Genomic DNA, 57,671 nt, shown 5'->3' with positions numbered 1-57,671 from the left:
CTGATGGGCGGCCGTTTTGATAGCGTCTGGGCACGTTGGGTACGGCCCTGGGCACTGGCTGCCTGGTTATTTCTTACGCTGGGTATCATGCTGGGTAGCTGGTGGGCATATAACGAGCTGGGCTGGGGCGGTTGGTGGTTCTGGGACCCGGTAGAAAACGCCTCTTTTATGCCCTGGCTGGCCGGTACGGCATTAATTCACAGCCTGGCAGTAACCGAAAAACGCGGCACCTTTAAAAGCTGGACAGTACTGCTGGCCCTGGCTGCGTTTGCGCTTAGCCTGGTAGGGGCCTTTTTGGTACGCTCCGGTGTGCTGGTGTCAGTGCACTCATTTGCTACTGATCCGGGCCGCGGTATGTACCTGTTAGTATTTTTACTGCTGGTGGTGGGCGGTTCGTTGCTGTTATATGGCATGCGAATGAACTCTGTACGCTCGCAAGCACGCTATCAGCTGTTTTCACGCGAAATGATGCTGTGGGGCAATAATATATTTCTGCTGACAGCCTGTTTAATTGTGTTTCTGGGTACTTTATTTCCGTTATTTCATAAAGAGCTGGGCTTAGGCTCTATCTCTATCGGCGAGCCGTTTTTTAATCAGATGTTTTATTATCTAACGATTCCGTTTGCGCTGATGCTGGGTTTAGGCCCCTGGGTACGCTGGAAGCAGCAACAATTTACGCCGTTGGTTAAACCGCTTGGCCTGATATTAGTGGCGGCTTTGATATTGGCACTTGGTGTATTAGCCAGTATGCAAAGTGTGCAGGCTAACCTGGCATTACTGGGCATGTTATTGGGTGCCTGGGTGGGCGTATCAGCATTGGCTGAGGTAATGCTGCGCATGCGTCAGTTTGGTTCTGTAACGCAGGGTCTGACTAAACTTAATGCCAGCCATTATGGTATGACACTGGCTCATATTGGTTTTGCTGTGCTGGTGATTGGTGTTGCCATGACCAAAACCTACACCGAAGAGCGCGATGTGCGGATGCAGGAAGGCGATACTGCCACACTGGCTGGTTATCAGTTTACGCTGGTGGATGTGTACGATCTGGACGGACCAAATTATGGCGGCCAGGCCGCCGAGCTTGATGTACGTAAAGATGGCCGTTACGTTACGCACTTGCACGCAGAAAAACGTTTTTACCGCATTCAGCGCACTATTATGACGGAAGCGGCAGTGCATGCCCGTTTAAGCCGTGATTTATATGTGTCTTTGGGGGAAGAATTACCGGGGAATGCCTGGGCACTGCGTATTCAGGTTAAACCTTTTGTACGCTGGATTTGGCTCGGCGGTTTGCTGATGTCATTAGGCGCTTTACTGGCTTTGGCGGATAAACGCTACCGGCGTAAAACGCCACCGGCAACAAAGCAGGAGGTGGCCAATGCGTAAGCTGTTTTTTTATGTGCCGCTGGCGCTGTTTTTGCTGCTGACTGTATTTTTGCTCAGTGGCTTGTTTTCCGATCCGCGTGAGCGTGAATCAGCCAGTCTGAACAAAGCATTGCCTGAATTTGCCCTGGCAGATCTGATGCAGCCACAACACATCTGGACGCCGGAGCAGCTGCACGGCGAAACTTTTTTGCTCAATGTCTGGGGTACCTGGTGCCCAACCTGTAATGCTGAACTGGGGTACCTGACCGAGCTGCGCAAGCAGGGTGTTAAAATTGTCGGCTTGTATTATGAGCTGCCGCGCGATCCTACCTTTGATGCGCCTTTTAGTCTTAAAGCATTGCAACAGGATGTAGCACAGAAACTGCAGCAAAACGGCGATCCTTATCAGTTTAATATTCTCGATCTGGAGCGGCGTTTATCGCTGGATTTAGGCGTTAGCGGCGCACCGGAAACCTTTCTGATTGATAGCAACGGTATAGTGCGGGCACATCATATTGGTGATATTAACCCACAAATATGGCGCGCCAAACTGGCACCGCTGTATCAGCAGTGGAGCCAGCCATGAAATACCTTATTGCGACAGTATTATTGCTGTTAAGCGGCGCACTGCATGCACAGGAGTTGCTGCAGTTTGACAACGACAGCCAGCGCGATTTATACCGCAGCTTAACGGCAGAGCTGCGCTGCCCACAGTGTCAGAACCAGAATATTGCTGATTCCAACGCCATAGTGGCAGTAGATATGCGGCAAAAAACTTACGAGCTGGTGCGCCAGGGCCAGGAGCGGCAGCAGGTATTAGATTACATGATTAACCGCTACGGCGACTTTGTGCATTATCAGCCACCACTGAACCGCTATACGCTGTGGTTATGGTTAGCCCCGGTGCTAATGCTGACATTATTGCTCGGTACGGCAATTTACCGCCGTAGCCGGCAACCACAACACAATGCTGATACTAAAAGCGAGTTAAATACTGAGCTGGATCAGCTGATTAAACGTTACCGGAGTAAAAAGCCATGATGTGGCCGTTGTTATCTGCTGCTGTACTGATGTTATTGCTAAGCGCAACAGTGTTGTTCTGGCCCAGGCGCAGCAAAGAGTTACCCCTGCAAACTCCGGCCCAATTATTTGAAGAGCGCTTGCAGTTGCTGGCACTGGCCCGCGATGCCGGTGAGCTGGCCGAGCAGGATTTCGACAGCGCGGCGCAGGAGCTGAAAAGTCAGTTTTTGCTGCAGCAACAGCAGTTACAACAAACAGACAACCGCAGTGCGAACTGGCGTTTGCCGTTAGCGCTGTTAATGCTTACTTTACTGATAGTGGCCGGTGTATATGCCAGTACCGGGCATTATCGGCAGTTGCTGCAGTGGCAGCAGGCACAGCAAAACTTATCCCAATATGGTGAGCGGGCATTGCTGAACCAGGGAGAACCGTTATCAGATCAGGAAGTCGAGCTGTTTGCCCTGGCCCTGCGTACCCGCTTAGCTAACGAAGGTGATGATGCCGTGGCCTGGATGCTGCTGGGCCGTATCCGGATGTCGCAGGGTGTGCTCGAGCAGGCCGTCGCTGCTTTTGAAAAAGCCCTTAAGCTAACGCCTGAGCGCTCACCATTGTTACTTAGTTATGCGCAGGCACTGATTTTACTCGGCGATGACGACAGCCTGGCCAGAGCCGGGCGCGCAGTAGCCCGCGTGTTAAGCCGCGATACGGAAAATACCGATGCGTTATCGCTGATGGCGCTGATTGCCTATGAAAAAGGCGATTTAACCGAAGCCGCCAGTGCCTGGCAGATTTTATTAAGACAACTGCCAGCAGATGACCCGCGTTATGCCGCAGTGCAGCAACGCTTAGAACAGCTAAACATCGATAAAATGCCGCAAGGGCGCCAAATTAGTATTACGTTGTATGTTGATCCGGCGCTGGCGCAGGCCAATCCAAATGCCAGCCTGTTCTTATTTGCTAAAGCGGTAGAGGGGGCAGCACTACCGCTGGCTGTACAACGCATTCCGTTACCGTCCGGTGAGCAGCAACTGGTGCTGACAGAACAAATGGCCATGCAGCCGGGCTGGAGTCTGGCCAATGCTGATAAAGTGCAGGTTGTTGCCCGCATGTCGTTGTCAGGTACTGTTGAGCAGCGCCCCGGTGATATTCAAACGGCTTCAGCTGTTTTATCGTTTTCTGATGATCCCTTGCTTTCTGTTTCGTTAAAACTGGAACCTTAATATGCGTAAATCGTCGTGTTTTGCCGTGTTGTTGCCGTTAATGCTGCTGGTTACTGGCTGTGCCAGTAAGCCTGACAATAAACAAGCTCAGCAGCAAACTGATTACCGGGATAGCCGGGACCCGCTTGAAACTATCAACCGGCCACTGTGGGATTTTAACTACGACATTCTGGACAAGTATGTCCTGCGCCCGGCCACTGTGGGGTATATGACTGTAGTACCCAAGCCAGCACGTAAAGGTTTGGTTAATGTAGCCAATAACCTTAGTGAACCAGCCAGCTTTTTAAACGGTACGTTGCAGGCAAAACCAGACCGTGCTGCCATCAGCGCCGGGCGTTTTCTGGTAAACAGTACACTTGGCTTGTTTGGCCTGTTTGATGTAGCTACCAGAATAGGTCTGGTAGAGCAGGGTGAGGATTTTAGCCAGACACTGGCAGTGTGGGGCGTGGGTGATGGCCCTTACCTGATGTTGCCGGCGCTTGGTCCTACTACCGTGCGGGGCACGGCAGGTGGCTTGGTAGATAACCTTTATTTTCCGCTGGGGCTGTTAAATACCCCACTTACCCTGACCAGGGCAGCTATCAATGCATTAGATGGGCGTGAGCAGCTGATGTCGATGGAGAATATGCTGGAAGAGTCGCTCGATCCATACGCCTTTGTCAAAGAGTCTTATTACCAGCGCCAGTTGTTTAAAATATACGACGGTAATCCGCCAAAACAGGAAGAGCCTGAAGTGGATGAAAGCGTATTTGATGACTTACTCGACGATCTGGAATAATTCACAGCAAAGAGCAGCAGCTAAACCGGGCCATGGCCCGGTTTAGCGTTTAAAGCCAATACGAAACCCGCCCCAGTGCCTGCCGTTTACCATGATCGGCACTGATAAATCATGTAGGATCTCGCCGGTATCACGTTTATAGGTTTGCAATAGCATGGTTTCGGTATGGCTGCCACAACGGCTGCCGGTGCGGTCGCTAAAAATGCGTTTAGTGCGGTTTTGCAGTAAATCTTTGTCGTAATTGCCGGTTAGCGGCTGGCTGAACTTCTTATTATGGGTAGGAAAGTACCCCTTGCGATCCACCGCACCGGCATAAAGCACATTGCTGTGCCGGCTTAATACCTGCTCCTGAATCGCCGGTAAATACTGATCAGTAAAGCTGTCGTAGCCGGTATGAAATTTGGCCGGGTTGCTACCGGTTATCGGCTGGTATTTTTCGGCAAACAGTGCCTCCATGCTCAGGCGACCATCGGCAACCGCCTGGCTGAACAACTGGCCAATCGCATCAGCGGCTTGTCTGGCTTCGGCCAAAATAGGGCTGAAAAAACTGTGTTCACTTAAGGTGCTTAGTTCGCGGTAAACACTTTCAGTTTCTACCGACAGCTCTATGGCCTGTTGCGCTACCGAGTTGCCTTTCTGGCCGATCGTTTTCAGCGCCTGACTGATATTGCCGATGGAATGGGCCAGTTGTTCACTGGTATGTTCCAGATCGGTACTTACCTGTTCAATTTGCCCCAGTGTTTGCGAGGAACCACTTATTTGCTGGTTGATATCATTAAAACCAGCGGCAACCTGCAGTAATTCTTGCTGCACCTGCTCACCGGCCTGTTGTAGCTGGCTCATCTGGCTGGCGGTATGCTGGCTTTGATCGCGGATATCGCTAAGCATAGTGGCAATATCTTTTGTAGCGGTAGCGGTTTTGCCTGCCAGAGTTCTTACTTCATCGGCTACTACGGCAAAACCGCGGCCCTGTTCACCGGCGCGGGCGGCTTCAATGGCTGCGTTTAACGCCAGTAAGTTGGTTTGTTCGGCTACGGTGTTAATGACTTCAGTAATACGCTGAATGTTGTCGCTGCTGCTGCGCAGTCTGGCCAGTTGTACTGCTGCGTCACTGACAGCGCTAACCAGTGCTTTAATATTGTTGACGCCGGATCCAAGCAGGTTATCGGCCTGCTGTGATGCGGCAGCCGTTTGTTGCAGTGCACTACCAATACTTTGCAGTGATCGGGTCAGTTCATTACCAGTGCTGGCCAGGCGGTTGCTCACGTCAGCAATTTTGCTGCTGTCATCACCGCTGTGCTGAATATCTTTAATCAGGCTGTCAATATAAAATGACACTTCAGCCGCGCCAATGGCCATCTTTGACGTAGCTTCGGTAATATTATCTGCGGTTTTTGCCAATACCTCATTGTTGCTATCACTAACCGGCTGTGCGGCGGCTGGCGGCCAGTAAAAAAACAGCAACAGCATTATAGCCGCCAGCGTTAACGCCAGTATGGCAGAAGAGGTAGCGGCAAAACTTATTGCCTGCACCAACAGAACAGCAAACACCAGCAAAGCAGGTTTGGTACTTTTAAGTTGCATAAACATCCCGTGGCACAACAAAAAATAAAACTATAGGTTATTTTCTGAGTGTTCGGAAATTCTGCTGTACTGTCAATCACCTGTTGTAGTGCTAAGACTAAAGTCTACTATGTATTATTCAAAGCGTAGCGCTTCAATCGGCTGCATACGGGCCGCTTTGGTGGCCGGATAGTAGCCAAAAAACACCCCGATAAGACAGGAAAAACCCAGGCTCATTACCACAACCTGGGGCTGAATAATGGCGGTAAAACCGGCAAAATATTCCAGACCCAAACTGACGGCTACGGCCAGAGTCAGGCCAATTAGCCCACCCATGGCACAGAGCAACACGGCTTCTACCAGAAACTGCTTTAAAATAATTCGCGGTTCGGCACCCACTGCCATACGCAGGCCAATTTCACGGGTACGCTCTGTTACCGATACCAGCATAATGTTCATAATGCCAATACCCCCTACCAGCAGTGATACTGACGCTACAGCAGCCAGCAGGCCATTAAATATTTGCATTGTTTGCGAGCGGGTTTCTACCATTTCGGCCAGGTTACGAATGCTAAAACCGCTCTGGTTGTCGCTAATGCGCAAACGCTGGCGCAGCAGGCTATCGAGTTGCTGCTCAACTATGGCCATATCGCGCTCATCTGTTACCTGCACAATAATTGACCGTACCGCTTTGGGGCTGGATAGAGTCATACCGGCAATACGTTTGCGTACCGTGTCCAGTGGCATAAAAATCAGGTCGTCCTGATCATTACCCTGAGTATTTTGCCCCTTGCCTTTGAGCACACCAATAATAGTAACCGGCATTTTATTTACCCGCACCGTTTGGCCAAGTGCATCAGCGGCACCAAACAGTTCACGTTTTACGGTTTGGCCTATTACCGCCACACGCCCGGCACTGGCTAGTTCGGTATCGCTAAAGCTGCGCCCTTCGGCCAGCTCCCAGCTTTGGGCGGTATAAATTTTATTATCGACACCGTGAATTTCCGGCGCCCAGTTCAGGTTGCCATAAATCAGCTGGCCACTGGCGCGCAGGGTAGGGGCAGCGACATTTACTTCCGGAATTTGCTGTTCTATGGCCTGCGCATCCATTTCTGTCAGGCCCTGGCTACTGCCACTGGCTTCGCGGGCACCGCCCATAAAACGGCCGCGGGCAAATACCACAAATACATTGCCGCCCAGGCTTTTTATTTGCTGGTCAACGTCATAGCGTGCGCCAGCCCCTAACGCCAGCATAATAATAACTGCGGCTACGCCAATAATAATACCCAGCATAGTAAGAATGCTGCGCAGCAGGTTTACCCGCAGCGCCACCCAGGCTACCTGCAGTAAGGTCAGGCTATTCATACCGCTACCTCCTTCATACGTTGCTGGCGTAGCAACGCCAACTCAGCGCTGGCGCTGTGCGGTATTGAGCTGCGATCTGATATCAGGCTACCGTCTTTAAATAACAGCTGGCGGCTGGCAAAAGCAGCGATGTCACTTTCGTGGGTTACCAGCACTATGGTTTTTCCCTGCTGGTGTAATTGCTGCAATAACTGCATTACTTCCAGCCCGGTTTCTGTATCCAGTGCGCCGGTGGGTTCGTCGGCCAAAATCAGCGCCGGATCATTTACCAGTGCCCGGGCTATAGCAACCCGTTGTTGTTGGCCACCGGATAATTGCGATGGCTGATGATCCAGCCTGTCGCCCAACCCAACCAGTTGCAGGCAAGCTTGTGCCCGCGCCCTTGCTTCATCGCGCGGTGTGTTGTTGTAAAGCAATGGTAGCAGCACATTATCCAGGGCACTGGTACGTGGCAGCAGATTAAACTGCTGAAATACAAAACCAATATACTTATTGCGTACTTTTGCCAGCGCCGCGGCTGATAACTGGGTTAAGGCTTCGCCCTGCAGCAGGATTTGCCCCCGGCTGGGAGCATCAAGGCAACCAATCATATTCATAAAAGTTGATTTGCCTGAACCAGAAGGGCCCATTACGGCAACAAAGTCGCCTTGGGCAATACGGATGCTGATATCTTTTAGCGCCCGTAAATGCTGGCCACCCATCTGATAATGTTTTTCCAGCGCTTTGGTTTCAACAACGGTGTGGCTCATATCAGTCGACCCTTACTGCACGCACAATGATTTTGTCGCTTTCGCTGATGTCGCCGCCCAGTAGTTCTGAATATTCGTCATTAGCTAAGCCGATGCGTATATTCACCGCCTCTGGCTGGCCTGCAGCGTTTAAGCGCCATACCTGAGCGCGGGTGCCGGCTTCTGCCTCTGGCGCTCTGTTGCGGCGTTGTTCGTTCAACTGCAAATATTGCTGATACTGCTGCTCTGTCAGCACCAGTTGCAAAGCATTTTGCAGTTTTTGCCGCTGTTGCGTCATTAACTGGCGCGCATCAGTCATCGGGTTACCGGCATTCTGGCTGCGGCTTTGCTGCATAGCTTTGCCAAATTCAGCATACAGCTGCTTTACCTTAGTGGCAGTGTCGGCATTAAGGTTTAGCTGCTTAATCAAATTAGCGGCCATATCGGGCTGGGGTTGCGTTTCAGCTGTGATACCAACCGGTTTAAAACGCAGGGCCGCGTTGGGCACACGTAGTACATCCTGCTTTGAGCCACGCACAATATTCATATTTGCCGTCATACCCGGCAGTAATAACTGCTGTTGGTTGGGCGCATTAATAATAACTTTGTATGTTACGACGTTATTGGTGTTGGTGGCTGCTTTGCGCACCTGGGCGACTTCACCGGAAAAACGCCGGTCCGGGTAGGCATCAACCTGAAAGCGTACCAACTGGCCATGCTGCACTTTGCCAATATCGGCTTCGTCTACGTCGGCTTCAATCTGCATACGGGATAAATCCTGCGCTATGGTAAACAGCGTAGGGGCCGACAAACTGGCTGCCACTGTCTGGCCGGTATCAACCTGGCGATCTATTACCGTGCCGTTAACCGGCGAGCGGATCGTAGTGCGGTCTAAATCCAGCTGGGCCTGTTCTAGTTGGGCATTGCGCTGCAACAACTGCGCCTCGGCGCTTTGAATTTGCGCCTGCGCCAGTATTATTTGCGCTTGTGCTGTTTCAAATGCAGCCCGGGCATCATCCAGTTCGCTTTGGTTGGTTAGCTTTTGCTGCATCAGCTGTTGCTGGCGGGTATAGGCACGTTCGGTGCGGGCCAGCTCGGTATTGGATTTGGTCAGCGTGGCTTTTTGTTGTGCCAGGCTGGCCTGTGCCATAACCACATCCGCTTCGGCCTGACGTAATTTTGCGACATAAGTTCTGTCATCCAGCTTGGCGATAGCCTGGCCCTGAGTGACATCGTCGTTAAAGTCGACATATAACTCGGTAATCAGCCCTGATACTTCAGTACCCACTTCCACCGTAACAACTGCCTTGGTGGTACCTGCGGTATTTACCACACTTTCAACATCCCCACGGGCAGGGCTTTGCGTTTGATATTGTATCAGTTGCTGCCCGGTGCCTGTGCTAAGCCAAAAACCGGCGACAACTAATGCCACAACGAAAGCTGAAATCCAATAACGCACTGCTTTTACTCCATAAAACTATATGCGTTTACTATATCAGTCTCTACTGCTAAGCAATGTCAGGGCAGGGTAAAGGTTGTGTAAAGGCAAAAAGTTTAACCCCGTTTTATTGGCCCAAACGTCTAATTACTAACAAAGTTAAAAAGGAGCTGATATGCAAACTTTGCCCTCTCAACAAACTGTAAAAATGACCTCCGCTGCTGTGTCGGCACTAACGATCACCTTTTTACTGTTTGCAGCTATGCAGCAATTGATCAAAACAGATGGTGTAAAACCACAGGCATCACCTGTGTATCTGCCGGTTGAGCTTTTTAACCCGCCGCCAGAGTCTGACGTAATAAAAAATAAAGTATTGCCGCCGATGCCAGAGCTGAAACCCCGTGATCTACCCAAAGTAGATCCGACAGTGGAAACGTTAACAAACCTTAATCCTGGTTTTGATGCCATAGGCAAAGTAAATATACCGCGAGCCACCGGCCCCAATAACATGATGCAAGGGGGCGAACGTTCTGCAACGCCGCTGGTCAGGGTTGAACCACGTTACCCCATAGAAGCTGCGCGTGACGGTATCTCAGGCTGGGTACGACTGAGTTTTACCATAGATGAAACCGGTGCAGTGACGGACGTAGCAGTGCTTGCAGCCGAGCCGGCAACCCTGTTTAACCGCGAAGCTGTAAGGGCGCTGCGGCGCTGGAAATATCAGCCGCAACTGGTCGACGGTAAAGCGGTAAAACAACAGAATATGCAGGTTCAGCTCGATTTCAGTTTACAGAGCGACTAGGCTGAAATTACAGGGTAAGCACAAGGAGCAGTTCAATGGCATTATCCTTCTTTATCAGTGGCTGGTTTGGCAGTGACAGCAGTGCAGAGCAGCTGTTTGCGCTGTACCGTGACACAGGCAGCCCGGCGCATCTGGAAAAACTGATTGCGCTGCATGGTAATGAGTTATACCACTTTTTGGCCCAGCAATCAGACAAAGCACTGGCAGAAGATATCAGTCAGCAATGTTGGCTTAAACTTATTGAGCAACCTTACAGTTTTGCTGGCAAAAGCAGCTTTAAAACCTGGTTGTTCAGTGTGGGGCGTAACTGCCTGATTGATGAATTACGCCGTCGTCAGCGCTGGCAGGCAGATATGCTTGAAACCGAGCTTGCAGCCAGTACCTGTCTGGCACAGCAGTTAGATGCTAACAGGCGGCAATTATTGTTTAGTGAGCAATTACAATTATTGCCCTTTTTGCAGCGTGAAGCGTTAATGCTACAGCTGGAAGGTTTTTCATTACAGCAGATCAGCGATATTACTCAACAGCCGGCTGAAACCATTAAAAGCCGTTTACGTTATGCCAGACAGTTTTTACAGCAGTTGGCCGGAGGCTCAGATGACAACGCCTGAACAATTTGAACAAAAGCTGCAACAGCAATACCGGCACGATAAAGCCTGTCATGTGCTGCCGCAGCGGGTTAGCCGGGAAATAGTTCGCCGCGCCAGGCCAGTAAAACGTAGTAGTGGTATGGGGTTGTGGCGTAATACTCAACTGGCAATGAGCTGTGCCTTGTTGTTATTGATGGGATATTTATTGCAACCGGCAGATAAAACAACCCCGTTGTATTATCAGGTAGTGGTAATGCAGGACGAGCATTATAAAGAGGTACAGGAACACAGGTTGTCACCGCAAACTGAGCATAGGGCACTTTCGCAGCAGGCTGATCCATCAGCTGTTTATCAGCAGTACACAGCAGCCCAGCAACGTAGCACTGCTTTTCATTATCATACCGGCTTGTTACGTCAACAAGAAGAGCAGTGGCAGATCACAGTATGTGATGATCTGCTACTGAGCATAGATCGGCAGTTATTGGGCCAGTTAAACCTGCAACAGCATAAACTAAGCGACTTTGCTCAGCAGCAATGGGTTGAGTTTGTCAGCAATAGTGCCGGTCAGTTGGTTGCCATTAAACCGGTTAGCCGTGGCTTGTATTGTTCTGACAGCTAACGGAGCGATTATCAATACAAAAAGAATTACACTTTTTATACAAAGATCCCGTAGTATTAGTTGACGAAAGTTCGGTTACTGCATGGGGTGGAATATGTTCAGAAATAGTTTGTTGGCTTTAGTCGGTTGCGGCTTGTTGTTTGCCTGGGCCGAGGCTGCACCGCCGCAGGTAAGAATTATTCTGACATTAGAGCCAGAGGTGAGCGCCAGCAGTTTTGAACCGCAATTACTGTCGGTACAGGGCGTAACAAAAAGCAAATCGCAGCCATTGCGTCGCTATCAGCACTTGCCACAACTGGCGGTTGCAACATTAGCCAGTGGTGCTGATGTCGATAAAGCCATAGCTGAATACCAGAATATGCCCGGTGTTAAAGCGGCAGAGCTGGATCACAAAGTCAGTAAAACCGCTATTCCTAACGATCCCCGGTTTGCCCAGCAGTGGCATCTTGGTGCGGGTAAAGGTATTAATGCTGTAGCGGCCTGGGATCAGACTACCGGTGACGACGAACTGGTGGTTGCAGTTATTGATACCGGTGTTGATTATTTGCACCCTGATTTAGCTGGCAATATCTGGCAAAACCCCGGCGAAACTGCTGGCGATGGTATAGATAACGACAATAACGGCTATATCGACGATATTCGCGGCATAAACCCTGCAGATGATGACAACAAAGTTGATCCCATGGATACAGACGGCCATGGCACTGTTATTGCCGGTATTATTGCTGCACGTACTAATAACAATGTCGGTGTAGCGGGCATTAATTGGAATGTAAAAATTCTGCCGTGCCGTTTTATGGATGAAAACGGCGATGGTTTTATCAGTGATGCCATAGAGTGTCTGGATTATGTGCTGGATTTAAAGCTGAATCACAATGTTAATATTGTTGCCAGCAACAACTCCTGGGGTGCGGCCATAAACTCGCAAGCACTATACAATGCTATCAAAGCACACAATGACGCCGGTATTTTATTTGTGGCCAGTGCCGGTAATGCAGACAGCCAGGCGAAGTTTTATCCGGCAGCCTTTGACTTACCCAATGTTATCAGTGTTACCGCCCATGACGAACAAGGTAATAAAGCCGACTTTGCTAATTACGGCCGTGACTGGGTAAGTTTATCCGCCCCTGGTGTAGGTATTATTTCTACTGGTCTGGACGATCCTAATAATCCGAATGATGGTTACGCCAGTGCGTCAGGTACCTCTATGGCCGCACCTATGGTGGCTGCCGTAGCGGCATTGGCTAAAGCCGCCGAGCCAGCATTAACAATGCAGCAATTGCGCGGCCGCTTGCTGGTGTCGGGTCAGGCGGCAACCGATCCGCTGCTGGCAGAGCAAACTATTAACGGTAATTTATTGCTGGCCAGCGGCAACGGTCAGAGTGGCGTACTTAACTGTGTTAACGCACAGCGCCAGCGGCGTATGTTACCGGTAACAGATATTGTGTATCTTGCAGCAAACACCGCCATTGATTTAAAAGTACTGAGTATTAATTGCGATGGCAATGGTGTGCCGGTGAGCATCACACAAGGCGGCAATACCATTAATCTGGCAGATAATGGCGTAGCACCTGATATTAATAGCGGTGATGGGGTGTACAGTACACGCTGGACATTTAACGGCAGTAACACCAGCCTGGTATTTCCTGACGGCACCGTGGAGGTGCGGTTGCGTGACAATAACTATTGTAGTGTAAATAATGTCAGCGAAATTCCGTTAGCCGAGTGCGCAGCGCTGACAGATTTATATTACGATACAGCAGGGCAAAGCTGGGTAAACCGGACAAATTGGCTGCAAAACAGCACACCCTGTAACTGGTATGGTGTGAGTTGCAGTGCCGGGCATGTTGTAGAGCTAGAGCTTATTGGTAATCGTCTGACAGGAGCTATACCAGCCAGTATCGGCGGATTAACTGAACTGCAGAAACTGGACCTGACATCCAACAGCCTGCAAGGCAACCTGCCCTTGGGTCTGACTCAGCTGACTAAGCTGCAACGTCTGGTGTTATGGCGCAACGCAATCGGCGGTACTATTCCCACCCAATTGACCACGTTAGCAGCACTGCAGGTACTGGATTTATCGGAAAACCGTTTTAGTGGCAGTATTCCTGCTGCATTGGGTAATCTGAGCACGCTTAAGGCTCTATACTTGGATAATAATCTGTTAAGCGGAGTGGTGCCCTCTGCCATTGGGCAGCTTAGCCAGTTGGAGGCTCTGTGGTTAAATAACAATACCCTTAGCGGCACTCTGCCGCAAAGCCTGACAGCATTATCTCAGTTACAGGATTTCAGATTTAATGATACAGACCTTTGCCCGCCAGCTAATCAGCAATTTACTAACTGGTTGCAGCAGATAAGCACACTAGAGGTCAATACTAACTGTAGCAATACTGCCATTTTGGTATCCGCTGGTCAGCCACAGCAGGTCAGTAGCGGTGCTACTGTGCAATTGCAGGCCACAGCCACTTACAGTAATACTGGCAACCTTACTTATCAATGGCAGCAAATTGGCGGGCCACAGGTAAGCCTGAGTAACACTACGGCATTAAACACTAGCTTTACTGCGCCAGTGGTAAGTGCACAAACGCATTTATTGTTTCGCTTTACCGCCAATGACGGCACCGTTAGCAGCAGTGCAGAAGTGCTTGTTACCGTTAACCCGGCAAGTTCAGGTGGTGGCGGCAATGATAACGGTGGCTCAGGCGGCGGTAGTCTGGGGATGATTTGGCTAATGCTGCTGGCAATGATCTACCGGTGCAGGCTTGGCAAGGCAGAATAAAGCTCCTACAATGCCCGCCGGCATTTAACAGGCGGGCATAATGATAAACAGAAAAGGGGTTACAGTGCGGCAGTATTTTCTGGCGATAGCCTGTTTGTTTAGCAGCTCTGTTATGGCAGAGATTGAACTTGGGCCTCTGGTAGCAGACTTTGACGAGTATTTTGCCGCTAACCTTACTGAGCAAAAAATTCCCGGTGGCGCTTACGCCATAGTGCGTGGCAATAAAATTATTGCCACAGCAGGTTTTGGTGTCCGCCAGCTTGGCAGTAAAGAACCGGTAGATTCATACACTGTGTTTCGGATTGCTTCAGTGTCAAAAACCTTTGCCGCCGGCCTGGCTAGCATAGTGGCATCACAAGGCCATTTTAACTGGGACGATAACGTTACCCGTTATTTACCGGAGTTTAGTTTTAAAAGTGCACGTTACAATAAACAGTTGAAGGTTGAACACTTATTGTCACAAAGCACCGGTGTTATGGCCAATGCCTACGACAATCTGATAGAAGCAGATTTACTGCCTGAGCGCATCATGCCACAGTTCAGTAAAATTGACCCTCTTTGTCCTCCCGGCCAGTGTTATGGTTACCAGAATGTGCTGTTTAGCTTAATTGAACCGATCATGCAGCAAACCACCGGTAAAACCTATGCCGAGCTAATGCAGGAACATATTTTTACCCCGCTACAACTGCCAACTGCCTCTGTAGGGCTGGATGGTTTTTTCAGCACAGAAAACCGTGCTATGCCGCATGTACGTGCCCGTGGCAGCTGGCACAGCACCAAAGTAGCAGAAAGCTATTACCGTTTTGGCCCCGCAGCCGGCGTTAATGCCAGTGCGGTAGATTTAGGTTACTGGTTAATTGCTCAGCTGGGGCATAATCCGGCGGTGTTGTCAGATAGCTTGCTGGAAAAAATTACTGCTAAAAGGGTTAAAACACGGCGTGATTTACGGCGTAAACAATGGAACCGTTACCTGACCGATGCGCATTATGCTCTGGGCTGGCGGGTGTATCAATTTGGTGTTGATGAGCTGATTTACCACGGCGGCTGGGTAAAGGGCTATCGCGCTGAAATTGCTTATTCGCGAGAGCATCAGCTGGGGTTGGTAATGCTGATCAATGCTGAATCTAATGTAATGAATGAGATGGGTACTTATTTCTGGTCAGGTATGCTGACGGCTATCCACCAGCAAGAGCGTGAAGCACAGCAAACGGCTGGTCAAGCCAAGTAGGCTTTGGCAGAGCCAGATCACGTTCGGTGATCTGGCTACAAGCGGTTAAGGCCGTACTGCAATCACTTCTATTTCTACCAACATACCGTCAGCGACTAAACCGGCGATTTGCAGGGCAGAGCGTGCAGGTAAATTCGGTTGTTGTTCGGTACCAAAAAACTGTCTGTAGCCTTGCATAAAGCCGCTAAAATCCATTTTACCGCCCTGCGTCGGATCGCCCACCAGAAATACCGTCATTTTTACTACATCGCCCATACCAAGGCCTTTGTCTTTCAGGCTAGCCTCAATCTGGCTTAATACGCTAACGGTTTGCTGTTCGGTATTCCCCCAGTAAGCAGCACTGTTTGGCTCTGCTGTAGCATCCAGTGGGGCAGGCACTTTACCACTTTCATACACCACAGTTTTACCCGCAGGTACTTCAACAGCCGCAGCAATAGGAAAGGTGTTGTTATTTGGCAGCGCATAGCGGGTAATATCGGCTGCGGTAGCAACGTGGCTGAAAGTTAATAAGGCTGCGGCATAACAGAAATTCAGATTCATCGGGATGTCCTTAATAGAGGTTGAGTAGAAGGTAAGCTGTCAATATAGGCCACAACATCGGCTATGGCCTGTTCATCTGGTAAACTTTGGGCAAACTGGCGCATTATCTGGCCGTAGCTATCATCGTTTTGGTTACCGCGCCAGCCGTTTTTAAAGGCACTTAGCTGCTGTACCAGATACCAATTATGCTGGCCGGCCAGTGGCGGTGCATGCAGCTGGGCATTGCCTTCACCCTGGGCGCCATGGCAAGCCTGACATTGCTGATATAACTGCTGGCCGTGTTGTACATTTGCTGTGGTATTAACACTAATTGGTAATTTCACCGGCGCCTGGCGGCGGATAAATGCAATAGCTTGTTCAATTTCAGCATCGTTCATCGTGTTGGCAACGGCTTGCATTTCTTTGCCGTGGGCGTCATTTGTTGCACTACCGCGCCAGTTGTTACGAAAGGCAATAAACTGCTGGCGCAGATACCAGTCGGGTAAAATGGTCAGGTTAGGGGCTTTAATGGCAGCGTTGCCCTGAGCCGCAGAGCCATGGCATACCAGGCAATACTGTGCATCAGGTTGTTTAGAATCTGCCAGAACTGCGCTGCTGAGCAGCATAAACACTAGCCAGATTTTATTCATGCCTGGGCTCCTGTACTGCGTAGTGCTTCACGCCGTTCAATATCGGCCAGGGCATGCCAGGCCGAGCGCACTGCGCCTTCCTGCCAGCCCGGGTGCATACTGAGTTGATCACCCATCAGATAGTGGTTTCCTGCCGGTGCCTGCAGCAATTGAAAGCCGGTTTTTTGTAGCTCTTCTGGCCATACTGCACCACACCCGAGCATATGGTTCATGCGCTGCCAGCAAACACTGACACCGTTTTCAATATGTTGGGCATAGTTGGCGTGCACTTTAGTGCCCTGAGCAATAGCGGTGGCCAGCCGTTGCTGATGCGTCATAGCGGCAAAGCGATCAGAAATCTGCGGCTCCCAGCTATAAGCGCCCAATAAAATACCCTTGGCTTTAAAAGCATCATGGTGCGGATACCATATCTGGGTAATATCTTGTTTAGTCCAGCTAATGCCGCTGTATATATCTTCCTGCTCCCAAAAACGTTGTTTGGCTTGCAGGCCGATTTTGGTCAATTTGCCGCGGCCCAACTGGCGCATTATGGTCACATAATCAGCCGGTAAGTTGTTTTCTATGCCGCTTACCAGTTGGGCTGGTATGCAGTTAAGGCAATAATCGGCCTGTTCGGTATAGCTTTCACCCTGTTTCAGGTAGGTTATGGCAACACCCTGAGGTTGCAACTGAATATTACTGACCTGGCAATGCAGTTGAACAGGCGTAGTGAGCTGGCGCAAAAAGGCTTTTACAATGCTATCCATACCACCGCTTGGTGTCATCAGGGCGGGGGCCTGATCGGCAATTTCAGCAAAATGCATAGCCCCAGCGCAAAAGTCACTACGCAACAGCTCGGGCAGTGGCCTTGGTTGCTTCAGAATGCCCGCTGTGGTAACACCACCGGCAGCATAGCCGGCGCGGTCGGTACCGCGATAAGTTAAACTTGAGTCCAGATCACCATAAGCTTGGGCAAACTGAATAAATTTATCTAAATCCTGTTCGTCAAATGGTTGGTCCAGCACGGCGCCGGATGTGGCTGACTTTGCCAGTAGTTCGCCAATAAAACCGCGCATATCAGCTTCATATTCGCGTATTCGTACCGGTTGGCCATTAAAAGCTGCATCATCCTGGGTGTAGCAGTTTTTATTGTGGTTACTAAACAATTGCAGCTCTACGCCCAGCGTACGGCAGTAGTGCAAAATGCCGGTATGGTGCGCCGGAATACGCGCGGCACCGGCGTTAAAATACAGGTTTGGTGCATCGTCAAACGGGCAAATTTGTGGGCTACCTAACTCGTCTATAAAATCACCACGGCGAAGTGTCAGCACTCTGCCGCCAATGCGGTGTGAAGCTTCTAAAATTGTACAATGGTAGCCGGCCCGTTCCAGCTCGTAGGCGGCAGTAAGGCCGCTGATGCCGGCGCCGAGGATCAGTACTTTACGGTTTTTACCCTGCAGCGGTTTTAATGTTACCGGGCTTGCATTTACCGGAGTGTTAGTCAGACCAAAAATACCGGCAGCACCCAGCACAGCCGAGCTGCTACCTGCCTTGGCCAGCAAGCTCAGGCACTGGCGTCTGGTTAGTGGGGCTTTAAAATAGTTACTCATCGCTGGTTTATCCCGCAGGTAAGCTGCACTAAGTAAGTAAAAGCGGTGGCCAATAACAGCTTAGTGCAGCAACAGTTCTTCTGCAGTGTCTGCTAAAAATCAGCCACTGCATTGGCTACGACATCAAAACGTATACACAGCACGCACGTAATACATACCGCCGTTAAAACCGTAAGGTGTGGTAGTCGGGTATTTAGCACCTGCTATACCACCGTATGGGTTTTCATCCGGGTATTTGTTAAAAGCATTTTGCGCGCCCAGTACCAGTTCCAGCGAGGGCAGTATCTTGTAACCCAGCTCCAGATCAACAGTAACTGCTGAACCTTCGTCGATACCCAGTTCGCCATCATCCAGATGCGCTTCCCAGAATGAACCGTAGTAGTTCAGCCGCGCCAGTGCACGCCAGCTGTTTTCCTCATGAGTAAATGACAGGCTGCCCCGGGTGTTTGGCAGGTTATCTTCCAGTTGCCGTACCTTGGTGTCATTGACGTTAGTGGTTAACGGATCAAGGGTTACTTTGGTGTGATTCCAGTTAAATACCAGGTTAAGTTTGCTGCGGCCACGGCCTAAATCCAGATCCTGGCTTACCACTAAATCAACCCCCTGCGTGCGGGTGTCAAAGTCGTTGGTAAAGAATAAAATACTGGAATAACTGGTAGCGTCAGCTACGCCCATTGCCAGTAGCGCGGCAATATCGTCTGCGGTTAACTCTAGTGGCGAGGTTTGGCTTAAGCGGTCAGTCACTTTAATGTTGTAGTAATCCAGTGATACGTGAGTGGTGCCGAAATTCATTACTGTACCAACCGAGAAGTTTTCCGATTCTTCCGGTTTTAACGGCTTACCGCCTTTTTGAATCGATATCGGGTTATCAGGCGGTAAAGTGGCCTGATCTTCCAGCCCGTTCGGGCCAAAGGCGGTGGTTACGTTAATAACTTTACTCTGGCCAATGGTAGGGGCGCGAAAGCCGGTGCCTGCAGCCGCACGTAGCGAAATGCTGTCGGTCAGGTTATACAGCGCAGATACTTTCCAGTTAGTGGTATCGCCAAAGTCAGTAAAGTCTTCATAACGCAGCGCGCCATTTAGCATTAAATCATCGGTTACCCAGGCCGAAGCATCGGTATAAAACGACAGGTTACGGCGGGTAAATACACCAGCGGCTTCCGGTTTAAAACCCGGGAAGCCGTTAGAGCCGATACCGAAGCCCTGGCTGGCCAGCGGGCCTACGGTAAAAGAGGGCACATCACCGGCTTTTACTTCAAAGATATCTTCACGCCACTCCACACCACCGGCCAGTACTAACGGCTCAGCCAGTCCTGCGTCAAACTCGCGGAACATATCCAGGTTCAGACCAATTTCGGTTTGCACATAAGTGCCGGGGTCAAATTCTGTCGGGGTGTCTGGCCCCATTGACGGGTTAATGGTGTTCTTGATACTGAAATCTGCCTGGCTGCGACCATAAGTGGCGCTCATATCAAACATAATGTCGTTGAACCACTCGCCCTTTACGCCACCGGCAATAGAAGCATCGTACACCGTGCCACCAAAGCGTGGGGTAAAACCACCGGGTAGCATCTCGGTAAAGGCCCAGCAGTTTGGATCTGCGGTTATAGCCGCCAGATCAGACGCAATCGGAATGCCATTAGCATCCAGGCGCAGCGCCGGGCAAGTTGCGCCATCATCCGGGGTTAAGTCACCAACCAGCACCGTATCATAACTTACGCCATCTACTGTTACCGGTGAGCCGGCATACACACCGCTGCGGTTAGTCGGGTTACGATAGTAAAAACCGCCTTCCACCTCGCGCTTGGCATAGTTACCAAAAGCATAAGCTGATTTGTCTTTACTTAACTCCAGCTCAATATTGGCAAACAGTTTTAAGTCGTCTTTAATTTGTGGCGAGCCCCAAATTTGCGCCGGATCGGCCACTGCCGTATTACCTGCCGTAATTAACCCGGCAGCATCATCGCGTTGCACACTGCGGCTGGTAGCATCAGCGGTACGGTATTCAAAACTAAAGTTAGCCGAGCCTTTATCAGTAAAGGGCAGACCAATATTGCCGGCAAACTGGTCACTGGCGCCGCCATCATAATATTCGCCCCATTTGGCTTCCAGCATGCCGCCTTCACTGGCGTTTTTCAGCTGAAAGTTTAGTACACCGGCAATAGCATCAGAGCCATATTGTGCAGCGGCGCCATCACGCAGTACTTCTACCTGCCGAATCGCAATAGCCGGGATCACCGAAATATCCGGCCCCTGGGCACCATCCGAAATACCGCCGCCTAAAAAGGCAATAACGGCAGCTCGGTGCCGGCGTTTACCGTTTACCAATACCAGCGTTTGATCCGGCCCTAAACCACGCAGGTTAGCCGGGCGGATCAGTGTTGCTGCATCACTGATCGGCTGAGCATTAATATTAAAACTGGGCACCATAGTGCTCAGTAAGTTAAGCATGTCGGAGTTGCCCTGGTTGGTAAACTCTTCACCACCGATAATATCGATAGGTACCGGTGACTCTCCCACAGATCGAGGCGCCGATCTTGAGCCTACCACAGCAATTTTCTCTACTGCTTCAGCACCTTGTTCAGCCGCGTCTTGTGCCCACGCTTGCGGCTGAACCAGCATTGCCATTGCTACTGAACCAAAAAGCGCAACTTTAATGCCTAGTGCTACAGAGTTTTTCTTATAGTTCATCTTTGTTCCCACCTTAGTTATTTTTTATTTAAAAGTGATTATTATCAAAGTGTTAAAAGACAAAAACGCTACATTGTTTTGCGCTTCGGTAGCAATAATGCAAAGATTGTGCGCAAAATTAGCACGTATCTGTTTTGGGAATGGTTAAAGCAACTATGACAGGCAGATTTAAACTGATTTATGTTAACAAAGTTAACCTGGGCGCAGATGCCAAAAGGCATACCGGTAGGCAGGCTGTTAACAAGTGAATTGGTGATCAGCAGTGAAAAAATTTACAGTTGCGTATTGCAACAATGATTTAGCGTTAAAAAGCAGCACAATATCACCCCATAACGGGGCAATACGCGCTCAGATGGTGCGGCTGTCGTTTTGCATCAAATTGGTGCTTTTTGATACATATCGAGCAGAAAATCGATACTTATTACCGGAAGGCTATCAGCAAACTGTTGCTTTTGTTCAGCGCTGAATTTCCACGCCAGCGGCACCATTTGTACCAGGGCCAGTACATCTGCAGGGTGTGCAAATGTCAGGTTATATTGCAAACGCTGGCGCTTAATATGAGTAAAGCCAGCAATGCTGTCGATGCTGTCACTATGCAGCCGCACTTGCTCATACACCGCTTGTTTTATCTGCAGCAAATGCTCAGGCCCCGGAGTTACGGTAATTAAATGGCCGCCGCTTGTTATCAGCCGCTTTAACTCTTCAGCTTTAGACGGCGCGTAAATACGTACCACGGCATCAAAACAATCTGCTGCAAAGGGCAGCTGGTAAGCACTGGCAACACTAAAACTGATATTGCTACCAGCCGCTTTAGCGGCAAATTTAATCGCGCTTTTTGAGATATCAACCCCATATACTGTGGCGTTGGGCACAGCCTGTTTCAGCTGCGTGGTGTAGTAACCTTCGCCACAGCCTAAATCCAGCACACATTTAGGAGTTACTGCTGCCAGAGTCTGGCTTACCGCCTGTGCCAATGGTGCATACCAGCCAGCTTGTAAAAAAGCGCGCCGTGCCAGCATCATATCTTTGTTGTCGCCAGGATCTTTAGAGTTTTTTTGCTGCACCGGCAACAGGTTAACATAACCCTCGCGGGCAAGATCAAAGCTATGGCGGTTAGCACACTGATATTGTTTATTGCTTAGCAATAATGGTTGTTGGCAAAGCGGGCACAGGTACATAGTAAAATCTGGCTGGAAAAAAGGCCGCTAGTTTAGCAGCACAGCAGTGTTTTCGCCAAAGCCTTGCTATAATGGCGGCATTGTATAAGCAGCATTGTGTTGGTGATAAAACTCCAGCACGATAAAGCTGGCCGGTTAGAACCTGCTGCGTACAGCCAAAGAGTGTCTGAGTGAGCGCGCAAGCGTGAGCGAGTTGCTTTGGCGAGCACAGCAGCGTTGTAACGCAAGGCCAGCGACAACACTGATGTTAATATCGGAGCACCAATGCAAGATTTGGAATTATGGACGCTGGACGAACTATGTGACCATGCGTTTGATATCTTTGAAGAGCTGGCATCAGAAAACCTGTCAGCAGAAGACTACGCACTCTATCAGCAACATTACGAAAGCCGCGGCTACGCCGATTTAGCTATTCCTGGTGAAGACTGGGTAGAAATGATGATGCAGGACTTGGAGCCCGAGCTGCACTACGAAGCGCAAATTGGCTTAACCGGTGAAAACGGCGCCCCGGATATGGTGCTGGCGCGCATACTGCTTAGCCGCGAAAAGCATGAATCTTTATGTCATGCGCAGTGGCGTGGCCAGTAGTATACGAAGAGTGGCGAAGCCACTGAGTTTTTACATAACCTCAAATAAAAAGGGTCGGCATTGCCGACCCTTTTAACATTAATGCACGCCGTGCATACGTTTTTTCAGCCAGGGGCTGATACACAGCATAAAGACACCAATACCAAGACCAACATACAGCAAAAAGCTGAACAGCTCGGTGTAACCTGCCAATGCTGCACTTACTTCAACAGTTTCACCGGCCGGTACTTCAATCGCCGCCAGTTTTGCCAGTTGGGTGGCTAATAACTCTGAGTAAGCCGTAGCCAGGAACCAGGCTCCCATCATTACACCAACCACTTTATGTACTGCCAGCTTGGTTACTGCCGATAAACCCACCGGAGATAAACACAGCTCACCCATAGTGTGTAACATATAGGCCAATACCATCCAGCCTGCACCAACCAGGCCCGCTTCGTTAGGGAACTGCGCACCCAGTACCAGAGCACCAAAACCTAAACCGGCCTGGATAATACCCAGCGCAAATTTAACCGGGGTGCTTGGCTCCATATTGCGTTTGGCCAGAAAAATCCACAACCAGGCAAAAAACGGGGCCAGCGTAATAATAAACATTGGGTTTAACGCGCCGTACTGGCCTGCGGTGGTTTCAAAACCAAACACATTGCGATCCATTACCCGGTCGGCGTATAAGGTCATTGAAGACGCCGATTGCTCAAACAACGCCCAGAACACCACCGTTGAAATGGTCAGTACTATTAATACCATCATCCGGTCACGCTCTTCTTTAGTACATTGCGTCACCATAAACCAGATAATGCCCACCAGCACTACAAAGGATAACCCCAGCAAAGTGTTATGTACCACAGGGTTATATTGCACCAGTTGCCACATTACAAACAGCGCCGGTATAGTTGCCAGATAAATCAGCCATTCGCGGTCGATACCAGCAAAAACTTTTTCTTTTAGCAGGGTAGGGTTAGAGGGTTCAGCATAACCATACAGGTATTTCTGGCCGGCTAAAAACACAATTAACCCCAGCACCATACCAATACCGGCCAGGCCAAAACCGTAACCCCAGCCATAGCTTTCACCTACATAGGTAACCAGTAAGGTGGCAATAAAAGAGCCGGTATTAATACCCATATAAAAGATAGTAAAGCCAGAATCACGCCGGGCATCTTCTTTACCATACAGCTGGCCCACTATGGTAGAAATGTTTGGCTTTAAAAAGCCTACACCCATAATGATCAGCGCCAGTGAAAAGTAAAACACCTGTATTGCACCGGTATCCTGCACTACCACGCCGTTTTCTACATAAGCCTGAAAGCCTTCATAGGCCAGGCCTAAATGGCCAAGACACAGCAAAATGGCACCAAAGGTAACGGCTTTACGCATACCCAGATAGCGGTCTGCCAGCATACCGCCGATAACCGGCATCGCATAAACCAGGCCGGCATAGCTGCCTAATACATCCAGGCCACCGGCATCACTGAATAAGTGGTACTTTGTTAAATACAACAACAGCAGGTATTTCATACCGTAGAAAGAGAAGCGTTCCCACATTTCGGTGAGAAAGCACACATAAAGCCCGACCGGATGGCCGAGAAATTGCGGCTGGGTGGCATTTGCCGCCGCAACAGTGCTTGATTCAGTCATGGAGTCCCCAGAGTTTTATTAGAATTATGTGCTTTGCCCGCCTTGATGGCGCAAAGCTCTGCGGATTATGCAGATGTGCGGCAATCTTGTCATCATCCGCCTCGGTGTTAACAGATAAAAACCGTGAAATTGCCGGTGTATGCAGGTTGCGGCCAGTTACTGGCCAAACAACTGCTGGCGAATTCTGGCAAAATCTTTACGGCATACGGCAAAGGTTAACGGCCGGGTAATGGCAGGGTAGGCAACAAACAGCAATATAATGTAGCCAACAATGTGCCAGCCGCTGGCTCTGGCGATCAGCAAGAATAACGGTATCAGTATCAAAAGCTTGATAATATTCAGTGTAATTTTAGTGGGCACCGGCAGGCCATCAGCGGCTTTGCGGATCACCTCCATACGCTGGGCAAAAGTTAAACCGGCTAATTCAGGTATTTTCTGGCTGTTCAGATATAACATCGGTTGGTCCTTTTTATTGCAAGCGTTAGTGCTCTTTCCAGTTAATTATCAACGATTCAGTTGAAATTAACCCAGGGCGCGCTAGTTTAGCGGTCTGACTATCGCTTTAAAAGCGCTTTTGGTAAGCTTTACGCCATCACAGTGATAAGGATCTTCAATGATTAAAGTTCTCAGCGTCTTTGGTACCCGCCCCGAGGCCATAAAAATGGCGCCACTGGTTAATTTACTAAAGCAGCAAACGGATATCGACAGCCGCGTTTGTGTTACCGGCCAACATCGTGAAATGCTGGATCAGGTGTTGCAGCTATTTGATATTAAACCCGAATATGATCTGGCCATTATGAAAGCCGGCCAGGATTTATACGACGTTACCACCAGCATACTGCTAAACATTAAACCGGTACTGCGCGATTTTAAGCCCGACGTTGTGTTAGTGCATGGCGATACCAGCACTACTTTCGCTGCAGCACTGGCCTGTTATTATGAAAAAACCGCAGTGGGCCATGTTGAAGCCGGTCTGCGCACCGGCAATATATACAGCCCCTGGCCGGAAGAAGCCAACCGCAAGTTAACCGGTGCTATTACCCGTTTTCACTTTGCGCCTACCGCTACCTCACAGCAAAACCTGCTGAACGAGCAGGTTAATCCGACGCATATTGTCGTTACTGGCAATACCGTTATTGATGCCCTGCTGCAGGTAGTGGCCAAAATAGAAGACGATGCAGTACTAAGCCAACGCTTTGCTGATCAATTCCCTTATGGTCAGGATGGCAGGCGGTTAATTCTGGTTACCGGCCACCGGCGTGAAAGTTTTGGTGCCGGCTTCGAGCATATCTGTGCGGCATTAAAGCAAATTGCTCAGCAGTTCCCCGATTGCGATATTGTGTATCCGGTGCATTTAAACCCCAATGTGCGTGAACCGGTATTCCGTTTGTTGTCAGATGCTACCAACGTGCATTTAATCGAGCCGCAAGACTACCTGCCGTTTGTTTATCTGATGAGCCACAGCACGCTGGTATTAACCGACTCAGGCGGTATTCAGGAAGAAGCGCCCTCATTGGGTAAACCTGTGCTGGTTATGCGCGACACCACCGAGCGGCCAGAAGCAGTAGAAGCCGGTACAGTAAAACTGGTGGGTACCAGCCAGACAAAAATTGTCGCAGAAGTAAGTAAATTACTTACTGATAAGGCATACTATGACAGCATGAGTTTTGCCCATAACCCCTATGGCGATGGCAAAGCGTGTCAGCGTATTATTGATGCAATCAGAAAAGATGTCAGCGAGCACTGAGTTAATAAACGAAATGCCTACAAACACAAAGCTGACAAACGGAGAATTTTAATATGGACATTCTGCAACAACTGCAGCAAGCCCCTAAGCGCTGGCTGGTTACCGGTTGTGCCGGTTTTATCGGTTCTAATCTGGTAGAGGCACTGTTAAAAGCCAACCAGCAGGTAGTAGGGCTGGACAACTTTGCTACCGGCCATCGGCGCAACCTTGATGAAGTGCAAACCCTGGTTAGCCCGGCGCAATGGGCTAATTTTAGTTTTATTAACGGTGATATCCGCCAACTGGAACACTGCCAGCAAGCCTGCAGTGGCGTTGACTATGTGTTGCACCAGGCTGCTCTGGGTTCGGTACCGCGCTCTATTAACGACCCCATTACCACTAACGACACCAATATCAGCGGCTTTTTAAATATACTGGTGGCCGCGCGTGACGCCGGGGTAAAGCGCTTTGTTTATGCTGCCTCCAGCTCTACTTATGGCGATCATCCGGCATTACCCAAGGTCGAAGATGTTATTGGCAAGCCGTTATCGCCTTATGCTATTACCAAATACGTAAACGAGCTATATGCCGATGTGTTTTCCCGCACTTATGGCTTTCATAGCATTGGCCTGCGTTACTTTAATGTGTTTGGCCCAAGGCAAGACCCTAACGGCGCTTACGCTGCGGTGATCCCCAAATGGGCTGCCGCCATGATCGCCAACGACGATGTAGTGATTAACGGCGATGGCGAAACCAGCCGCGATTTCTGTTTTGTTGCCAATGCGGTACAGGCCAATATCCGCGCAGCGCTGGCCGATATCAGCCAAAGCGAAGTGTTTAACGTGGCCCTTGGCGATCGCACCACATTAAACGAGTTATTTAATGGTCTGGCCCAAAGCCTGGCCGACAATGGTATTCACTATACCAAGGCTGCGCAATATGGTGAGTTTCGCTCAGGTGATGTGCGCCACTCGCAAGCCGATATCAGTAAAGCCAAAACCATGCTGGGCTATGCGCCCGAGTATCGCATCCGCGATGGCTTAAAACTGGCCATGCCGTGGTATATTCAGCAGCAATAATTTCTGTTTTTTTAATAATGTTAAGTAAATGGATTTACAAAGGATTTTTAGTATGAGAAATATCGCAGACAGTCAGTTAGCTATTATCGGCCTGGGTTATGTTGGCCTGCCACTGGCCGTTGAATTTGGTAAGCACTACACCACTTTAGGTTTTGATATTAATACAACCCGTATCAGTGAGCTGAATAAGGGCGAAGATCACACGCTTGAAGTGAGCAGCGAAGAGCTAAAACAAGCCGGTAAACTCAGTTACAGCAGTAACCTGGAAGATTTACGCCGCGCCAATGTCTATATTGTTACCGTGCCAACGCCGATAGACGAGCATCGTCAACCCGATTTAACCCCACTGATTAAAGCCTCCGAAACCTTAGGCAAAGTGATAAAAGCCGGCGATGTCGTGATTTACGAATCTACCGTTTACCCAGGTGCGACCGAAGAAGACTGTATTCCGGTAATCGAACGTGTCTCCGGCCTTAAATATAACGTCGATTTTTTCGCTGGCTACAGCCCCGAGCGGATAAACCCTGGCGATAAAGAGCACCGTGTTACCACCATTAAAAAAGTTACCTCGGGCTCTACGCCAGACATAGCCGAATTTGTTGATAAGCTGTACGGCAGCATTATTACCGCCGGTACTTATAAAGCGAGCTCAATCAGGGTAGCAGAAGCCGCCAAAGTGATTGAAAACACCCAGCGCGACTTAAATATCGCGCTGATAAACGAGCTGGCGGTAATCTTTAACAAACTCGGTATAGATACAGAAGAAGTACTGCTGGCAGCCGGCACTAAGTGGAACTTCCTGCCGTTTCGGCCGGGCTTGGTTGGCGGCCACTGTATAGGGGTAGATCCTTACTACCTAACCCATAAAGCTCAGGCCATTGGTTATCACCCCGAGGTTATCCTGGCGGGGCGGCGTATTAACGACAGTATGGGCCGCTATGTGGTAAGCGAACTGGTAAAAGCCATGGTAAAACGCCGCGTACATGTGGCCGGTGCCAAAGTATTAATTATGGGCTTAACCTTTAAAGAAAACTGCCCCGATATCCGTAACACCAAGGTAGTGGATATTTTAGCTGAGCTAAAAGAATATGGTGTTACAGCCGATGTATTTGACCCCTGGGTAGATGCAGCAGAAGCGCAGCACGAATACGGCATTACGCCGGTGCAGCAGCCAGAGCAGGGCGCTTACGACGCGGTAATCCTGGCCGTTGGCCATAAGCAGTTCCGTGAACTGGGTGCTGAGGGTATCAGAGCCTTTAGTAAGCCCAGTGGTGTGTTGTACGATTTAAAATACGTACTTAGCGCTGCCGACAGCGACTTACGGCTGTAAATTTCTGCCGGGTAGTTTTTACCTGGCAGCTTTTGCCCTGTAGCTATAGCGCTGATACGTTATAATCAGCGCCTGTTTTACTAATGCAATAAATAAATGAATATTACACCTACCTGTTTAGCCGGTTGTTTACTGTTGCAGCCAAATCGCTTTAACGATGAACGTGGTTTTTTTCAGGAAAGCTTCCGCGCTGCCAGCTACTCTAACGCTGGTATCACAGAGGCGTTAGTGCAGGACAACTGGTCACGCTCGGTAAAAGGTGTGCTACGGGGTATGCATTTTCAGCGCAATCAACCCCAGGGCAAACTTGTCAGCGTGTTACGCGGCGAAATTTATGACGTTGCTGTAGATATCCGCAAAAATTCAGCCACCTTTGGCCAATGGCAGGGCGTAGTGTTATCTGAGCATAACGCGCAACAATTGTGGCTGCCACCGGGCTTTGCCCATGGTTTTCTGGTGCTGTCAGACGTTGCTGACGTAATCTATAAAACCAGTAGTTACTATAACGCCGCCGATGAAGCCAGTTTTTGCTGGAATGACCCACAACTGGCCATTACCTGGCCGGCACTACCACAGTTGCTGTCGGCAAAAGATGCCGCAGCATCCAGCTTTACCGCAGCACTGGCATGAAGCTGTTATTACTGGGTGCTAAGGGCCAGCTGGGGCAGGCCCTGTTGAAACAGCTACAACAGCTGCAACAGTTTCAGTACCTGGCGCTAAGCCGCGGCCAGCTGGATATTACCGACCTCAGCGCTGTTGCTACTGTCATGGCACAGTACCGGCCTGATGTGGTAATAAATTGCGCTGCTTACACCGCAGTTGATAACGCCGAGCAGCAAGCTGCCGCATGCATTGCTGTTAATGCCACTGCTGTAGGGCAACTGGCTAGGCTTTGCCAGCAGTACAACAGCTTATTGCTGCAGTTCTCTACCGATTATGTGTTTAACGGCCAAAGCAATAAAGCCTACACAGAGCAGGATATTGCCGCACCGCTTAATGTGTATGGTCACTCTAAGTTACAGGCCGAGCACTTCATACAGGCTACCTGCAGTAAATATGTTATTTTGCGTACCAGCTGGCTATTCAGTGAATTTGGCCATAACTTTTACCGCACTATGCTAACGCTGGCACAACGCGGCCAGGTAATTCAGGTGGTAAATGATCAATTCGGTTGCCCCACTTACGCTGGGGATCTTGCCGCAGCGGTGCTGCAACTTTTGCAACGCTATCAGCAGCAGGGCAGTTTAGCCTATGGTATTTATCATCTGGCAGGCAGCCCGGCAGTTAGCTGGTACCAGTTTGCAGAAGCTATTTTTGCCGCGCATCAGCTTAAGGTTAATATGCAGGCTGTTAGCAGTACTAAGTGGGCATCATTGGCATTACGCCCCGGAAATTCAGTGTTGAATTGTGATAGGTTTGCAAACACTTTCAGTATTAATAGCCTAGCTTGGGGGCCAGCATTAGACTGCCTTGTTGCAAAGTTTCAAAAGGACGGCCAGAAAAAATATAGTGGTTAATTACCTGTTCAGAGGTCTAAAGACATTATTTAATCTTATCCAATCAGGTTAATGCCAATACCTAGTAAATTAAGATAAATAGATAATTAACAAAGAGTGGCCAAAAAGAGTACAGAACCACCGGTAGACAGTATAAAAACACGATAACATTCGATTAGTCAGCAAAAAAACGGTAAAATTCTGCAGTTTTTTGCCAATATTGTGGTCATAACTGTTGCTTTAACCACAAGACTTTATAAAACAGCTTCACTCTCACAGATATCAGAAAATTACTAGCTGGTGTCGTTTAGTGTTTAAGGCTGTTAAAAATATAAAATCAAGACCAACAACACTGGAGTTTTCGGGTGCTTAAATTTGTTCAGCTAGTCTTAATAGCCAGTTTACTAAGCCTGGTAACACTGCAAGCTTATGCAGTAACGCCATCGCCTGCGATGATCGAGCAGTTCAAAAAATTACCCAGTGCCGAACAGGAAAGACTGGCTAAACAATATGGTTTCGATGTTTCTTTGCTGCGACAAGGACAAAACACAAGTTCGACAGCGAACAACCGGAGTAACTCTGTAACAGAGTTAACCCAAACCAGACGTGATGAGCAACAGCTTGCTGGCGCGCGACAGCAGCCCAAAAGCGACGAAGCAGAGCGTTTTGGCTTAAGGATGTTTGATGCTGAAATAAGTACTTTTGCACCAGTATCTGCTATGCCAGTACCTGATAATTACATTTTGGGGGCTGATGACCAGTTACTGTTGCAGTTGTTTGGCAAACAAAATAATGAAGTCAGACTTACGGTTAGTCGTGACGGCAAGGTTTTTGTGCCTGATGTTGGGCCTGTTACGGTTGGCGGACTAAATTTTTCTACCGCGGCTAATTTGATAGTTGAACGCGTTCAGCAGGCTAGCATAGGCGTAAATGCAGCCATAAGCATGGGCGAACTTAGAACTATCAACGTATTTGTTGCCGGTGAGGCAAAGTATCCTGGTGCCTATGCAGTTTCTGCTCTTACAACCGTTACTCAGGCTTTATTTACGGCAGGTGGTGTGTCTGATATCGGTAGTCTACGTGAAATTACAGTAAGACGTGCAGGTGCAACGGTGGCACAGTTTGATCTGTATGACCTATTACTCAGGGGCGATAATAAAAATGACGTACATTTACAACATGGCGATGTCGTTTTTGTTGCGCCGGTAACTACCCTTGCAGAAGTGCGCGGAGAGGTAAAGCGACCCGCTATTTATGAAGTAAAGTCAAAAGAATCATTGGGCGATTTACTGTCAATGGCCGGTGGAACAAAAGCCGGTGCTTACCCAAGAGCTGCCGTATTGGAGCGATTTGACAATAATGTTCGTACTCTGCAGAACCTTGATCTCACAGATACTAATACTCGCCAGATGCGCATAAATAGTGGTGATGTCTTACGTGTAGATGCTGCATCGCTGCAAGCAGAAAACCAGATCGTTATTGCAGGAGCCGCAGCAAGGCCGGGTTTTTATGCCTGGCGTAGTGGTATGAAAGTAACCGATCTGATCCGTAATCACTGGTCAGATTTGTTACCTACCGCCGATCTGGATTATGCATTAATTGTACGTGAAGGTACGCCAGGTACTATCACTGAGTTTTTACAGTTCAGCCCAGCTAAAGCTATTGCAAACCCAAGTGGAACAAATGACCTGCAATTACAACCACGCGATCGCATTCTCTTGTTTCATTATGCAAACGAAGCATTTGAACGGACAAAATTAGATACAAAGTTACGCGATAATATTACAGAAAAGCTAAAGTCAAACAGCGATCAACGCTGGTTAATGGCTGATTTAACAAAAAGTGCTTTTGAATTGTTAGCAGAAAATGAAGTTCCATTACCTCCTAGTAGTGATGCTATCGAGATTCCAACTGAACATTTATCAGTTGAAGAGCAACATCGATTGCTAACTGCAGAGTTAAGCCATATTTTTAGCAATTTGTTTACCAACCCGAAAGTACTATTGTTGAGTAAACATCTTAGTCGCAAAGAAATTCTCTACCCCATATTACAACAGCTACGTTTGCAATCCCGTAATGATAATAGTCTCGCAACTGTTTCTGTTACCGGTGCGGTTAGAGTTCCGGGTGAATATCCGCTAAGCACAGGATCCCGTGTAAGTGATCTTATTGCAGCCGCCGGGGGGTTAACTGATGCTGCATATATTAATCAGGCAGAGTTGAGCCGGGTAATTAAACACGCTGACAATCGTAATGGTGTCGAAGTTAGCCATAAACGTCTTAACTTACAGCAACTGTTCTCAGAAAATGATAGTGATAATATTGCATTGCAAAGCCGTGACCGTCTGAATATTTTTAGTGTACCTAATTGGACATCACAACGGGAAATCACGTTGGAAGGTGAGGTACGGTTCCCTGGTACGTACACAGTTCAACAAGGCGAAACATTATCGCAGGTAATTGCCCGTGCCGGTGGTGTTACTGAGAACTCCTTTTTATTTGGCGCAGTGTTTACTCGTGAACAGATTAAGGAAAAAGAGACAGTACAATACGCAAAACTTGTTGAACAGCTAAAGTCAGATGTTGCCACCAGAGCATTAGCAGCTCAAGGGAATCAAATTGCTCCGGCCGATGCTATGTTAATGTTAAGAGAAATTGAAAGAATCAGACCGATAGGGCGTCTGGTTATAGATTTGGAGCAGGCAATAGCAGCAAATCCTGCATTTGACATTAGTGTTGAAGATGGTGACAAACTTATAGTACCGCGTGTTAATCGCTCTATAACTATTGTGGGTGAAGTTCAGCACGTTGGTACGCATCGTTATGATGCCGCTCGAACAGTGCAACAGTATTTGCAATTGGCAGGTGGTTTGCGTAAACGTGCAGATGCTGAGCGAACTTATGTTATTCGTGCAGATGGGTCTGTTATGGTGCCAACAAACAGTTGGTTTGCCGTATCTAGAGGAGAGCTCAAACCTGGTGACACTATTATAGTGCCGCTGGATACTGAGTATAAAGATAACCTCAGCCTGTGGGCGCAGGTAACACAGATTTTCTATCAGAGTGCAGTAGCTCTAGCAGCGCTTAATTCGTTCTAATTTAAAAGCAGTGGTGCGCGTAACAACTGGCTGGCGCACCGATACAGAAATTATTAATGGTGGCAGGGCAAGTTAGTCACTTATGAAGGATACAGATGATAGAACAACAACTAAAACGCCAGCATGCAAGTGACGAAATAGATTTACGGGAACTATTCGCTGTTATCTGGCAGGGTAAGTGGATAATTATCGCGTTCACTATTGTTTGTGCAGTGGCGTCAGTATTTTATTCACTGCGGTTGCCTAATATTTACAAAAGTGAAGCTCTGCTTGCTCCTGCGGGGGATAGTTCTTCTTTAAAGGTTCCCGGTCAGTTGGGTGGGCTTGCGGCACTTGCAGGTGTTAACCTGGGAGGGGGCAGTGATAAAACTAGTCTTGCTTTGGAAGTAATTAGATCCAGAGAGTTTATTGGGCGCTTTGTTGAGAACCATAATTTGCTAGTTCCGATTATGGCAGCTACAGGCTGGGAAAGAGATAGTAACTCCTTGATTATAAATACTGATCTGTATGATCCTGTAAATATGCAATGGATAAGAAAGGTTTCTGCACCACTGCAATCTAAACCTTCTTTATTAGAAAGTTATGATAGATTCATGAAATTTTTTAGTATATCCCAAGATAAAAGTAGCGGCATGATAAGGCTTTCCGTAGAGCATTATTCGCCATTCCTCGCTCAGGAATGGGTTTCTTTGTTAGTAAAAGACATAAACGAGGAAATGAGAACACGCGAACTTGTGGAGGCGCAAAAAAGTATTAACTACTTAAACCAACAAATAGCCCAGACGAATATAGCTGATATTCAAACAATGTTATTTTCTTTAATTGAAGAGCAGACTAAAACTATCATGCTCGCCAATGTACGTGACGAATATGTTTTCAAAACAGTTGATCGCGCAATTGTTGCTGAAAAAAAATCAAAACCGTCAAGGGCGCTAATTTGTATTATGGCTGTGATGTTGGGCGGTTTTTTAAGTATGTTGTTGGTGTTAGTTCGCCATTATTTTAAATAAAATTTAGCTAAGAAAGTTCATTCACATTTAGGGTTTTTATGATTTTCAGACGGGTTGCAGTTATTGGGCTTGGTTACATAGGGTTACCTACAGCAGCGGTTTTTGCATCGCGCAAAATTCAAGTGATAGGCGTAGATGTCAACCAAAAAGCGGTTGATACCATTAATGAAGGCAAAGTTCATATTGTCGAGCCGGATCTGGATATCGTAGTGCATGCTGCCGTAACTCAGGGGTATTTAAAAGCAACAATAATACCTGAAGCTGCCGATGTTTTCATCGTCGCAGTACCTACACCTTTTAAAGGTGATAACCACGAGCCAGACTTAAGCTATATCGAAGCTGCTAGCAATGCTATAGCGCCAGTGCTGGCTAAAGGGAACCTAGTTATTCTCGAATCTACTTCACCTGTTGGCGCAACAGAACAAATGGCTGTGTGGTTGGCAGAAGCCCGCCCAGACTTGACCTTCCCACAAACTCATGGTGAAGAATCTGATATTCGCATAGCTCATTGTCCTGAGCGTGTGCTGCCTGGTCATGTAATGCGTGAGCTGATCGAGAACGATCGAGTTATCGGTGGAATGACAGCTAAGTGTTCTAACCATGCTGTTAATTTATACAAGACTTTCGTACAAGGTGAGTGTGTGATTACCAATGCCCGCACCGCAGAAATGGCAAAGCTTACCGAAAACAGTTTTCGCGATATCAATATCGCTTTTGCCAATGAACTCTCGATGATCAGTGACGAGCTTGATATTAATGTTTGGGAGCTAATTAAGTTGGCTAATCGCCATCCGCGGGTAAACATCCTGCAGCCAGGCCCAGGCGTAGGCGGCCACTGTATTGCAGTAGACCCTTGGTTTATTGTTAGTAAAACGCCAGAGCGAGCCCAGCTAATTCGCACCGCTCGTGAGGTAAATAACAGCAAGCCGGAATGGGTTATTGACAAAGTAAAACTGGCACTTGCCGATTTTCTACAAGCTAACCCGAATAAAACAGCCAAAGATGTTACTATTGCGTGTTATGGTCTTGCGTTTAAGCCTGATATTGACGATTTACGCGAAAGCCCTGCTATGTCGATTGCACAGCAGCTTATCGCATTGCATACCGGCCCTGTGCTGTTGGTAGAGCCAAATATTGACAGCGTACCAGCCAAGTTAACCGGACAAACTCTGTTGAATGCACAACAAGCCTTTACCGAAGCAGACGTTCACATTTTATTGGTTGATCATAAATTGTTTCGGTCAGAAAAGCCGGCGCAAGGCATAGTTGTTGATACTAAGGGCATTTGGCTATGAAAATTCTGGTAACCGGTGGTGCCGGTTTTATTGGCTCTGCAGTCGTTCGGCATATCATCAAAGATACTGACGATAGCTTGGTAAATGTTGATATATTAACCTACGCTGGCAATCTTAATTCGGTTGTAGAGGTCGCAGCTAACAGTCGTTACAGCTTTGAACAGGCAGATATCTGTGACACTACGGCGATGGCTGCCTTGTTTGAAAAACATCAGCCCGATGCGGTAATGCATTTAGCGGCTGAGAGCCATGTCGATCGCTCTATTGATGGCCCGGCAGCCTTTATGCAAACCAATATTGTTGGTACTTACGCACTGTTAGAGGCTGCACGTAATTATTGGAAGGCGTTACCGGAAGCGCGTAAACAGGCATTTCGTTTTCACCATATTTCCACTGACGAAGTCTATGGTGATTTACATGGCACAGATGACTTATTTACTGAAACCACACCTTATGCGCCCAGCAGCCCCTATTCGGCCAGTAAAGCCAGCTCAGATCATTTAGTTCGGGCTTGGCATCGTACTTACGGTTTGCCGGTTATCGTTACCAATTGCTCAAATAACTATGGCCCTTACCATTTCCCGGAAAAGTTAATGCCGCTGATGATTCTCAACGCGCTGGCCGGTAAGCCATTGCCTGTTTATGGCAAGGGTAATCAGGTACGCGACTGGCTGTACGTAGAAGATCATGCAAGAGCGCTGTACAAGGTAGTAACCGAAGGCAAAGTAGGCGAAACCTACAATATCGGTGGCCATAACGAAAAACAAAACATCGAAGTGGTACACGCCATCTGCGAGCTAATGGACGAGTTGGCGCCAATGCATCAGCGTGGCTACCCACTCAACACTAAACACTCATCACTCATCACTCACGTGACGGATCGTCCGGGACATGACTTACGCTACGCCATCGACGCCAGTAAAATTGAGCGTGAACTGGGCTGGAAGCCGGAAGAAACGTTTGAAAGTGGCTTACGCAAGACAGTTGAGTGGTATTTAAACAATAAAGACTGGTGGCAAGCTGTGCTTGACGGCAGTTATCAGTTAGAACGCTTAGGGCAGGGAGCTTAAAGTATGAAAGGTATAATATTAGCCGGAGGCTCCGGTACCCGGCTTTACCCCATTACCCGCGGTGTGTCTAAACAGTTATTGCCGGTATATGATAAGCCGATGATTTACTACCCGTTATCTGTGCTGATGCTGGCCGGTATTCGTGACATTCTTATTATTACCACGCCAGATGATCAAGCTGCGTTTCAGCGCCTGTTAGGCGATGGCAGTGACTTTGGTATTCATCTCAGTTATGCAGCACAAGCTAGCCCTGATGGTCTGGCCCAAGCGTTTATTATTGGGGAAAAATTTATCGGCAACGATAATGTCTGCTTGGTGTTGGGTGACAATATTTTCTATGGACAGAGTTTTAGCCCTAAGTTAAAACAAGCAGCAGTCAGAAAGACTGGTGCGACGGTCTTTGGTTATCAGGTACGCGACCCGGAGCGTTTTGGCGTAGTGGAGTTTGATGCCAACCGTAAAGCAATATCCATAGAAGAAAAACCGGCCAAACCAAAGTCAAACTATGCAGTAACCGGGCTGTATTTTTATGACAATAATGTTATCGATATCGCCAAAAGTATTGAGCCTTCAGCACGTGGCGAGTTAGAGATCACTTGTGTAAACCGTGAATACCTTAACCGGGGCGAGCTGAATGTCGAAATGCTTGGCCGCGGCTTTGCCTGGTTGGATACCGGCACTTACGATAGCTTGCTTGAAGCGTCCTCTTTTGTGCAAACGATTGAGCACCGGCAGGGTTTTAAAGTCGCAGTGCTCGAAGAAATTGCCTTTATTAATGGTTGGTTATCAGTAGTGGATATCAGCCGTATTGCCGATGCTATGGCGAAAAACAGTTATGGCCAGTATTTAGCTGAATTGGTAAAAACAAAATGATCCCGGTAAATAAGCCTTATCTCCCAGCATTTGAAAAATATACTAAGTACCTTGAACGTGTTTACAACAAAGCCTGGCTAACCAACAACGGTCCCCTGGTACAAGAGCTAAAGATCCGCTTAGAAGACTATCTTGGCGTTAAAAACCTGCTACCGGTAGCTAATGGTACGCTTGCCATGCAACTCGCCTATAAGGTTTTTAGCCTTAAAGGCAACGCTGTTACAACGCCCTTTACTTTTATTGCCACCAGCAGTAGCCTGGCTTGGGAAGGCATAACGCCCAAATTTGCTGACGCAGACCCGAAAAGCTATAACCTGTGCTCCAAACAGGCTAAAAACGCTATAGACGAACACACCAGCGCTATAGTGCCGGTGCATGTATATGGCAACCCTTGCGATGTGCAGGCATTTGAACTGTTGGGTAAGCAGCACAATGTTAAGGTAATTTATGATGCGGCGCATGCTTTTGGCATAAAACTGGGTGACAGCAGCGTACTAAATTATGGCGATGCTTCAACCTTAAGTTTTCATGCTACTAAGGTGTTTCACAGTGTCGAGGGCGGTGCTGTTATTTTCAAAAACAGTGACGACTACGAACGGGCAGTATTAATGACCAACTTTGGTATTGATACCTCGACAGGTAACATCGTTGAAGCAGGTATCAACACCAAAATGAGTGAAGTTCATGCGGCTATGGGTTTAGCTGTACTGGACGATATTGAACAGATTTTGTCGCACCGAGTAGCCTTATTTGAGCAGTATCAGCACCTGCTAAAGGGACTCGTTCAAATGCCAACCTGGTGCAGTGCGGCATCTTTTAACGGAGCTTATATGCCCGTAACTTTTCAGACATCGGAAATTTGCACCAGAATGTTGGATTTTCTGAAGCAAAACCATATCATTGCCCGGCGATACTTTAATCCTTCTATTAATGAAGTAAGTTTATATCGAACTGGTACAAGCCGCTGCCGGGTTTCTGAAGATTTGTCCAGAAGAACGTTATGTCTGCCTCTATACTATGATTTAACTATCGCAGATGTTGAGCTCATTACTAAGGTTATTGGGGAGGGAGTCAAGTGAAGCTAGCGGTGATGCAGCCATACTTGTTTCCGTATCTCGGATATTATCAGCTGGCTTTTTGTGCAGATGTATTTGTGTTTTATGATGACGTTACCTACATAAAAGGTGGTTACATTAACAGAAACGCTATTCTTAGCCAGAATAAGGCACAACGTTTCACTATTCCGGTTCCCGGAGCTTCTTCAAATGTACTTATTAAGGATCTGGATTTTTCACCAGATGTAAGAAAGGTGCTGTCGAGCATTCAGCAGGCCTATTCCAAATCACCTTTTTTTGCAGATGTTTATCCAATTGTGGAGAAGGTTCTTACGCAGCCTAGTCGTAATGTAGCTGACCTTTGCAGGAACAGTATTGCTACAGTGTTTGAATATCTTGGTATTAATAAACAGTTTCACTTTTCCAGCCAGCTTAGCTATGACAGGACGCTAAGCCCTGCTGGCAAACTTGTTCAGATGTGTAAGCTATTTCAATGTGATGAGTACATAAACTCTCCCGGGGGAAGAAACTTGTACTCTGGAAATGATTTTTTGTATCATGATATTACGCTGAATTTTATAAAAATGAATGAAAAAAAATATCTCCAATCTGGTTCAGTTGATTTTACTCCTAATCTGTCGATTATAGACTTGTTAATGAACTGTAGTAAGTGTGATGTCATTGATATGTTTGAATCATATACACTAGAAAGTTAGGTATTCTATCTATGCGAAACGATTTAACTTCTTTCTTTCATGTCATGCAAAATAGTGGCTATTTAGTGGAACGTATTCGAGATTTAGACGGTTATGTAAATAAGTTGCTAGGCAATGCGACAATATTTTCTATATACGAGAAAGGAGAGTTGGCAGCAGTTAGTGCTTGCTACATTAATGATCCAGATAAAATTCTTGCATATGTATCTTATATTGGAGTACTGCCAAAATTTCAGCGTAGAGGTTTTGCAAGTAACTTGCTAGACAGCTCAATAAACTATGCCCAAAGGTGCAGATTGAAAATTATAAGGCTAGAGGTCTCTTCAGATAATACTGCCGCAAAAAAATTATATGAAAATAAAGGATTTGTATGTGAAAAATTTATAGATAATAGTATCTTTATGGAACTTAGTCTAAATGATTTTAGAAGTTCAAATATGTAAATAAATAGCTATATATTTCAGAAAGGTAAGTCATCAGAATTGTTCAAACGGTCTGGCAAATTTTTTGAAAAATTCAGCAATTTTATATAATACAGCTTTAAGCAGGATCTTTATTAGGTGTAGAAGAGCTAAACTGACATAGTTTCAACATTAAACGGATATCAATATTGAAATCTGAAATTAACAAGCAGGTTCTATTTGTCTCTCAGAAATAATATTATTGCAAATTATTTAAGTCAAATATATGTGACGACTATTGGTATTATTGTCGTTCCGTTTTATATAATGCATATGGGCGCTGAAGTTTATGGCTTGATAGGTTTTTTTGTTTTGATGCAATCTTGGTTAACCTTAATGGACTTAGGACTAACGCCAACTGTTGTTAGAGAAACAGCTCGCTTTAAAGGTGGAAATCTTACTGCGCTTTATTTTCGTCAAGTGGTTCGAGCACTCAGTATAGTATTTTGGACATTAGCTGTTGTAGGTGGCTCGGCACTTTATTTTCTCGCTGATACGATTGCAACAAGCTGGCTAAATATTGAATCTTTAGCTCCTGATGTTGTTGTTTTTGCTTTAAAAGTTATGGCGATAACAGTTGCACTCAGATGGTTGTCGGGAGTTTTTCGTGGAATTATTCAAGGTTGTGAACGATTAGTTTGGTTGAGTTATTTCAATGTAGTATTGGCAACTTTTCGTTCAGTTGGTGTAATAGCTGTTATGAATATTTGGGGTTTTACTCCTAATATTTTTTTTACATATCAGTTGATTATAACAATTTTAGAAGCTGTTATTTTATGGAGTACTTCTCGCAGTTTACTGCCTCACATAGATAAAGACATAGAGACTATTGGTTGGTCGCTTAAGCCTGTTAAATCCGTCCTGAAATTTGCGTTAACTATTGCTTTTACTGCATCAATCTGGTTGTTGATTACGCAAACAGATAAGATGGTTCTTTCGGGCATACTGTCGTTATCTGAGTACGGTTATTTTTCTCTGGCCGTGCTAGTTGCCAGTGGCATAATGATTATTAGTGGACCCGTAAGCAATGCTGTGTTGCCACGTATGACTAATTTATTTGCGCTTAATAAACACAGCGAAATGTTAGAAATATATAGGAATTCGACCCAGCTTGTAGCCATAATTGCTTGCTCAGCTGCTATCACACTAGCTTTTTTTGCCGATCATTTATTATATGCCTGGACTGGCGATGAGCAAATTGTTCAGCATGTTACACCCATATTAAGGCTATACGTAATAGGGAATGGTCTTTTAGCTATAACATCATTTCCTTACTATCTTCAGTATGCTAAAGGCAATCTCCGTTATCACTTGAACGGAAATCTTGTAATGGCTGGCGCTCTAATTCCTTCGCTGATATTTGCTTCCAGTAATTATGGTGCTATAGGTGCTGGTTATGTCTGGTGTGCGATAAATTTCATGTTTTTATTTTTTTGGGTAGCGTATGTTCACAGCAAAATTGAACCTGGATTACACGTTAAATGGTTGCTAAATGATGTTTTGGTTATTTTTATACCTGCTGCGGTTACAGGGTATTTATTGAATTTGTTTGATCTACAGCTGCAAAGTCGTATTACTAGTTTTGCTATTTTAGTTTTATGCGGTTCTTTGATAATAATTATTAGTACTATTTTCTCTTCTTTAGTAAGGAATTACTTTGTATCAATTTTTAATCAGAGGTTCGGTTGATTCCTATGCAGCAGCCTAAAGTTTCAGTATGCGTTGTTACTTATAATCAGGAAAATTACATTGCTGAATGTTTGCAAAGTATAGCTGATCAAAAAACAAGTTTTAATTATGAAGTCATTGTGAGTGATGATTGTTCAACTGATAATACACCAGAGATCATAAAGTTGTTCTCTGAAAAGTATGGGTTTATAAAGCCTGTACTTCGGTCAAAAAATGTTGGTGCTGGGGCTAATTACTTTGAGTCTCATAGACTGGCATTGGGAGAGTATGTTTGTCATTGCGATGGTGACGATACTTTCTTACCAGATAAGTTGCAGACTCAGGCTGACTTTCTTGACCGTAATCCAGAATATTCTATGTCCGTACACGCAGCTGCAGTTATTGGTAGCGGTGATATTATTGGAGACTCTCCAGCTTTGCCTGAGATAGCATCTGTGACGGATTTACTGAAATTGGGTACCTATTTTATCCACAGTAGCGTTATGTATAGGCGCTCTTGTAGACATGATTATCCTTTGGGTTTTGAAGCGGTTGACTTTTATGTCCATTTACACACTGCTTTTAAGGGACCAGTCCATCTTAACAAATCCGTGTTGGCTGGTTATAGAGTACACGCAGGCGGAGTTTCTTCTAATCCGATTTATCGTGATCGAATAGAAAAGTTTTACGATGCCGCATACGACCTCGCTCTGGAAAATGGCATCTCTGCAGCACTTGTTCGAACGGCTCAAATTAAACGACACCTGACTTTTGCTTTTTCTAGGTATTTCAGTGGTGATGTTGAAGGTTATAAAAAGCGCATTAAGCTCAATGCAGATGAATTTCAGTATGCTAGCTTGCTACATAAAGTATTATATTGGACTCGCTCTATGCCGGTTTTGATGTGGTGTATTAAAATTGCACGACAAATAAAAAATAGAAAATTTTAAGGTTAATAGCGAATTATGTGTGGTTTCTCAGGATTTATCGCAGCTAAGTCATCTCAGCTCAAGCCGGATTTAGTTTTACAAAGTATGCTAGGTAAAATCAGCCATAGAGGACCCGATGATTCAGGGATCTGGCTGGATGGCAGGATTGCTTTTGGGCATCAACGGCTATCTATCCATGATCTATCTCCACTGGGACATCAACCTATGCATTCAGCTTCTGGCCGTTTTGTGGTGGTGTTTAATGGTGAAATATATAACTTTCAGCATTTGAGAATGCAGCTTGTAAGGCTGGGAAAAGTTTTTTACAGCGATTCTGATACTGAAGTTCTACTCGCTGCTATTGAAGTTTGGGGCGTTGAAAATTCACTTAAGCAGTTTGTCGGGATGTTTGCCTTTGCTTTATGGGATAAACAGGAAAAGAAACTGTTCCTTGCGCGCGATCGAATTGGTGAGAAACCGCTGTATTACTCTAAATCAGAAGACGGTATTGTTTTTGGATCTCAGTTAGGTGCTCTGGCGGTTCACCCCGATGTTGATAAGGAAATAGACCGGAATGCGCTCGGTTTGTATTTACGGCATGGCTATATTCCTGCGCCCCATAGTATTTATGTTAATACTTATAAACTGATGCCCGGCTGTTATTTGGAGATAGCTTTTAACCGTGACAGACTGGTATTTTCTCAGCCAAAAGCTTATTGGTCTTTGGAAGCATCCATTTTATCTACACAATCTGAAGATAAAATAAGTAAACCAGACGCCGCTTTGTTTAAACTGGATGCTCTTATTAATGACAGCGTTGAGTTGCAGTCTAAAGCTGATGTTCCTCTTGGTGCTTTTCTCTCTGGTGGTGTCGACTCATCAATCGTAACAGCATATATGCAATCACAGTCATCCGTTCCTGTTAACACGTTTACAATAGGATTTGACGATGAGAAGTTTAATGAAGCTAAATTTGCTAAGAATATAGCTGATTATTTAGGAACAAATCATACGGAGTATTACATTAATGAAAGCAATCTACTAGATGTAGTACCCACGCTACCCGATATATATGATGAGCCTTTTGCGGACTCTTCACAGATCCCAACAGTTATCGTGGGCGCTCTAGCCAAGAAGAAAGTGTCTGTTGCACTATCGGGAGATGGCGGGGATGAATTATTTTGTGGTTATGGACGTTATGAAAGAACGGTAAAGCGTTGGAAATCAATTAGTAAAGTACCTCGCACTTTTCGCTCACTTATTGGAAGTGCATCTACGCTAATCCCACCTCGCTATAACATAGCCTACGACAGAGTCTTGTCTAACACCCCGAGAGGCTTGATTCGAACTTTAGATTATCTGGGCTGTTCTGAGTTTAAGGATTTTTATAAACGGTCTGTTTCGTCTTTGGAAAATTGTGAGCAGGTTATAAAAGGTGCTGATGGTGTAGCAACTGTGTACGATAAAAGCCAGCTGGCCGGCGATGCTTTTTATGAACATATGATGATTTCAGATACGCTCCAGTATTTGCCAGATGACATTTTGGTTAAAGTAGACAGAGCATTTATGTCATCGTCTTTAGAGGGGCGTATCCCGTTGTTAGATCATCGTATTGCTGAGTTTGCCTGGCGGGTTCCGGTAGATATTCACAGGTACGACGGCAAGGGTAAGTATTTACTTCGCGAGTTGTTGTATAGAAAAGTACCCAAAAATCTTATCGACAGACCAAAGATGGGCTTCGCAATACCTTTAGCCGACTGGCTTAGAGGGCCTCTTTTGGACTGGTCAGAACAACTTTTATCTGAAAATCGCCTTGAGGATGATGGTATTTTCGATGTTAAGTTTGTTTCAGGTATTTGGCAACAGCATAAATTACACATAGCAGACTGGAGCACTTTGCTATGGTCTGTAATCATGTTTAATGCTTGGTATGAAAAGCAATGAAAGTGCCAACGCTGACAGTTAGAATATCAAAGGAAGGTATTTTATTTAAAGCTCTACTTTTAGTACTTACATTTTCTTTTGTTTTTAACTTGAAATTCATCGGTCTGGAATGGATGCCCGCAATAAGACTGGTTTTTATTATTTGTACTATTTTCGCTGGGATAAAAATAGCTTATTTTTTTTCCAAGGATGTGAAAGAGAACGTATTTTTCTATCTTGCTCAAATTTTTATTTTGATCTACGTCGGCATTCAGTCTTTTCTGCTGCCTACAGATTTAGGCATGTTAAGCAAGATCATCGTCTTTCTTGTTTTTACGGTATATCTTGCTGTAGGGGCATCATTTTTCTTCAGAGATGTCAAGCATTTTTTACGTGTTATTGCAGCTTGCGCAGTCATTCAAGCAATATTGGTGTATTTTTCGTTCTTTAGCCCGGAGTATCGGCAGTGGTTATCGGGAGTAATGTTTAATAGCGGAAATATTCCCTTCGAAGATCCTTTCAGAGTACCCGGCTTTTCAACCGGCTCTGGAGCTACATTGGCACTTGCACTGTCTATAGGAACTTTTAGCAGTATGGCTCTTTACTGGATGGCTACTTCACTTCGGGCTAAGCTATTATTTTTATTTTCTGCATTATTCATTACATTCTCATGTTTGTTTGTTGGTAAAATAGGTCTTTTCTTGTCAGCGTATAGCATTATGACATTTGTTCTTATCGGAGCCAGAGATATTAAAAGTACCGTATTTGTTTTTATTACGCTACTGTTTTTTTCTTTTAGTATTTTTTTGTATGTTGATATAGATTTTGAGTCGATAGCTTATCCTTTGCAGCGTTCATTCTCCCTTTTTATTGAAGGCGATGACGCGTCTTTAAGTGCTTTGAAAGAAATGCCTATTCCTGTTATCGATGCTTCTACATTTGTGGGCACTGGTCTTGCTTCAGATCAGTATGGTTATAACGCATCTGGCAGTGATATAGGCTACATACAAACCTACTATGGTTTCGGCTTGGTTTTTGCAGTGCTTTTCTATATTTCATTTTTCTCATATCTTGTTACTAACATTGCCAAGCTGAGATCAAAACGTAATTTAATACTATGTTTGTTATTCTTTTTCCCGCTTTTCATTGTTGAATATAAAGAACCATTTATTAGCAAGGTTACATACCCCTTTGTTCTTCTTGTCATGCTGCACCTGTCAAGAAAGGAAGACAAGGCCAATGGATATTAAGAGGTACTATGCTTAAAGACGATTTGTTACGGACATATGAGTTAGTCGACGGCGGGAGGCTGAAAAAGGTGTTAGGGTGCTATCGTACCCCCGGATGTCATGCTGTTGTTACTTATCGGTTTGGCCAATGGTTGTCACAGAAAAACATTTTCACACGCATTTTATTAGAACCGTTTTACCTATTGCAGTATCATCGCATGCGAAGTAAATGGGGCATAGAAATTCCCAGAGCTGCTGATATCGGCCCCGGACTCTATATTGGCCATAATGGTGGTATTGTTATTTCCAGCCAAGTTAAGGCGGGTAAAAATTTGAGTATTTCACAAGGCGTTACTATTGGCGTATCCGGAAAAGGGATTAAGCGTGGTGTGCCGGTTATTGGCGATAATGTCTATATCGCTCCCGGAGCCAAAGTTTTTGGGAAGATATTTGTCGGGAGTAATGTCTCTATTGGTGCGAATGCAGTTGTGAATCAGGATGTGCCTGATAACTCCGTGGCAGTTATATCGCCTGGTATAGTTATTTTTAAGAAGAACCCAAGTTGAATTACTATGCTTGACAATAAAAATGTACTTTTTGTTATTGACCATTTCGGCTCCGGCGGCGCTCAACGGCAGGTCGTCAACCTTGCGAATGGCCTTTCTAACAAAGGTTTTAATGTGCATATTGTTGTATATTATCCTCAATATGATCATCATCGATATGCTCTGCGGAGCGAAGTTGTAGTGCATGAGCTTTCTAAACGAACAAAGCTCGGTATTACTGTTCCTTTTAAGATTCTATATTTGCTCTATAATTACAGATATAAAGCAGTTTTTGGTTTTTTAGATACTCCCGGTTTATATTTGGAGCTAGCATCTTTACTTTATTTTCATAAGACAACGCTCTGCTATTCTGAACGAAGTTCTCTGGCTTTACAGAAGAAAGGTCCCGGATACTTTGTCAAGCAAAACCTTCATAAACTTTGTGACTTCATTACTTCGAACTCTATCGCGCAAACAGAGGTGCTTGCGGCCAGGTTTGGTTCAGAAAAAGTCAGGTACATTGCTAATGCGGTGCCTAAAGTTTTCCATGATGTCGTTAAAAACAGTGCTACCTATAGCGAGAAGGTTTTCGCTGTTTTTTCACATACAACACCATTCAAGAATTTCTCTTATGTTGTTGATTCTATTATTGATTATAAAGTAAGGTTCAAGTCAGATCCTCCGGTTATTAATTGGTATGGTCATATTTACGAGTCTTCTGAATTGAATATTGCAAGAGAAAAACTTCTGCTTAACGGATTGCAAGATAATCTGATTTTTCATGGCCCGGTTAGTAATGTTGAAACTATTTTAAGTAAAGTATTTTTCTTGTTGCATCCTTCTCGTTTCGAATCATCTGCCAATGCAGTTGCTGAGGCTTTATCGGCAGGAACTCCAGTAATACTTGGCAATATTAACGATCATCCTATAATTGTAAAAGAGTCTTGCTCTGGCTTCCTGGTAGACCTGAGTAATCCATCGAGTTTGGCAAATGCTTTGAATGTTGCCTTAAATATTCCTGAAGAAGAATATGATAATTTATGTCGTAATGCTAAGTTATATTCTTCATATAATTATGCAGATGAAGTGGCGGTTTGTAAGTATTTGGATATTATAAATAATGAGTGTTAAGAATCTTAAAGTGTCAGTTGCAGGCCGCTATCCGCCACCGGTTGGAGGCGTAAGTATCTATGTCTCAAGGCGCTTGTCTCTGCTGAAGGCGCAGGGGGCGGCTGTCGAGAAGCTAGACTTTTCGGATCGGTTTTTTCCGTTTGATTTGTTTAGATCTGAAGCTGATATGTATGAGGTTAATAGTTTAAACTTGCTAGTTGTGTTCGTTTTTTTTATTTTTGGTAAGTTGAGTAGATGTATTTTTATTGATCATAACGCTTCCAGACATTACGTTGGATTTAAAAAGAAGGTTTTATTGTTTTTTATAAAGCGCGCATTTAAAGTTTATGTTGTTAAGCCAGAGCTTAAAAAGTTCTATCCCGATGGCGTTACTGTAGATGTGGTTTCACCTTTTATAGTCCCTGACGAAAATGAGCTGAATAGTATATTGAGTTCTTATAGTCAAGAAGTGCTGGATTTTATAGAAGAAGGTGTTTTTGTTGTCAATTCAGCCTGGAAGTTCATTCCTTATAATGAAACAGATGTCTACGGTATCCACGATAGTGTTGAGCTATTGAAGCGAGTGGATGATGTAAAACTACTTTTGGCGGTTGCGGATTACAATCCTGCTGATATGCCTGCTAGTTTAGTTAGCGATATTGAAAGATTTGTCAAAGAAGGTAAGTTATGTCTGTTTACAGGGCAAAAGCAACTGTGGCCAGTGTTTAGGAAAGGTGCTATTTGTCTTCGTTTGACACCATATGATGGTGACAGTGTTTGTGTTCGTGAGGCTATTCACTTTGGATGCAAGGTCCTCGCATCTGATGCTGCGCCTCGTCCGTCTGATTGTTTTATTTACCCGTATGGTAATTTTGAACAGTTAAAAACTAAGTTAAAAGAGATGTTAGAGTGAAACAAATTCTGCAAGACATGGCTAAAGGCGGCACTACAATAGCTGAAGCACCAGCTCCAAAGGTGAGTTCGGGTACTGTATTAATTGATACCGCTATTACACTGATCTCCGCTGGCACAGAGCGTAGCTTGGTAGATTTTGGCAAGGCGTCAATGATTGATAAAGCCCGGCAGCAGCCTGAAAAAGTGAAAATGGTACTGGAAAAAGTAAAAACTGACGGCTTGATGACCACAGTGGATGCTGTTAAATCGAAGCTTGCCCAGCCTTTACCATTAGGCTATTGCAATGTAGGTGTAGTGGCTGAAGTTGGTCGTGGGGTTGACGGCTTTAAGCCCGGCGATCGGGTGTTATCAAACGGACCTCATGCCGACGTAGTAAGAGTTGCAAAGAACTTGTGCGCGAAAGTTCCGGACAATGTTAGCAACGAAGAAGCCGTATTTACGGTGGTGGCTAGTATTGGTCTGCAGGGCATTCGCTTAGTTCAGCCTACGTTGGGCGAAAGTGTTGTTGTTACCGGCGTAGGTCTGATTGGTTTGCTGACTGTGCAGATGTTGCGTGCCCAGGGCTGCCGGGTGCTGGCTATTGACTACGACCAGTCAAAACTGGAATTAGCTAAACAATTTGGTGCTGAAATCTGCAACCCCGGGCAGGGTGAAGACCCTGTTGCTGCGGGTATGGCGTTTAGTGGTGGTGACGGCATTGATGCGGTAATTATTACTGCTTCAACCAAGTCTAATGATCCGGTAACTCAAGCCGCTAGAATGAGCCGTAAACGCGGGCGCATTGTGTTGGTTGGCGTGGTTGGATTAGAGCTTAACCGTGCAGATTTCTACGAGAAAGAACTTACTTTTCAGGTTTCATGTTCTTATGGTCCAGGCCGTTATGACCCTGCTTATGAAGAGCAGGGGCATGATTATCCAAAAGCTTTTGTCAGGTGGACGGAGCAGCGGAACTTCGTTGCAATTCTCGATATGATGTCATCAGGTGTGGTGAATGTTAAGCCGCTAATCAGCCATAAAATTGCGTTTGAGAAGGCGATTGATGCATACGATATTCTGACCAATGACAAAACAGCATTAGGTATTTTACTGCAGTATTGCAGTGAGCCTGGCAGCCGCCACGCCGATAGCGTTGTGTTATCCGCTGAAACCACTTTTTTTAAAAGTGCGCCGGTAGTCGGCTTTGTCGGCGCCGGTAACTATGCATCAAGAATGTTAATTCCGGCATTTAAAGCCGCAGGTGCGCAGTTGCACACCATTTCAACTTCTGGTGGTATTAATGGCGTGGTACATGGTGAGAAGGCTGGTTTTTCGCATGCCACCACTGATACTGCAGCGATGATCAATAATCCTGACATTAATACTGTCGCTATCGTTACCAGACATAACAGCCACAGCCGGTTTGTTATAGATGCTTTACAAGCAGGCAAGCACGTGTTTGTCGAAAAGCCATTGGCAATTACTTCTGAAGAGCTGGCTCAGGTTGAAAGCGCATATCAGGTCGCTGCTATAAAACCACAACTGATGGTAGGTTTTAACCGGCGATTTTCACCGCAAGTGCAAAAGATGAAAGCCTTACTAAGTGCAGTAAAAGAGCCCAAGTCTTTTATTATGACAATGAATGCCGGTGGAATTCCAGCTGATCACTGGACTCAGGATAATTTGATTGGCGGTGGACGAATTATTGGTGAGGCTTGTCATTTTATTGATTTAATGCGCTTTCTGGCTGGTACTGAAATTGTTTCAGTGCAAGCTCGCCGTATGGGGGACAATCCACACCAGCAGATTACTGAAGATAAAGCCGCTATTATTTTAGGCTTTGCTGATGGCTCTTTTGGCACTATCAATTATTTTGCTAATGGTGCAGCAAGCTTTCCAAAAGAACGGGTTGAGGTTTTCACTGCTGGCAGGGTATTGCAGTTAGATAATTTTATTAAGTTAAAAGGTTTTGGTTGGCCAGGTTTTAATAAGCTGAACTTATGGAAACAGGATAAAGGTCAAAACGCTTGTGCCGCGGCATTTTTAGATGCCATAAAGCATGGTACTCCCGGCCCTATTGCTATAAGTGAATTGTTTGAAGTGGCTCGGGTCACCATTCAGGTTGCAGAGCAGTTACGAGCTCAATAATGTCACTTATCATGAAAGCAAAAGCAGCGCTTGACTTGGGGGCTGTCAATTTATGGCGGGTATTTACGTATCGGCTGGGTATAAAATTAGGTATTAACCCGGTAAAGCGCTTAACAGCCATTATTGGCGATGATGATTTTTTCATACCCATTGCCGCAAGCGCCAGAAAATTATTACCGGCGAATGATAGCTGGAATAGTCAACATTGCTTTTTTGGCTGGTATATCAAGCAGGCTGAAGATACGCCGAATTGGCAACAAAACTGTTTTACTGGCAAAACTATAACAGCAGATCAACCCTGGTGGCATATACCAGATTTTGCGGCTGATATAGGTGATATTAAAACGGTTTGGGAAGCTTCGCGCTTTGATTGGGTAATTTGTTTTATGCAGCAAGCCTGCGCGGGCGATACTGCTGCCCTCGAAAAATGCAACAAATGGTTGCGTGACTGGATAAATTCTAACCCAGCCTATCTGGGGCCTAATTGGAAATGTGGCCAGGAAGCCTCAATTCGGGTGATGCATCTGGCGCTTGCTGCTTTATTATTGCAACAGCAAAAATTGACAACTACAGCATTGCAACAACTTATAGCTGCTCATCTGGCGAGAATAGCGCCAACAATCCGTTATGCGATAGGTCAGGATAACAATCACGGTACTTCAGAAGCTGCGGCGTTATTTATTGGCGGTAGTTGGTTAGCGCTATATAACCATCCTGATGCTGACAGATGGCAAAAGCTGGGCCGGAATTGGTTGGAAAACCGAGCAAAATGTTTAATAGAGCATGATGGTAGTTTTAGCCAGTACTCTGCTACCTATCATCGGGTTATGCTGGATACTTATGCTCTTGCTGAAGTATGGCGCCGCAGTTTGTCTTTGCCAGTTTTCTCTACAAAGTTGCAAACTAGATTAGCTGCCGCAACACTGTGGCTTTATAACATGCCGGGTGTTGCCTTTGGTGATGTGGCAAACCTTGGTGCGAATGATGGTGCCAGGTTAATTCCACTTGCAGGTAGTGACTATCGGGATTGCCGCCCCAGTGTGCAGCTGGCGTCGGCGCTGTTTTTAAATAAACAGGCCTTTGCAGGCGATGGTATTTGGAATGCTCCTTTAAAATGGTTGCGATTGCCCTCTCCAGTGGCTGGACTGGGCGCGCCCGATAGTCAGCAGTTCGACAATGGTGGTTATGCTGTACTGAGGCATAACAATGCTGAAGCCTTGTTACGTTATCCGCGCTTTTGCTTCAGGCCGGGGCAGGCCGATGCCTTGCATCTGGATTTTTGGCTGGCGGGTGTTAATGTGCTGCGTGATGGCGGGAGTTACAGCTATAATTCAACGCCTGAAATGGTAAGCTATTTCTCAGGTACTGCCAGCCATAACACTGCTCAGTTTGATAACCGTGATCAGATGCCAAAGCTTAGCCGGTTCTTGTTTGGCGAATGGTTAAAGACAAACTATTTGCAGCCGCTGCGTATCAGCGACTCCAGTGTTAGCTTTGCCGCGGGCTATACCGATTACAAAGGTGCCAGCCACAAGCGGGAAGTGATGCTTGCTGATAATCTATTAACAGTTAATGACGAGTTGGCAGGTTTTAAACTTAACGCAGTTATTCGATGGCGCTTACTGCCGGGCGATTGGGTTTTAGAGGGGAATTCAGTTACTAATGGCCAGATCAGCTTGAACATAACATCAGAGAGTGAGTTTACCTTGCGGCTCTGTGAGGGGCAGGAGTCGCGCTATTACCTGCAAAGTACCCCTTTACCTGTGCTTGAACTGCATACCACCGAACCTGGGATTTTTACCACGGAGTTGTTTTTTTAAATGAGAGTGCTGTATTTTCATCAACATTTTTCTACACCTAAGGGGGCTGCCGGTATTCGCTCCTATCAGATGGCGCGTCGGTTAGTTGAGCAAGGTCACCAGGTAACTATGGTGTGCGGCAGTTATAGCGGCGGGCAAACAGGATTAAGCGGAGAGTTTATCAGCGGCAAGCGAACAGGTAATGTCGATGGCATAGATATTATCGAATTTGATCTGGCCTACGCCAACAGTGATGGTTTTTTAAAACGTGCTGGAGTTTTCTTACAGTTTGCGCTTAAAAGTATCAGTTTAGCGTTAAAAGAGCAATATGACGTGGTATTTGCTACAACTACGCCGTTAACCGCAGGCATCCCGGGTATTTTTGCCCGCTGGTTACGCGGCAAGCCTTTTGTATTTGAGGTTCGCGATTTATGGCCGGAATTGCCAAAGGCAATGGGCGTGATTAAAAACCCCATGCTGTTGCTTGCTATGTCGTGTTTAGAGTGGCTGTCTTACCGCTCTGCGCATCGCTGTATTGGTTTAGCACCAGGTATTGCAGAGGGGATTGCGAAAAGAGGCGTTGCGAAGGAGAAAATCAGTGCTATACCCAACGGTTGCGATTTGTCGATCTTTGAAAACTATGATTCGCCATGGCGGCCGGAGGGAGTAAAGCCGGAAGACCTGATGGCGGTATTTACCGGTACCCATGGTATGGCGAATGGCCTGGATGCAGCTTTAGATGCCGCAGCCGAACTGAAGAGGCGCGGGCGCGATGATATCAAGCTGGTACTGATAGGTCAGGGTAAATTGAAGCCTGCATTGCAGGCGCGGGCATTACAGCTTGGGCTGAACAATGTTATTTTCCACGATCCGGTAGATAAAAAGAAGTTGGCAGGTTTAATGGCAAGTGCCGATTTAGGCATGCAATTACTGGCGAATATACCGGCGTTTTACTATGGCACCTCACCGAATAAGTTTTTCGATTACATCGCTTCGGGTTTACCTGTGTTAAATAATTATCCAGGCTGGCTTGCTGACTATATCAAGCAAGAACGTTGTGGTTTTGCAGTGCCGCCAGATAATATCTCCGCCTTTGCTGATGCGTTAGAACAGGCTGCGGCCAATAGGGACGAATTAAAGCAAATGGGCGCGCGGGCTAAACAGTTAGCTCAAACTCAGTTCAATCGCGATAAGCTTGCTGATGAATGGGTAAAATGGGTGACTGAGGTAGTGCCATGAAAAGGGCTTTTGATCTGATTATTGCGCTCATTGCGCTGTCAACACTTTGGCCTGCCATTGTTCTCGTTGCGTTGTTAGTTCGTAGCAAACTCGGCTCACCAGTGCTGTTTAAACAAATTCGCCCTGGTTTAAACGGTAAGCCTTTTAACATGCTTAAGTTTCGTTCGATGTTGGACGCGACAGATAAAGCTGGCAATCCGCTACCAGATGAACAACGTTTAATCCGCTTTGGCCGCATCTTACGCTCTACCAGCTTAGATGAGCTGCCAGGGCTTTTGAATGTGCTAAAAGGCGATATGAGTTTAGTCGGCCCACGTCCGTTATTGATGGAATACTTGCCTTTATATTCAGCTGAGCAAGCAAGACGGCATGACGTTCAGCCAGGGATCACAGGCTGGGCGCAGGTGAATGGCCGCAATGCGATTAGTTGGGAAGATAAGTTCAAACTGGATGTTTGGTATGTTGATAACCGAAGTATGTGGCTGGATATCAAAATATTATTTATGACAGTTAAGAAAGTGTTTGTGCGTGAGGGTATATCTGCTGTGGGCGAGGCAACGATGAGTAAATTTACCGGTAATGGCAATAAATAAATGAAGACCTTGGCTATCATTGGTGCTAGCGGCCATGGCAAGGTGGTTGCAGATGCAGCGCGAAGTTGTTGCTTATGGAAAGATATTGTTTTTTATGATGATGCCTGGCCAGCGAAAACCAGAAACGGTAATTCAGATATTGTTGGTAACACACAAAGCCTTTTAGATTTGGATGACAGGCCGGACATTATTGTGGCTATAGGTAACAACAAAGTCCGGCTGGCCAAGCAGCAGCAATTAATCGCTGTTGGCTTTACTGCAGCAACTGTTGTTCATCCTCGTGCTGTGGTATCTGTAGCCGCTGTTATTGGCTCAGGATCTGTGGTTATGGCTGGCGCTGTGGTAAATGCCGATGCGGTTGTTGGCGTTGCTAGTATTGTTAATTCAAATGCGGTGGTAGAGCACGACTGTGTATTAGGAGATGCTGTACACATTAGCCCCGGGGCTTGTTTGGCTGGCGGAGTTATAGTTGGCGAGTTCAGTTGGATTGGTATCGGCGCCTCTGCCATTCAGTTAAAACGTATTGGTAAGAATGTAAAGGTTGGGGCAGGGGCTGCGGTTGTTAATGACCTGCCTGATGGCGTAACTGCGGTGGGTGTGCCAGCCAAAATTATTAAGTCGTGATGGAGCGGTATGTTAAACACTAAATTTTCTCCATGGCCAAGCTTCACAGAAGATGAAGCTGAGGCTGTAAAAAACACTATATTGTCCAATAAAGTCAATTACTGGACCGGCCAAGAATGTCGTGAGTTTGAAAAGGAGTTTGCCGCCTGGGCCGACGCTAAATACGCTGTCGCGCTTTGTAATGGTACGTTAGCGCTTGATGTGGCGTTAAAAGCTTTAGGTGTGGGGGTCGGTCATGATGTTATTGTTACGCCTCGTACCTTTTTGGCCTCTGCTTCTTCCGTAGTTACTGCTGGTGCGAACCCTGTGTTTGCAGATGTTGATTTAAATAGCCAAAACATCACTGCAGAGAGTATTGGAAAAGTGTTAACGGCGAACACTAAAGCCGTGATAGTGGTACACCTTGCTGGCATGCCGGCAGATATGGAACCGATAATGATGTTGGCTGAGCAACACGGATTTGCTGTAATAGAAGATTGCGCTCAGGCGCATGGTGCTAAATATAAAGGCCGCTCTGTTGGTTCTATTGGTCATATTGGTGCCTGGAGTTTTTGTCAGGATAAAATTATGACCACCGGTGGTGAAGGCGGTATGGTGACCACTAACGACAAAACCCTGTGGTCTCGTATGTGGTCTTACAAAGACCATGGTAAAAGCTTTGAAGCGGTTTACGAGCGGGAACATCCACCTGGTTTTCGCTGGGTACATGATAGCTTTGGTACTAACTGGCGTATGATGGAAATGCAAGCTGTTATTGGCCGTATTCAGTTACGTAAAATGACTGAGTGGACCAAAGCCCGCCAGCAAAATGCCGCAAAACTTGATTCTGTTGCTACTAAATATTCGGTTTTACGCGTGGTTAAAGTTCCGACAGATTATCAGCATGCCGAATACAAACACTATTTCTTCGTCAGCCCCGATAAGCTGGCTGATGGTTGGAGCCGTGATCGTATTGTTGATGAAATTGTGGCACGGGGTGTGCCTTGTTATCAGGGGAGTTGTTCGGAAGTTTATCTGGAGAAGGCTTTTGACAATACGCCTTGGCGCCCTGCAGAAAGGTTGCAAAATGCGAAACTGCTGGGAGAAACCAGCATTATGATGCTGGTGCATCCAACTTTGACTGCAGCTGAAGTTGCGAAAAGCTGTCAGGTACTAGAGGAAGTGCTGGCACTAGCTAGTGCATAGTGGCTAATGGTGAGTTGTGAGTTGTGAGTTTTTAGTGTTGAGTTTTCAGTGGTTAGGGCTGAGTGCTTAATGTTAGGCTATCAGGGGATAGTTTAAGGTTTGTGTGTTCGTTTTAACATTCCGGGGAGCATATTATGGGTGAAGAAGTTCGTTGGCGTCAGCGGTTTCAAAACTATCAAAAAGCCCTTGGGCAGCTGGTTTCTGCATTATCACAGTACGACGAGCATGCCGAGTCACTGATAAAAGAGGGCATTTTACAGCGTTTCGAGTTTACTCATGAATTGGCCTGGAAAGTACTGAAAGATTATCTTGAGTATGAGGGGCATCAGGGTATTACCGGTTCCCGCTCTGCCAGTCGTTTAGCCTTTTCGCTTGGATTGGTTAGCGATGGACAGGTTTGGATGGACATGATTGAGAGTAGAAATCGTACTGTGCATACCTACGATGAACGTGTTTTAGAACAGGAGTTTGCCAAAGTACAGCAAGCTTATGCCCCGGCGTTATCTGAGCTGGCTATTCGTATGCTGCCATTACTATGAGCCACGGGCTGCCGGATTTAACTGTAGCTAAGCTGCAAGGTGTTTTTGCCCGTCACCCGGCAATTGAGCAGGTGGTGCTGTATGGCTCACGCGCTAAAGGAAATTACCGGCCTGGTTCAGATATTGATCTGACGTTGCTTGGACAATCCTGCGACGACAATACTTTGCGTCTTGTTATGCGTGAGTTGGACGAGTTAAATACACCCTATTTGATGGATGTGTCGTTATATCATCAGCTGCTATCAGAAGATCTAAAAAAACATATAGCGGATTTTGGTAAGGTGTTTTATCAGCGCGCATTGTAGTTGTGAATGTTTAGTGTTGAGTTTTCAGTGGTTAGTGTTGAGTTGTCGCTGGCAAATTTTAGAGGAATTATGTTAATACGTTTATTGGATATTGTTTTTGCCTTTTGTGGCTTAGTGTTTGGTTTTCCGGTGCTGGTTATTTTGACCCTCATTGGTTTATTTGATACCGGCTCGCCGATATTCCGCCAGGTAAGGGTGGGGCGGAATAAAAAGCCTTTTACTTTAGTAAAGTTTCGTACTATGAAACCGGATACTGCCAATGTTGCCAGCCATTTAGCCAGCGCCAGTGCAATAACACCCTTCGGTGGCTTTTTACGCAAGAGCAAACTGGATGAACTGCCGCAGCTGTGGAATGTGCTGTGGGGTGATATGAGCCCGGTAGGCCCAAGGCCTTGTTTATTTAACCAGGAAGAGTTAATAGCCGAACGTGAGCAGCGTGGCGTGTTAAATGCGAGGCCAGGCATTACCGGCCTGGCACAAGTAAATGAGATTGATATGTCAACACCGGTATTACTGGCCGAAACAGATGCCCAAATGCTGCAAAGCCTGACACTGGCGGATTATTTTAAGTATATCTTTATGACTGTTGCCGGGAAGGGCAGTGGGGATAGGGTTAGGTAGTTTTGAGTTTTGAGTTTTGAGTTTTGAGTTTTGAGTGTTTAGTGTTTAGTGTTTAGTGGTTAGTGTTGAGGTTTGAGTTGTGGGTGGTTAGTTTTTAGTTTTGGTTTGTAAAAATTTTGTTTTTGGCTATAGATATTACATGGTTTGGATTTGTGAGGGCTGGGAATGCCTGCTGAATCGAATAATGTATTGGCCAAGGCTTTTGAGTTTGCGGTTCGGGTTGTTAGGCTTTATCAGTATTTGGTAAAAGAGCATAAAGAATTTGTGCTGTCTAAGCAGTTAGTGCGCTGTGGTACTTCTATCGGTGCCAATATCAACGAGGCGCAGGCGGGGCAATCTAAAGCTGATTTTATCGCTAAAATGAGTATTGCCAGTAAAGAGTCAAGGGAAGCGAAATATTGGTTAGAGCTGCTATGTATAACTGGCTACCTCGATAATACTCAACCGCACGTAACCAGCGAGGGTGTTCAATATTCTGTGTCAGCTTGGTCACAGGTCGATATGAGCGTCTAAGCGCCCCTCGAAGTGTATCGACAGCTGTGACAGCGTCAGATTCCAGTTTTGCACCGGGTGTGTCCAACGCTCAGATGCCTGCAAGATACCGGCATAAAGCAGCTTAAGCAAACTGTTTTCATTGGCGAATCCGCCCTTGGTTTTGGTCAGTTTACGGAACTGGCGATGCACGGCTTCCACGGCATTGGTGGTGTAGATAGCCGTTCTGACGTAGTCAGGGTATTTAAAATAGGCTGATAGCGTTTGCCATTTGTTG

53 protein-coding genes (1 of these 53 running past the window's edge) are annotated in these 57,671 nt (G+C 46.4%); 41 read left to right on the top strand and 12 right to left on the bottom strand.

What is annotated here, in order from left to right; translation table 11 throughout:
- The 5 genes in view from BLW68_RS13180 to BLW68_RS13160 are tightly spaced (at most 1 nt apart) and all read left to right on the top strand, a layout consistent with a single transcriptional unit that may run on beyond the window.
- A protein-coding gene (locus tag BLW68_RS13180) for a heme lyase CcmF/NrfE family subunit (protein WP_092794060.1) crosses the window boundary here: on the top strand, positions 1-1,386 show its 3' portion. 582 nt of this gene lie to the left of the window's left edge; 1,386 of the gene's 1,968 nt are visible here — the last part of the coding sequence; its start codon lies off the left edge, out of view; the stop codon is at positions 1,384-1,386.
- A complete protein-coding gene (locus BLW68_RS13175) occupies positions 1,379-1,951 on the top strand; it encodes a DsbE family thiol:disulfide interchange protein (protein ID WP_092794058.1) in 573 nt (190 codons plus the stop codon). The genes BLW68_RS13180 and BLW68_RS13175 overlap by 8 nt, the downstream gene beginning before the upstream one ends.
- Entirely contained in the window at positions 1,948-2,406 is a 459-nt protein-coding gene (locus tag BLW68_RS13170) for a cytochrome c-type biogenesis protein (protein WP_092794056.1), read from the top strand. Before BLW68_RS13175 ends, BLW68_RS13170 begins: the two co-directional genes overlap by 4 nt.
- A complete protein-coding gene (gene ccmI, locus BLW68_RS13165; protein WP_092794054.1) occupies positions 2,403-3,605 on the top strand; it encodes a c-type cytochrome biogenesis protein CcmI in 1,203 nt (400 codons plus the stop codon). The genes BLW68_RS13170 and ccmI overlap by 4 nt, the downstream gene beginning before the upstream one ends.
- A 1-nt stretch (position 3,606) precedes the next feature.
- A complete protein-coding gene (locus tag BLW68_RS13160) occupies positions 3,607-4,383 on the top strand; it encodes an MlaA family lipoprotein (protein WP_092794052.1) in 777 nt (258 codons plus the stop codon).
- A 42-nt stretch (positions 4,384-4,425) separates the two neighbouring features.
- On the opposite strand, the gene BLW68_RS13155 is transcribed toward BLW68_RS13160, so the two are convergent.
- From BLW68_RS13155 to BLW68_RS13140, 4 genes are all read right to left on the bottom strand, one after another.
- Positions 4,426-5,967: a methyl-accepting chemotaxis protein gene (locus tag BLW68_RS13155; RefSeq protein WP_092794050.1), complete on the bottom strand. Its 1,542-nt coding sequence runs from the start codon at positions 5,965-5,967 to the stop codon at positions 4,426-4,428.
- 114 nt (positions 5,968-6,081) lie between these two features.
- Positions 6,082-7,311 carry an ABC transporter permease gene (locus BLW68_RS13150; protein ID WP_092794048.1) on the bottom strand — a complete coding sequence of 410 codons (1,230 nt, stop codon included), beginning with the start codon at positions 7,309-7,311 and terminating at the stop codon, positions 6,082-6,084.
- Entirely contained in the window at positions 7,308-8,060 is a 753-nt protein-coding gene (locus BLW68_RS13145) for an ABC transporter ATP-binding protein (protein WP_092794046.1), read from the bottom strand. The genes BLW68_RS13150 and BLW68_RS13145 overlap by 4 nt, the downstream gene beginning before the upstream one ends.
- Before the next feature lies 1 nt (position 8,061).
- The gene (locus BLW68_RS13140; protein ID WP_092794044.1) at positions 8,062-9,498 is read right to left on the bottom strand and encodes an efflux RND transporter periplasmic adaptor subunit; all 1,437 of its coding nucleotides are present in this window, start codon (positions 9,496-9,498) and stop codon (positions 8,062-8,064) included.
- 154 nt (positions 9,499-9,652) lie between these two features.
- On the opposite strand from BLW68_RS13140, the gene BLW68_RS13135 reads away from it, so the two are divergent.
- The 5 genes from BLW68_RS13135 (at position 9,653) to BLW68_RS13115 (ending at position 15,495) form a co-directional block, all read left to right on the top strand.
- Positions 9,653-10,279 (top strand): energy transducer TonB, encoded by a 627-nt coding sequence (locus tag BLW68_RS13135; protein WP_092794042.1) that lies wholly within the window; start codon positions 9,653-9,655, stop codon positions 10,277-10,279.
- Positions 10,280-10,314: 35 nt separating this feature from the next.
- A complete protein-coding gene (locus BLW68_RS13130) occupies positions 10,315-10,890 on the top strand; it encodes an RNA polymerase sigma factor (RefSeq protein WP_092794041.1) in 576 nt (191 codons plus the stop codon).
- Positions 10,877-11,488 carry a hypothetical protein gene (locus BLW68_RS13125; RefSeq protein WP_092794038.1) on the top strand — a complete coding sequence of 204 codons (612 nt, stop codon included), beginning with the start codon at positions 10,877-10,879 and terminating at the stop codon, positions 11,486-11,488. The genes BLW68_RS13130 and BLW68_RS13125 overlap by 14 nt, the downstream gene beginning before the upstream one ends.
- Before the next feature lie 94 nt (positions 11,489-11,582).
- Positions 11,583-14,267 carry a S8 family peptidase gene (locus BLW68_RS13120; protein ID WP_177172239.1) on the top strand — a complete coding sequence of 895 codons (2,685 nt, stop codon included), beginning with the start codon at positions 11,583-11,585 and terminating at the stop codon, positions 14,265-14,267.
- A gap of 40 nt (positions 14,268-14,307) precedes the next feature.
- On the top strand, positions 14,308-15,495 hold the full coding sequence (locus tag BLW68_RS13115) for a serine hydrolase domain-containing protein (protein ID WP_092794033.1): 1,188 nt from the start codon (positions 14,308-14,310) through the stop codon (positions 15,493-15,495).
- Between the two features lie 45 nt (positions 15,496-15,540).
- Here the strand turns inward: BLW68_RS13115 and BLW68_RS13110 are convergent, their stop codons facing one another.
- The 5 genes from BLW68_RS13110 to rlmA form a co-directional block, all read right to left on the bottom strand.
- Positions 15,541-16,035: a RidA family protein gene (locus BLW68_RS13110; RefSeq protein WP_092794031.1), complete on the bottom strand. Its 495-nt coding sequence runs from the start codon at positions 16,033-16,035 to the stop codon at positions 15,541-15,543.
- A complete protein-coding gene (locus tag BLW68_RS13105) occupies positions 16,032-16,664 on the bottom strand; it encodes a c-type cytochrome (RefSeq protein WP_092794027.1) in 633 nt (210 codons plus the stop codon). The genes BLW68_RS13110 and BLW68_RS13105 overlap by 4 nt, the downstream gene beginning before the upstream one ends.
- On the bottom strand, positions 16,661-18,253 hold the full coding sequence (locus tag BLW68_RS13100) for a flavin monoamine oxidase family protein (RefSeq protein WP_092794023.1): 1,593 nt from the start codon (positions 18,251-18,253) through the stop codon (positions 16,661-16,663). Before BLW68_RS13100 ends, BLW68_RS13105 begins: the two co-directional genes overlap by 4 nt.
- A gap of 123 nt (positions 18,254-18,376) precedes the next feature.
- On the bottom strand, positions 18,377-20,944 hold the full coding sequence (locus tag BLW68_RS13095) for a TonB-dependent receptor plug domain-containing protein (protein WP_092794020.1): 2,568 nt from the start codon (positions 20,942-20,944) through the stop codon (positions 18,377-18,379).
- Positions 20,945-21,318: 374 nt separating this feature from the next.
- Entirely contained in the window at positions 21,319-22,122 is an 804-nt protein-coding gene (rlmA, locus tag BLW68_RS13090) for a 23S rRNA (guanine(745)-N(1))-methyltransferase (RefSeq protein ID WP_092794017.1), read from the bottom strand.
- A gap of 264 nt (positions 22,123-22,386) precedes the next feature.
- Between rlmA and BLW68_RS13085 the strand changes: the two genes are divergently transcribed.
- On the top strand, positions 22,387-22,710 hold the full coding sequence (locus BLW68_RS13085) for a DUF440 family protein (RefSeq protein WP_092794014.1): 324 nt from the start codon (positions 22,387-22,389) through the stop codon (positions 22,708-22,710).
- A gap of 78 nt (positions 22,711-22,788) precedes the next feature.
- Here BLW68_RS13085 and BLW68_RS13080 read toward each other — a convergent pair whose 3' ends face one another.
- Both BLW68_RS13080 and BLW68_RS13075 read right to left on the bottom strand, forming a co-directional pair.
- The gene (locus BLW68_RS13080; protein ID WP_092794011.1) at positions 22,789-24,345 is read right to left on the bottom strand and encodes a peptide MFS transporter; all 1,557 of its coding nucleotides are present in this window, start codon (positions 24,343-24,345) and stop codon (positions 22,789-22,791) included.
- 156 nt (positions 24,346-24,501) lie between these two features.
- Positions 24,502-24,801, bottom strand: a complete 300-nt coding sequence (locus tag BLW68_RS13075; protein WP_092794008.1) for a DUF6170 family protein — start codon at positions 24,799-24,801, stop codon at positions 24,502-24,504.
- A gap of 157 nt (positions 24,802-24,958) precedes the next feature.
- On the opposite strand from BLW68_RS13075, the gene wecB reads away from it, so the two are divergent.
- From wecB to BLW68_RS12925, 30 genes are all read left to right on the top strand, one after another.
- Positions 24,959-26,092 carry a non-hydrolyzing UDP-N-acetylglucosamine 2-epimerase gene (gene wecB, locus BLW68_RS13070; protein ID WP_092794006.1) on the top strand — a complete coding sequence of 378 codons (1,134 nt, stop codon included), beginning with the start codon at positions 24,959-24,961 and terminating at the stop codon, positions 26,090-26,092.
- A gap of 53 nt (positions 26,093-26,145) precedes the next feature.
- Entirely contained in the window at positions 26,146-27,150 is a 1,005-nt protein-coding gene (locus BLW68_RS13065) for an SDR family oxidoreductase (protein WP_092794004.1), read from the top strand.
- Between the two features lie 52 nt (positions 27,151-27,202).
- Positions 27,203-28,480: a Vi polysaccharide biosynthesis UDP-N-acetylglucosamine C-6 dehydrogenase TviB gene (gene tviB, locus BLW68_RS13060; protein ID WP_177172238.1), complete on the top strand. Its 1,278-nt coding sequence runs from the start codon at positions 27,203-27,205 to the stop codon at positions 28,478-28,480.
- A gap of 96 nt (positions 28,481-28,576) precedes the next feature.
- On the top strand, positions 28,577-29,110 hold the full coding sequence (rfbC, locus tag BLW68_RS13055; RefSeq protein WP_092793998.1) for a dTDP-4-dehydrorhamnose 3,5-epimerase: 534 nt from the start codon (positions 28,577-28,579) through the stop codon (positions 29,108-29,110).
- The gene (gene rfbD / locus BLW68_RS13050; RefSeq protein ID WP_092793994.1) at positions 29,107-29,997 is read left to right on the top strand and encodes a dTDP-4-dehydrorhamnose reductase; all 891 of its coding nucleotides are present in this window, start codon (positions 29,107-29,109) and stop codon (positions 29,995-29,997) included. The genes rfbC and rfbD overlap by 4 nt, the downstream gene beginning before the upstream one ends.
- Before the next feature lie 344 nt (positions 29,998-30,341).
- Complete coding sequence (locus tag BLW68_RS13045; protein WP_245728339.1) at positions 30,342-33,074, top strand: SLBB domain-containing protein; 2,733 nt, start codon at positions 30,342-30,344, stop codon at positions 33,072-33,074.
- A 95-nt stretch (positions 33,075-33,169) separates the two neighbouring features.
- On the top strand, positions 33,170-34,084 hold the full coding sequence (locus BLW68_RS13040) for a Wzz/FepE/Etk N-terminal domain-containing protein (RefSeq protein WP_092793991.1): 915 nt from the start codon (positions 33,170-33,172) through the stop codon (positions 34,082-34,084).
- Positions 34,085-34,122: 38 nt separating this feature from the next.
- A complete protein-coding gene (gene wecC / locus BLW68_RS13035) occupies positions 34,123-35,379 on the top strand; it encodes a UDP-N-acetyl-D-mannosamine dehydrogenase (RefSeq protein WP_092793988.1) in 1,257 nt (418 codons plus the stop codon).
- Complete coding sequence (rfbB, locus tag BLW68_RS13030) at positions 35,376-36,449, top strand: dTDP-glucose 4,6-dehydratase (RefSeq protein WP_092793985.1); 1,074 nt, start codon at positions 35,376-35,378, stop codon at positions 36,447-36,449. The genes wecC and rfbB overlap by 4 nt, the downstream gene beginning before the upstream one ends.
- Positions 36,450-36,452: 3 nt before the next feature.
- The gene (gene rfbA / locus BLW68_RS13025) at positions 36,453-37,322 is read left to right on the top strand and encodes a glucose-1-phosphate thymidylyltransferase RfbA (RefSeq protein ID WP_092793983.1); all 870 of its coding nucleotides are present in this window, start codon (positions 36,453-36,455) and stop codon (positions 37,320-37,322) included.
- Entirely contained in the window at positions 37,319-38,401 is a 1,083-nt protein-coding gene (locus BLW68_RS13020) for a DegT/DnrJ/EryC1/StrS family aminotransferase (protein ID WP_092793981.1), read from the top strand. Before rfbA ends, BLW68_RS13020 begins: the two co-directional genes overlap by 4 nt.
- The gene (locus tag BLW68_RS13015) at positions 38,398-39,093 is read left to right on the top strand and encodes a WbqC family protein (RefSeq protein ID WP_177172237.1); all 696 of its coding nucleotides are present in this window, start codon (positions 38,398-38,400) and stop codon (positions 39,091-39,093) included. The genes BLW68_RS13020 and BLW68_RS13015 overlap by 4 nt, the downstream gene beginning before the upstream one ends.
- A gap of 11 nt (positions 39,094-39,104) precedes the next feature.
- Complete coding sequence (locus BLW68_RS13010; RefSeq protein WP_092793977.1) at positions 39,105-39,536, top strand: GNAT family N-acetyltransferase; 432 nt, start codon at positions 39,105-39,107, stop codon at positions 39,534-39,536.
- A 198-nt stretch (positions 39,537-39,734) separates the two neighbouring features.
- A complete protein-coding gene (locus tag BLW68_RS13005; RefSeq protein WP_092793975.1) occupies positions 39,735-41,243 on the top strand; it encodes a lipopolysaccharide biosynthesis protein in 1,509 nt (502 codons plus the stop codon).
- Positions 41,244-41,248: 5 nt separating this feature from the next.
- Positions 41,249-42,172 (top strand): glycosyltransferase family 2 protein, encoded by a 924-nt coding sequence (locus BLW68_RS13000; RefSeq protein ID WP_143039966.1) that lies wholly within the window; start codon positions 41,249-41,251, stop codon positions 42,170-42,172.
- Positions 42,173-42,187: 15 nt separating this feature from the next.
- Complete coding sequence (asnB, locus tag BLW68_RS12995) at positions 42,188-44,095, top strand: asparagine synthase (glutamine-hydrolyzing) (RefSeq protein WP_092793970.1); 1,908 nt, start codon at positions 42,188-42,190, stop codon at positions 44,093-44,095.
- A complete protein-coding gene (locus tag BLW68_RS12990; RefSeq protein ID WP_143039965.1) occupies positions 44,092-45,324 on the top strand; it encodes a hypothetical protein in 1,233 nt (410 codons plus the stop codon). The genes asnB and BLW68_RS12990 overlap by 4 nt, the downstream gene beginning before the upstream one ends.
- Positions 45,325-45,332: 8 nt before the next feature.
- Positions 45,333-45,869 carry a serine O-acetyltransferase gene (locus tag BLW68_RS12985; RefSeq protein WP_092793965.1) on the top strand — a complete coding sequence of 179 codons (537 nt, stop codon included), beginning with the start codon at positions 45,333-45,335 and terminating at the stop codon, positions 45,867-45,869.
- Between the two features lie 6 nt (positions 45,870-45,875).
- Positions 45,876-46,979, top strand: coding sequence for a glycosyltransferase (locus BLW68_RS12980; RefSeq protein WP_092793963.1), 1,104 nt, complete (start codon positions 45,876-45,878; stop codon positions 46,977-46,979).
- The gene (locus tag BLW68_RS12975; RefSeq protein ID WP_092793961.1) at positions 46,969-47,871 is read left to right on the top strand and encodes a hypothetical protein; all 903 of its coding nucleotides are present in this window, start codon (positions 46,969-46,971) and stop codon (positions 47,869-47,871) included. The genes BLW68_RS12980 and BLW68_RS12975 overlap by 11 nt, the downstream gene beginning before the upstream one ends.
- Positions 47,868-49,997 carry a bi-domain-containing oxidoreductase gene (locus tag BLW68_RS12970; protein WP_092793959.1) on the top strand — a complete coding sequence of 710 codons (2,130 nt, stop codon included), beginning with the start codon at positions 47,868-47,870 and terminating at the stop codon, positions 49,995-49,997. Before BLW68_RS12975 ends, BLW68_RS12970 begins: the two co-directional genes overlap by 4 nt.
- Before the next feature lie 11 nt (positions 49,998-50,008).
- Positions 50,009-51,817: a heparinase II/III family protein gene (locus BLW68_RS12965; protein ID WP_218141370.1), complete on the top strand. Its 1,809-nt coding sequence runs from the start codon at positions 50,009-50,011 to the stop codon at positions 51,815-51,817.
- Entirely contained in the window at positions 51,818-53,035 is a 1,218-nt protein-coding gene (locus BLW68_RS12960) for a glycosyltransferase family 4 protein (protein WP_092793955.1), read from the top strand. It abuts the gene before it with no gap.
- Positions 53,032-53,628, top strand: a complete 597-nt coding sequence (locus BLW68_RS12955; RefSeq protein WP_092793953.1) for a sugar transferase — start codon at positions 53,032-53,034, stop codon at positions 53,626-53,628. Before BLW68_RS12960 ends, BLW68_RS12955 begins: the two co-directional genes overlap by 4 nt.
- Positions 53,629-54,252: an acetyltransferase gene (locus BLW68_RS12950; protein ID WP_092793951.1), complete on the top strand. Its 624-nt coding sequence runs from the start codon at positions 53,629-53,631 to the stop codon at positions 54,250-54,252.
- 9 nt (positions 54,253-54,261) lie between these two features.
- Positions 54,262-55,437 (top strand): DegT/DnrJ/EryC1/StrS family aminotransferase, encoded by a 1,176-nt coding sequence (locus BLW68_RS12945; protein ID WP_092793949.1) that lies wholly within the window; start codon positions 54,262-54,264, stop codon positions 55,435-55,437.
- 134 nt (positions 55,438-55,571) lie between these two features.
- Complete coding sequence (locus tag BLW68_RS12940; RefSeq protein WP_092793946.1) at positions 55,572-55,976, top strand: nucleotidyltransferase substrate binding protein; 405 nt, start codon at positions 55,572-55,574, stop codon at positions 55,974-55,976.
- A complete protein-coding gene (locus BLW68_RS12935; RefSeq protein ID WP_092793944.1) occupies positions 55,973-56,281 on the top strand; it encodes a nucleotidyltransferase domain-containing protein in 309 nt (102 codons plus the stop codon). Before BLW68_RS12940 ends, BLW68_RS12935 begins: the two co-directional genes overlap by 4 nt.
- Positions 56,282-56,350: 69 nt before the next feature.
- Entirely contained in the window at positions 56,351-56,902 is a 552-nt protein-coding gene (locus BLW68_RS12930; RefSeq protein WP_092794338.1) for a sugar transferase, read from the top strand.
- A gap of 165 nt (positions 56,903-57,067) precedes the next feature.
- Positions 57,068-57,415, top strand: a complete 348-nt coding sequence (locus BLW68_RS12925) for a four helix bundle protein (RefSeq protein WP_092793942.1) — start codon at positions 57,068-57,070, stop codon at positions 57,413-57,415.
- On the opposite strand, the gene BLW68_RS12920 is transcribed toward BLW68_RS12925, so the two are convergent.
- Positions 57,392-57,671, bottom strand: a 280-nt coding sequence (locus tag BLW68_RS12920; RefSeq protein ID WP_143039964.1) for a transposase, incomplete at its 5' end; no start/stop codon positions are given. The genes BLW68_RS12925 and BLW68_RS12920 overlap by 24 nt on opposite strands.

It is taken from the genome of Rheinheimera pacifica, assembly GCF_900108485.1.
In the GTDB taxonomy this organism is placed as follows: domain Bacteria; phylum Pseudomonadota; class Gammaproteobacteria; order Enterobacterales; family Alteromonadaceae; genus Alishewanella; species Alishewanella pacifica.
This window is presented reverse-complemented; position numbering and strand designations above follow the sequence as displayed.

What these genes read in the sequence shown, in the direction of transcription:
- BLW68_RS13150 (WP_092794048.1), bottom strand. Translation starts at nt 7,311, where the DNA reads ATGAATAGCCTGACCTTACTGCAGGTAGCCTGGGTGGCGCTGCGGGTA.
- BLW68_RS13120 (WP_177172239.1), top strand. Translation starts at nt 11,583, where the DNA reads ATGTTCAGAAATAGTTTGTTGGCTTTAGTCGGTTGCGGCTTGTTGTTT.
- BLW68_RS13145 (WP_092794046.1), bottom strand. Translation starts at nt 8,060, where the DNA reads ATGAGCCACACCGTTGTTGAAACCAAAGCGCTGGAAAAACATTATCAG.
- BLW68_RS13135 (WP_092794042.1), top strand. Translation starts at nt 9,653, where the DNA reads ATGCAAACTTTGCCCTCTCAACAAACTGTAAAAATGACCTCCGCTGCT.
- BLW68_RS13080 (WP_092794011.1), bottom strand. Translation starts at nt 24,345, where the DNA reads ATGACTGAATCAAGCACTGTTGCGGCGGCAAATGCCACCCAGCCGCAA.
- tviB (WP_177172238.1), top strand. Translation starts at nt 27,203, where the DNA reads ATGAGAAATATCGCAGACAGTCAGTTAGCTATTATCGGCCTGGGTTAT.
- BLW68_RS12980 (WP_092793963.1), top strand. Translation starts at nt 45,876, where the DNA reads ATGCTTGACAATAAAAATGTACTTTTTGTTATTGACCATTTCGGCTCC.
- BLW68_RS13125 (WP_092794038.1), top strand. Translation starts at nt 10,877, where the DNA reads ATGACAACGCCTGAACAATTTGAACAAAAGCTGCAACAGCAATACCGG.
- BLW68_RS13175 (WP_092794058.1), top strand. Translation starts at nt 1,379, where the DNA reads ATGCGTAAGCTGTTTTTTTATGTGCCGCTGGCGCTGTTTTTGCTGCTG.
- BLW68_RS13000 (WP_143039966.1), top strand. Translation starts at nt 41,249, where the DNA reads ATGCAGCAGCCTAAAGTTTCAGTATGCGTTGTTACTTATAATCAGGAA.
- BLW68_RS12930 (WP_092794338.1), top strand. Translation starts at nt 56,351, where the DNA reads ATGTTAATACGTTTATTGGATATTGTTTTTGCCTTTTGTGGCTTAGTG.
- BLW68_RS13130 (WP_092794041.1), top strand. Translation starts at nt 10,315, where the DNA reads ATGGCATTATCCTTCTTTATCAGTGGCTGGTTTGGCAGTGACAGCAGT.
- BLW68_RS12975 (WP_092793961.1), top strand. Translation starts at nt 46,969, where the DNA reads ATGAGTGTTAAGAATCTTAAAGTGTCAGTTGCAGGCCGCTATCCGCCA.
- BLW68_RS13155 (WP_092794050.1), bottom strand. Translation starts at nt 5,967, where the DNA reads ATGCAACTTAAAAGTACCAAACCTGCTTTGCTGGTGTTTGCTGTTCTG.
- rfbD (WP_092793994.1), top strand. Translation starts at nt 29,107, where the DNA reads ATGAAGCTGTTATTACTGGGTGCTAAGGGCCAGCTGGGGCAGGCCCTG.
- asnB (WP_092793970.1), top strand. Translation starts at nt 42,188, where the DNA reads ATGTGTGGTTTCTCAGGATTTATCGCAGCTAAGTCATCTCAGCTCAAG.
- wecB (WP_092794006.1), top strand. Translation starts at nt 24,959, where the DNA reads ATGATTAAAGTTCTCAGCGTCTTTGGTACCCGCCCCGAGGCCATAAAA.
- BLW68_RS12935 (WP_092793944.1), top strand. Translation starts at nt 55,973, where the DNA reads ATGAGCCACGGGCTGCCGGATTTAACTGTAGCTAAGCTGCAAGGTGTT.
- BLW68_RS13040 (WP_092793991.1), top strand. Translation starts at nt 33,170, where the DNA reads ATGATAGAACAACAACTAAAACGCCAGCATGCAAGTGACGAAATAGAT.
- BLW68_RS13100 (WP_092794023.1), bottom strand. Translation starts at nt 18,253, where the DNA reads ATGAGTAACTATTTTAAAGCCCCACTAACCAGACGCCAGTGCCTGAGC.
- BLW68_RS13095 (WP_092794020.1), bottom strand. Translation starts at nt 20,944, where the DNA reads ATGAACTATAAGAAAAACTCTGTAGCACTAGGCATTAAAGTTGCGCTT.
- BLW68_RS13065 (WP_092794004.1), top strand. Translation starts at nt 26,146, where the DNA reads ATGGACATTCTGCAACAACTGCAGCAAGCCCCTAAGCGCTGGCTGGTT.
- BLW68_RS13105 (WP_092794027.1), bottom strand. Translation starts at nt 16,664, where the DNA reads ATGAATAAAATCTGGCTAGTGTTTATGCTGCTCAGCAGCGCAGTTCTG.
- BLW68_RS13170 (WP_092794056.1), top strand. Translation starts at nt 1,948, where the DNA reads ATGAAATACCTTATTGCGACAGTATTATTGCTGTTAAGCGGCGCACTG.
- rfbC (WP_092793998.1), top strand. Translation starts at nt 28,577, where the DNA reads ATGAATATTACACCTACCTGTTTAGCCGGTTGTTTACTGTTGCAGCCA.
- BLW68_RS13085 (WP_092794014.1), top strand. Translation starts at nt 22,387, where the DNA reads ATGCAAGATTTGGAATTATGGACGCTGGACGAACTATGTGACCATGCG.
- wecC (WP_092793988.1), top strand. Translation starts at nt 34,123, where the DNA reads ATGATTTTCAGACGGGTTGCAGTTATTGGGCTTGGTTACATAGGGTTA.
- BLW68_RS12960 (WP_092793955.1), top strand. Translation starts at nt 51,818, where the DNA reads ATGAGAGTGCTGTATTTTCATCAACATTTTTCTACACCTAAGGGGGCT.
- BLW68_RS13020 (WP_092793981.1), top strand. Translation starts at nt 37,319, where the DNA reads ATGATCCCGGTAAATAAGCCTTATCTCCCAGCATTTGAAAAATATACT.
- BLW68_RS12925 (WP_092793942.1), top strand. Translation starts at nt 57,068, where the DNA reads ATGCCTGCTGAATCGAATAATGTATTGGCCAAGGCTTTTGAGTTTGCG.
- BLW68_RS12955 (WP_092793953.1), top strand. Translation starts at nt 53,032, where the DNA reads ATGAAAAGGGCTTTTGATCTGATTATTGCGCTCATTGCGCTGTCAACA.
- BLW68_RS12990 (WP_143039965.1), top strand. Translation starts at nt 44,092, where the DNA reads ATGAAAGTGCCAACGCTGACAGTTAGAATATCAAAGGAAGGTATTTTA.
- BLW68_RS12965 (WP_218141370.1), top strand. Translation starts at nt 50,009, where the DNA reads ATGAAAGCAAAAGCAGCGCTTGACTTGGGGGCTGTCAATTTATGGCGG.
- ccmI (WP_092794054.1), top strand. Translation starts at nt 2,403, where the DNA reads ATGATGTGGCCGTTGTTATCTGCTGCTGTACTGATGTTATTGCTAAGC.
- BLW68_RS13010 (WP_092793977.1), top strand. Translation starts at nt 39,105, where the DNA reads ATGCGAAACGATTTAACTTCTTTCTTTCATGTCATGCAAAATAGTGGC.
- BLW68_RS12950 (WP_092793951.1), top strand. Translation starts at nt 53,629, where the DNA reads ATGAAGACCTTGGCTATCATTGGTGCTAGCGGCCATGGCAAGGTGGTT.
- BLW68_RS13115 (WP_092794033.1), top strand. Translation starts at nt 14,308, where the DNA reads ATGATAAACAGAAAAGGGGTTACAGTGCGGCAGTATTTTCTGGCGATA.
- BLW68_RS12985 (WP_092793965.1), top strand. Translation starts at nt 45,333, where the DNA reads ATGCTTAAAGACGATTTGTTACGGACATATGAGTTAGTCGACGGCGGG.
- rfbA (WP_092793983.1), top strand. Translation starts at nt 36,453, where the DNA reads ATGAAAGGTATAATATTAGCCGGAGGCTCCGGTACCCGGCTTTACCCC.
- BLW68_RS12945 (WP_092793949.1), top strand. Translation starts at nt 54,262, where the DNA reads ATGTTAAACACTAAATTTTCTCCATGGCCAAGCTTCACAGAAGATGAA.
- BLW68_RS13110 (WP_092794031.1), bottom strand. Translation starts at nt 16,035, where the DNA reads ATGAATCTGAATTTCTGTTATGCCGCAGCCTTATTAACTTTCAGCCAC.
- BLW68_RS13075 (WP_092794008.1), bottom strand. Translation starts at nt 24,801, where the DNA reads ATGTTATATCTGAACAGCCAGAAAATACCTGAATTAGCCGGTTTAACT.
- rfbB (WP_092793985.1), top strand. Translation starts at nt 35,376, where the DNA reads ATGAAAATTCTGGTAACCGGTGGTGCCGGTTTTATTGGCTCTGCAGTC.
- BLW68_RS12940 (WP_092793946.1), top strand. Translation starts at nt 55,572, where the DNA reads ATGGGTGAAGAAGTTCGTTGGCGTCAGCGGTTTCAAAACTATCAAAAA.
- rlmA (WP_092794017.1), bottom strand. Translation starts at nt 22,122, where the DNA reads ATGTACCTGTGCCCGCTTTGCCAACAACCATTATTGCTAAGCAATAAA.
- BLW68_RS13160 (WP_092794052.1), top strand. Translation starts at nt 3,607, where the DNA reads ATGCGTAAATCGTCGTGTTTTGCCGTGTTGTTGCCGTTAATGCTGCTG.